The 57,671-nt window shown below is 63.0% G+C and carries 12 protein-coding genes and 1 pseudogene (1 of these 13 running past the window's edge); 4 read left to right on the top strand and 9 right to left on the bottom strand.

Annotation, left to right across the window (positions count from 1 at the left end):
- The 5 genes from ACZYSM_RS19485 to ACZYSM_RS19465 form a co-directional block, all read right to left on the bottom strand.
- Window positions 1–9,588: the start of a non-ribosomal peptide synthase/polyketide synthase gene (locus tag ACZYSM_RS19485; RefSeq protein ID WP_489073641.1), read on the bottom strand. 11,556 nt of this gene lie to the left of the window's left edge; the window shows 9,588 of its 21,144 coding nt (coding positions 1–9,588); its start codon is at window positions 9,586–9,588; its stop codon lies off the left edge, out of view.
- Between the two features lie 342 nt (window positions 9,589–9,930).
- Window positions 9,931–29,427, bottom strand: a complete 19,497-nt coding sequence (locus ACZYSM_RS19480) for an amino acid adenylation domain-containing protein (protein WP_489073639.1) — start codon at window positions 29,425–29,427, stop codon at window positions 9,931–9,933.
- Entirely contained in the window at window positions 29,424–39,266 is a 9,843-nt protein-coding gene (locus ACZYSM_RS19475; protein WP_489073637.1) for an amino acid adenylation domain-containing protein, read from the bottom strand. The genes ACZYSM_RS19480 and ACZYSM_RS19475 overlap by 4 nt, the downstream gene beginning before the upstream one ends.
- Window positions 39,263–48,922, bottom strand: coding sequence for a non-ribosomal peptide synthetase (locus ACZYSM_RS19470; protein WP_489073635.1), 9,660 nt, complete (start codon window positions 48,920–48,922; stop codon window positions 39,263–39,265). Before ACZYSM_RS19470 ends, ACZYSM_RS19475 begins: the two co-directional genes overlap by 4 nt.
- Before the next feature lie 470 nt (window positions 48,923–49,392).
- Window positions 49,393–51,090, bottom strand: coding sequence for a cyclic peptide export ABC transporter (locus tag ACZYSM_RS19465; protein WP_489073633.1), 1,698 nt, complete (start codon window positions 51,088–51,090; stop codon window positions 49,393–49,395).
- A 320-nt stretch (window positions 51,091–51,410) separates the two neighbouring features.
- Between ACZYSM_RS19465 and ACZYSM_RS19460 the strand changes: the two genes are divergently transcribed.
- The 3 genes from ACZYSM_RS19460 to ACZYSM_RS19450 are packed head-to-tail and all read left to right on the top strand — an operon-like array spanning window position 51,411 to window position 53,959.
- Complete coding sequence (locus tag ACZYSM_RS19460; RefSeq protein WP_489073631.1) at window positions 51,411–52,223, top strand: helix-turn-helix domain-containing protein; 813 nt, start codon at window positions 51,411–51,413, stop codon at window positions 52,221–52,223.
- 54 nt (window positions 52,224–52,277) lie between these two features.
- A complete protein-coding gene (gene adeC / locus ACZYSM_RS19455) occupies window positions 52,278–53,717 on the top strand; it encodes an AdeC/AdeK/OprM family multidrug efflux complex outer membrane factor (protein WP_489073629.1) in 1,440 nt (479 codons plus the stop codon).
- Window positions 53,714–53,959 (top strand): hypothetical protein, encoded by a 246-nt coding sequence (locus tag ACZYSM_RS19450; RefSeq protein ID WP_489073626.1) that lies wholly within the window; start codon window positions 53,714–53,716, stop codon window positions 53,957–53,959. The genes adeC and ACZYSM_RS19450 overlap by 4 nt, the downstream gene beginning before the upstream one ends.
- 204 nt (window positions 53,960–54,163) lie before the next feature.
- Here the strand turns inward: ACZYSM_RS19450 and ACZYSM_RS19445 are convergent, their stop codons facing one another.
- Both ACZYSM_RS19445 and ACZYSM_RS19440 read right to left on the bottom strand, forming a co-directional pair.
- Window positions 54,164–54,412 carry a hypothetical protein gene (locus tag ACZYSM_RS19445; RefSeq protein ID WP_489073624.1) on the bottom strand — a complete coding sequence of 83 codons (249 nt, stop codon included), beginning with the start codon at window positions 54,410–54,412 and terminating at the stop codon, window positions 54,164–54,166.
- Window positions 54,413–54,557: 145 nt separating this feature from the next.
- The gene (locus ACZYSM_RS19440; protein WP_489073665.1) at window positions 54,558–54,890 is read right to left on the bottom strand and encodes a SidA/IucD/PvdA family monooxygenase; all 333 of its coding nucleotides are present in this window, start codon (window positions 54,888–54,890) and stop codon (window positions 54,558–54,560) included.
- A 381-nt stretch (window positions 54,891–55,271) separates the two neighbouring features.
- Between ACZYSM_RS19440 and ACZYSM_RS19435 the strand changes: the two genes are divergently transcribed.
- Window positions 55,272–56,318 carry an AraC family transcriptional regulator gene (locus tag ACZYSM_RS19435; protein WP_489073622.1) on the top strand — a complete coding sequence of 349 codons (1,047 nt, stop codon included), beginning with the start codon at window positions 55,272–55,274 and terminating at the stop codon, window positions 56,316–56,318.
- 9 nt (window positions 56,319–56,327) lie between these two features.
- Here the strand turns inward: ACZYSM_RS19435 and ACZYSM_RS19430 are convergent, their stop codons facing one another.
- Window positions 56,328–57,269: an SDR family NAD(P)-dependent oxidoreductase gene (locus tag ACZYSM_RS19430; RefSeq protein WP_489073663.1), complete on the bottom strand. Its 942-nt coding sequence runs from the start codon at window positions 57,267–57,269 to the stop codon at window positions 56,328–56,330.
- A gap of 272 nt (window positions 57,270–57,541) precedes the next feature.
- Window positions 57,542–57,671, bottom strand: a pseudogene (locus ACZYSM_RS19425) (IS630 family transposase); the annotation flags it as partial.

Genomic DNA, 57,671 nt, shown 5'->3' with positions numbered 1-57,671 from the left:
GTCCAGCTTGCCATTGGCGGTCAGCGGCAGGCTGTCCAGGCGCACATACACCGTTGGCACCATGTACTCCGGCAACTGTGCCTGCAACGCACTGCGCAGGGCTTGACGGTCGACCGGCTGGTGTTCGGTGAAGTACGCCACCAGGCGCCCTTCACGCGCCAGCACCACGGTTTCGCTGACGTCCGGGTACTCGCTCAAGCGACTTTCGATTTCGCCGAGCTCGATGCGCACGCCACGGATTTTCACCTGGTCGTCGTTACGGCCCAGGTAGTCCAGGGTGCCCTCCTCCAGCCAGCGTGCCAGGTCGCCGGTACGATACAGGCGCGCCAACGGGTCCTGGCTGAACGGGTCACGCAGGAAACGTTCGGCGCTCAGTTCCGGGCGGTTGAGGTAACCGCGCGCCACACCGGCACCACCGACGTACAGCTCACCGACCACGCCTTTGGGCACGGGCTTGAGGTGCTCGTCGAGCAGGTAGACCTGGGTGTTGGCGATGGGTTTGCCGATGTGCAGGTGTTGGCCGGGGTTGATCAGGCCGGAAGTGGCAACCACCGTAGCCTCGGTCGGACCATAGTTGTTGACCACCTGGAAACGCTGCGGCGTGCTGAACTGGCGCAGGCGGTCGCCGCCGATCAGCAAGGTTTTAAGGGTCGGGTGTTGCATGTGCTGGCTGAACGCGTATTCCGCCACTGGAGTCGGCAGGAAGCTCACGTCAAGCGGCTGTGCCAGCCACCAATGCAACAGCGCATCGATGTCTTCGCTGCCCTCCTTGGCCGGCGGCAGGTGCAGGGTCGCCCCCACGCAAAGGGCTGGCCAGACTTCCCAGGCCATGGCGTCAAAGCCAAACCCGGCGACGCTGGAGGTTTGGCTACCGGCGTGCAGGTTGAAGGCCAGGCAATGCCAATGCACCAGGTTTTCCAGGGTACGGTGTTCGACCATGACCCCTTTGGGCAAGCCGGTGGAGCCGGAGGTGTAGATCACATAGGCCAGGTTCGCTGAAGTCAGGCCCTGCACGTTCGGGTCAAGTGTCGGACGGCGATGCCATTGATCACTGTCCAGCTCGATCACCGGCAATAGCGTGTCGCTGAGCAATGAGCGGGTACTCGATTGCGCCAGCACCAGCACCGGCGCGCAGTCTTGCAACAGGTAGGCGATGCGTTCCTGCGGGTGGGCCGGGTCGATGGGCACGTACGCCGCGCCGGCCTTGAGGATCGCCACCAGGCCGACCAGGGTTTCAAGGCTGCGCCGCGCGCAAATGGCCACGCGGTCATCCGGGCGCACCCCCTCTTCGAGCAGGCGGTGGGCCAACTGATTGGCGCACTGGTTGAGCTGGCGATACGTGATGTGCTGGTCGCCCTGGCACACCGCCGTGGCATCCGGTTGCCGCTCGACCTGTGCCTCGAACAGCCGGTGGATGGTCTGCGCCTCGGGGTAGTGCACGGCGGTGGCGTTGACATCAACCAACACCGCATCACGCTCGGCGGCCGACAGCACCGACAATTGACTCAAGGCCAGCTGTGGCGTGTCTTCCAATGCGTTGACCAAGTGCGCCAGGGCTGTCTGCATAAAGCCGCAAACCCGTTGCGCACCGATTTTTTCCAGCGCCTGGGCATTGAGTTGGAAGCCCGCGCCAAAATCATCGATGTTCAACACCAGCGGGTAGTTGGTGCGCTCTTCCATGCTCAGGGCCTGGATGCCATCCCAGGCGGCGATGTCCGCACTTGTAGCCTCGACCGGCGCACTGTGCCGATAGTTGAGCAAGGTATTGAACAGCGCTTGCGCCGCCGGCAGGCCGCTGCACTGCTGAGCCAGGGACAAAGACGCGTGTTCATGGGCAAGCAATTGTGACAGGCGTTCGTGGGTGACACGCACCGCCTCGCGGGCACCGTGCTCACCGATACTGACCCGCAGGGGCAAGGTGTTGATGAACAACCCCAAGGCACGGCCGGCGCCTTCACCGCCTTGCAGGCGGCCGAGCAACACCGTGCCGAACACCACTTCGTCACGCCCGGCAACCTGCGCCAACACCTGACCCCAGGCCAGGTGCATCAGGCTCGCGGCGCTGACCCCGAGCAGACGCGCTTGCTCACGCAGGCGCGCGCTCAATTGACTGTCGAGCATCAGGTGGGCTTCTTCGACACCGCTGCCATCGCCCTGCACATCGCGCAGGCCGAAGGCCAAGGTCGGTTCGTCAATGTCACCGAGCAGGTCGGTGAAGAAGCGTTCATGGGCCTGTCGATCAGCACCGAGGCGCGACTGTGCCACATGGTTACGATACGGAATCGACGGCGCCAAGTGTTCGGTATGGCCCTTGAGGCTGGCCTGGACTTCCTCGATCAGCACCTCAAGGGCAGTGTGGTCGAGCATCATGTGATGGAACAACAGGATGCCCACCCAGCGCTGGTTGGCGCTGTCCTGGGTATAGGCCAGGTGCATCAGCGGCGCACGCTGCATATCCAGGCGGTAATGGCGCGGGTCGAACTGACTGTGCAATTGCGCCAGTACGTCACCGTCGGCCGCGTCGATCACCACTTCTTCCAGGCCCAGGGTTGCCTGGCGCCAAACCACCTGCACCGGCTCTTCGAGCCCGTCCCAGACAATACTGCTGCGCAAGATGTCGTGGCGGTCGATGACGCTCTGCAGTGCCTTGGCGAACTGGTTCACCGGCTCCGGTCCGGTGAAGGCAAACAACATATGCAGCAAGTAGGCATCGCCTTGCGGCGCAGCCAAGTGATGGTAGAGCATGCCGTCCTGCAACGGCGCCAGCGCGTAGATGTCCTGCACGTTGCGCGTACCGCCCGGCACACTGGCGACGATGCGGTCGATGGCCGCCTGGTCCAAGTCGACCAGCGGCAGCAAGTCCGGCGTGATACGGGAGCAGTCCCGGCCGATCAGGTTGGCCGGTACCACCAGCTCTTGATGACCACCGACGGCCGCTGCCAAAGCCGCCAGGGTCGGTTGGCCGAACAACACGCGCACGTCGGCGCTCAAGTCGATCTGACGCATGCGCTCGATCAATTTGACCGCCAGCAGCGAATGACCGCCCAGCTCAAAGAAGTTGTCATGGCGACCCACGCGAGCCACGTCAAGCAACTCTTGCCACAGCGCCGCGAGGGTCTGCTCGACATCGCCTTCAGGGCGCTCGTATTCGCGCCGGGCCAGGGCGTCGCCGTCGGGTGCCGGCAGGGCCTTGCGATCAAGCTTGCCGTTGGTGGTCAGTGGCAAGCGCGCCAGCATGACGAACGCGCTGGGCACCATATAGTCGGCCAGCGACACCAACAATTCAGTGCGCAACGCCGTGGTCGACGGCTCGGCGCCCTCGGCCGCGATGACATAAGCCACCAGGCGCTTGTTGCCGGACGCGTCTTCGCGGGCAATCACTACGGCTTCACGCACGCCTTCACAGGCGGCCAGGCGCGCTTCGATCTCACCCAACTCAATGCGGAAACCACGGATCTTCACCTGGTCGTCATTGCGCCCCAGGTAGTCAATGCTGCCGTCTGCCAGCCAACGCCCCAAGTCCCCGGTCTTGTACAGGCGGGCATCAGCACGGCCGCTGAACGGGTCGGCGATAAATCGTTCGGCGTTCAATTCAGGTCGGTTCAGGTAGCCACGGGCAACCCCCGCGCCACCGACATACAGTTCACCGACGACACCCACCGGCACGAGTTCGCGCTGGTCGTCAAGGACATACAACTGCAAGTCCGGAATGCGCCCGCCGATGGGGCTAACGCCCACCAACTGGGCGTCCGCCGCTTCAAGGGCACGATAGGTCACGTGCACGGTGGTTTCGGTGATGCCGTACATGTTCACCAGTTGCGTGCCGGCGTTGGTCGTGCGCGCATACCAGGGCTTGAGAATCCCCGGTTCCAGGGCTTCGCCACCGAAGATCACCTGCCGCAGGGAGTGCTTCAAGGCACTCTGGCCCTGGGCGGCAATCAACGAACGAAAGGCACTCGGCGTCTGGTTGAGGATGGTGACGCCGGCGCTGCACAGAAGCGCATAACATTCGTCCGGCGAACGGCTGGTGAGCTGCGGCACCACCAGCAACTGGCCGCCATGGATCAGCGCACCCCAGATTTCCCACACGGAGAAGTCGAAGGCAAACGAGTGGAACAGCGCCCACACGTCCTGCTTGTTGAAGTTGAACCAGCCTTCGGTGGCGCTGAACAAGCGCGCTACGTTGCGGTGTTCGATCATTACGCCTTTGGGTAGCCCAGTAGAGCCGGAGGTGTAGATCACATAGGCCAGGTTCGCCGAGGTGAGGTCGGGCACGTGTGGGTTCAGCGCTGACTCGACTTGCAAGCCCGCCGAATCCAGGTCGATCACCGGCACCGACAACTCGGCCACCAAGGCGTAAGTCGCCTGCTGCACCAGCACCGCCACCGGTGCGCTGTCTTGCAGGGTGTAGCTGATGCGCTCCTGCGGATAGGCCGGGTCAATCGGTACATAGCCGGCCCCGGCCTTGAGGATGCCCAACAGGCCGACGATCATCTCCAGCCCACGTTCGACGCAGATCGCTACGCGGTCATCCACGCGCACACCCAGGCTCAACAGGCGATGCGCAACCTGGTTGGCGCGGCGGTTCAGTTCGCCGTAGCTCAAGCGCTCATCGTCAAACAGCACGGCGGTCGCGTCAGGGCGTTCAGCGGCATTCTGCTCAACCTGGTGGTGGATCAAGGCCGCGTCGGCAAACAGGCTGTCGGTGGCGTTCCAGTGCTGCAACAGGTGCTCGCGCTCAAGCGCCGGCAGCATCCCCAGGCCTCGCAACGAGGCCTGCGGGGTCTGCTCCAAGGCTTGCACGAGGTTGTCGAGGACGCACTGCATGTAACCGCAGACCCGGGCGGCGCCAATCGCCGCATCGGCCATCACCGACAGGCTGAATGCCTCGCCCATGTCGTTGACCGACAGGGTCAGCGGGTAGTTGGTGCGCTCCTTGCTGTCGAGCACCGCAATGCCTTCCCATGCCGCTACCGCTTCTGCCGAGACGTCTGCACCGCCGAGCTGGCGATAGTTGAGCAGCGAACTGAACAGGGGTGTGGATGCCGCGATTTTGCTGCAGCGCTGCGCCAGCACCAGCGAGGCATGCTCATGGCCGAGCAAACCGGTCAAGCGTGTGTGGGTGCTCTTGACCATGGCGCGCACACCGGCCTCACCCAGGCTGACCCGCAACGGCAAGGTATTGATAAACATGCCGAGGGCACGGTCGGAACCTTCACCGCCCTGCAAACGTCCCAGCAATACGGTGCCGAACACCACATCGTTGCGCCCCGAAAGGCCACCCAGCACCCGGGCCCATGCCAAGTGATACAGGCTGGCCGGCGTCACACCCAGTTGGCGTGACTGCGCGCGCAAACGCTGGCTGAGGCGATCATCCAGCTCCAGGACCACCTCCTCGACGCCATGACCGTCGCCCTGCACGTCTTGCAGGCCAAACGGCAAGGTGGGCTCGTCAATGTCCCCCAACATCTCGGTGAAGAACGCTTCGTGCTCCTCGCGGCTCACGCCCTGGCGTGCCTGCGCCACATAATTACGGTACGGCACGGACGGGGCCAGCAACGCTTCTTCGCCACGGGTGTGGGCTTCGATCTCCGACGTCAGCATCCGCAGCGAGGTGGCGTCATCCACCAGATGATGCAGAAGCAACACCGCGACCCAGCGTTGGTTCGGCGCATCTTCGCTGTAACCGATGCGCATCATCGGCGCCTGGCGAATATCCAGGCGGTGATGACGCGGGTTGAGGCATTCGGTCAATTGCGTGGCGATATCGCCGCCGGCCGGGTCCAGGTGAATCTCGTCGACGCCCAGCTCAGCTTCGCGCCAGACCACTTGCACCGGCTCATCAAGACGCTCCCACACCACCGCGGTGCGCAGGATGTCATGCCGGGAAATCGCGCCTTGCAGCGCAGCGGCAAACCGTTGCAGGCGCTCGCGGCTGTCAAAGCTGAAGGTCACGTATTGCAGGTAGGGATCGCCTTGGGCAGCGGCAAGATGGTGATACAAGATCCCTTCTTGCAGCGGCGCCAGGCTGTAGATTTCCTGGACGTTGGCCGCACCGCCCGGCACCGTCGCAACAATGCGGTCGATGGCGGTCTGGTCTAACTCAGCCAGGGGCAGCATGTCCGGGGTGATGTGTTCGCAACCCTCGGGCACCCGACGGGCGGGCACCACCACATCCTTGTTCGCACCGGCCACGGCGGCCGCGAGTGCGGCCAGGGTCGGTTGGCCAAACAATACGCGCACATCGGCGCCCAGGCCGACCTGACGCATGCGCTCGATCAGCTTGACGGCCAACAGTGAGTGACCGCCCAGTTCGAAAAAGTGATCCTCACGGCCCACGCGCTCCACCCCGAGCAGGTCTTGCCAGATCGCGGCAATAGTGGCTTCTACCTCACCTTCGGGGGCCGCGTATTGCCGGCGCGCCAACGCGTCGGCATCCGGCGCCGGCAGGGCTTTGCGGTCGAGCTTGCCGTTGGTGGTCAACGGGAACTGCGCCACCCGCACAAAGGCGGCAGGTACCATGTACTCAGCCAGGGACAGCAGCAACTGCTGGCGTAACTCGGCGGCCGAAGGTTCGACGCCGTCGCGGGCGATGACGTAGGCCACCAGGCGTTTGTCGCCGGGCTCATCTTCACGGGCAATCACCACGGCCTCGCGCACGCCGTCACAGGCAGCCAGGCGCGCTTCGATCTCACCCAGCTCAATGCGGAAACCACGGATTTTAACCTGATCGTCATTGCGCCCCAGGTAGTCGATGCTGCCATCGGCCAGGCGACGCCCGAGGTCACCGCTGCGATACAAGCGCGCCGCGGCGCGGGTGCTGAAAGGGTCGGCAATAAACCGTTCGGCATTCAGTTCCGGCCGGTTCAGATAGCCACGGGCAACCCCGGCGCCGCCGACATACAACTCGCCCACCACGCCGACCGGTACCGGCTCACGCTGCTCGTCCAGTACATACAGCTGCAGGTCGGGAATGCGCCCGCCGATGGGGCTAACGCCCACCAACTGTGCATCCGCCGCAGCAAGCGCGCGATAGGTCACGTGCACCGTGGTTTCGGTGATGCCGTACATGTTCACCAGTTGCGTGCCGACGTTGCTGCTGCGCGCATACCACGGTTTGAGAATCCCCGGTTCCAGGGCTTCGCCGCCGAAGATCACCTGGCGCAGGGCGTGCTTGAGTTCGCTCTGGCCCTGAGCCGCGATCAACGAACGGAAAGCACTCGGCGTCTGGTTGAGGACGGTGACGCCCGCGCTGCACAGCAGCGCATAACAGGCGTCTGGCGAGCGACTGGTGAGCTGCGGCACTATCAGCAACTGCCCGCCGTGCATCAGCGCACCCCAGATTTCCCATACGGAGAAGTCAAAGGCAAACGAATGGAACAAGGCCCACACGTCCTGATCATTGAAGTTGAACCAAGCCTCAGTGGCGCTGAACAATCGCGCCACATTGCGGTGTTCGATCATCACGCCTTTGGGTAGCCCAGTAGAGCCGGAGGTGTAGATCACATAGGCCAGGTTCGCTGCGGTCAGGCCCGGCACGTCAGGGTTATCGGTCGATTCAGCGCGGCAATCGCCAGCGTCCAGGTCGATCACCGGCACCGACAACTCGGCCACCAAGGCGTAAGTCGCCTGCTGCACCAGCACCGCCACCGGTGCGCTGTCTTGCAGGGTGTAGCTGATGCGCTCCTGCGGATAGGCCGGGTCAATCGGTACATAGCCGGCCCCGGCCTTGAGGATGCCCAACAGGCCGACGATCATCTCCAGCCCACGTTCGACGCAGATCGCTACGCGGTCATCCACGCGCACACCCAGGCTCAACAGGCGATGCGCAACCTGGTTGGCGCGGCGGTTCAGTTCGCCGTAGCTCAAGTGCCGGCCTTCATAGACCAGCGCACAGGCATCGGGGTGTGCCGCCGCCTGCGCTTGGAATTGGCCATGAATCAACGCACTGTCGGCAAACACTTTGTCGCTGCTGTTCCAGTGTTGCAGCAGGTGTTGGCGTTCGGTCGCCGGCAGGATACCCAGGCTTTGCAGGGGCGCCTCTGGCGCGTGTTCCAGGGCAGCTACCTGACTTTCCAGTGCCGCATGCAGGTAATGGGCGACGCGCGACGCACCGATTTCGGCGTCGGCGAGTACGGTGATGTGAAAGTCTTCACCCAGGTCGTCGAGGTTGACGGTCAGCGGGTAGTTGGTGCGCTCTTCAGCGCCCAGGGCTTGCATGCCGGCCCAGGCCGCCTGGGCCTCGGCACTGCTGCCTGAAGCACTGTGGCGGTAGTTGAGCATGGCGCTGAACAGCGGCGTGGGCGGCGCAACGGCACTGCAACGCTGGGCCAGGGCCAACGAGGCGTGTTCATGCTGGAGCAAGGCGGTGAGACGCTGATGGGTCAGCTTCAGGCCGCTGCGTACGCTTTGCTCACCCACGCTCACGCGCAGCGGCAACGTGTTGATGAACATCCCCAGGGCGCGATCCGATCCTTCGCCCGCGTGCATGCGGCCCAACAGCACAGTGCCGAACACCACCTCTTGGCGCCCGGAAACTTTGCCCAGCACTTGGGCCAGTGCCAGGTGCATGACGCTGGCCGCGCTGACGCCCAATTGCCGCGCCTGCACGCGCAGACGCTTGCTCAAGCCGTTGTCGAGCATCAGGTGGCTTTCTTCAATGCCGTGGCCATCACCCTGCACATCCTGCAAACCGAACGGCAGCGTCGGCTCATCAATGTCGCCAAGCATCTCGCGAAAGAATGTTTCGTGTTGTTGCTCACTGACCCCCAAGAGCGCCTGGGCCACATAGTTGCGGTACGGCACCGGCTCACCCAGGTGCTCGGTCTGCCCGAGCAGGAAGGCTTGCATCTCGTGCTGCACCACTTCCATCGCGGTATGGTCCAGGGCCATATGGTGAAACAGCAGCACCGCCACCCAGCGCTGGTTCGGCGAATCCAGGGCAAACGCCACGCGCATCATCGGCGCCTCGCGGATGTCCAGGCGATAGTGGCGGGCATCGAAGCGGCCGCGCAACTGGCCCAGCACATCGCCGTCGCGCGGATCCAGGTGCAGTTCTTCATGGTTCAACGTGGCCTTGCGCAGCACTACCTGCACCGGTTCATCCAGGCTTTCCCAGACCACGGTGGTCCGCAGGATGTCATGACGCTTGATCACGTATTGCAGCGCCTGAATGAAGTGCTCCAGGCGCGCGCGGCTGTCGAAGGCGTACTGCGACTGCAGCAAATAGGGGTCGCCCTGCTCAGCGCTCAAGTGGTGGTACAGCATGCCTTCCTGCAACGGCGCCAGCGGGTAGATGTCCTTCACATTGGCCAGCCCGCCCGGCACGGCGTCGACGATCTGGTCGATGGTCGCCTGGTCCAGCGTGGTCAACGGCAGCATCTGCGGGGTAATGCGGTAAGCCGGGCTCAACCAGTCACCCCCGTTGCGGGTTATCAACTCAAGCAATTGCGCCTTGTGTGTGCGCACGTTGTCGATCAACCCATCATCAAGCGCCTCATCGTCGCCGAGGATGATCAAATCATCCTCCTCACGTTGCAGATGGATCGCGTGGGTCGAAAGAACTGCCATCAATTCGCTGAAGTGCATGTTGTGACCTGCTTAAGATTCGAAAACAGTGACGAGAAAGTCCGGTTTCAATTGCAACCTGTGCATCGTGCATCGTGCATTGAGCAGCAGCGCCAAGCCCGTCGTGGGCAGGACACCGTTATCGTCAGGTTTAAAAAAGAGATGGATCGAATACGTGCCCCAGGGCTTTCCACAGGGCTGGAAAACTAAAACATCCACGGGGAGGTGTATGTCATGGGAAGCCGGGACAATGCGGGGGTGACATGCCGATAACCCATGGAGGGAGTCGGGACTGAGTCACCGCGAGGCCAAAGTGGGAGCGCGCAAGCCCGCTCCCACTTGGACCTCAGATCAGACGCTGACTCAAATGCGCCGCTTGCGCTCAAGCGTCGGCACGCTTGATTGCGGCACCACCACGTGCTCCACCCGCCCCACCGCCGCGGCCATTGCAGCCAGCGTCGGTTGTGCGAGCAGCACGCGCAGATCGGCGTCCATGCCTTGCTTGCGCATCTGCTCAACCAGGCTGACCGCCAGCAGTGAATGCCCACCCAGTTCGAAGAAATGGTCATGCCGCCCCACTTTCTCAACCTTGAGCACGTTCTCCCACAGCAGCGCCAGGGCGACCTCCACCGCCCCCTCCGGGGCCTCGTAGACACGGCTGAGCAAGGCGTCCTGGTCCGGCGCCGGCAGGGCCTTGCGGTCAACCTTGCCGTTGCTGGTCAGCGGCAGGCTGTCCAGGCGCACATAGGCGCTCGGCACCATATACTCCGGCAGTTGCCCTTGCAGGCGCGTGCGCAGTACCTCGATGTCCAACGCTTGACGCTCAGTGAAGTAGGCCACCAGACGCTTGTGCCCCGGCTCGTCCTCACGGGCCAGCACAACTGCGTCCCTGACCCCGGGGCAGCTGGCCAAGCGGGTTTCGATCTCGCCCAGCTCGATACGGAAACCACGGATTTTCACCTGCTGGTCGTTACGCCCCAGGTACTGCAAGGTGCCGTCGGCACGCCAGGCCACCAGGTCGCCGGTGCGGTACATCAGGCCGGCGTCGCTGAACGGGTCGGCGAGGAATTTCTCCGCCGTCAGGTCCGCACGGTTCAGGTAGCCGAGGGCAACGCCCTGACCGCCGATGTAGAGTTCACCGATCACGCCGACCGGCACCGGTTGCTGATGGGCATCCAGCACGTAGGCACGACTGTTGCCGACCGGGCGGCCAATCGGAATGCTGCCCTCCTCGGCCGAGGTGATTTCAAAGGTAGTCGAGAAGGTGGTGGCTTCGGTCGGGCCGTAGCCATTGAGCAGGTGCTGCGGTGCGCCGTCCTTGAGCACCCGGGCGATGACACTCGGGTCGAGCACATCGCCGCCGACGATCAGGTAGCGTAACTGCTTGAACACCGGCAGCAGCCCTTCGGCGTATTGGTGGAACAGGCCAGCGGTCATCCACAACACGCTGACCGCTTGCTGCTGCAACAGCGCGGCGAAATCAGCCTGGGACAACAGCGTGTCCTGGTCGACCACCACCACCGCGCCGCCATTGAGCAAGGGCGCCCAAACGTCGAGGGTACTGGCATCGAACGCCGGGTTGGAAGCAAACGCCACACGATCCTGCTGATTGAAATCGGCGTAACCGTTGTTGATCACCAACCGCGTGATTGCTCGGTGCGGCACCAATACGCCTTTTGGCGTGCCGGTAGAGCCGGAGGTGTACATGATGTACGCCGCCGTCTCGGCCGATTGCTCCAGTGCCGGGTTGTGCGCGGACTGGTCGCCAAGCTTCAGCAGGTCCAGGTCGATGCGCGGCACATCGAACACCCTCGCCTGCCCTGTGTTGCTCAACAGCCATGTGGCGTGGCTGTCCTCCAGCATGAACGCCTGGCGTTCGACGGGCGCATTAACGTCCAGTGGCACATACACCGCCGCGCACTTGCTGATGGCCAGTTGGCTCACCAGCAGGTCGATCGAGCGCTCCAGCAGCACCGCCACGCTGTCGCCCGCTTGCAGACCCAGGCTGATCAGATAATGAGCCAGGCGGTTGGCACGTGTGTTCAACTCGGCATAGCTGACCTGCTGTTGGCCATGCACCGCCGCAACGGCTTGCGGTTGTGCCTGTGCCCAGGCTTCGAACACTTGATGGACCGGTTGCTGATGCGGGTAGTCCCGCGGGGTGCCATTGAAGGTCTGCAGCAGCAGCCGGCGTTCATCCTCGGCCAGCAACGACGTGCGATTGGCGGGCGCATGCGGTGCGTGTTCCAACGTATCGACCAACCCGACCAACGCCGTGCACACATAGCCCAGCACCCGTTGCGCGCCCACCGAACGTGGGGCCAAGGCACTGATGCGGAAGTCCTCGCCCACATCGTCCACCGAGAGGATCAGCGGATAGCTGTTGACCCCTTCGTTGGCGAGCATCTGGATACCTTCCCAGGCCACACGACTGGCTTCGCTGACCGTGCTCGACGCATGACGGTAGTTGAGCAAGGCACTGAACAATGGCGCCGGTGCCGCTACGCCGCTGCAGCGTTGGGCCAACGTCAGCGAAGCATGCTCATGGGCCACCAACTGGCTCAAGGCGACATGGGTATGCTTGACCGCCGCACTCAGGCTGTCATCGCTCAGGCGCACGCGCAGCGGCAAGGTGTTGATGAACATCCCCATGGAGCGGTCAGCACCGTCACCGGCCTGCAAGCGGCCGAGCAGAACCGTGCCGAACACCACATCATCGCGGGCCGACACCGCACCGATGACCCGGGCCCAGACCCAGTGATACAGCGCAGCGGCACTGACCCCCAGGTGCCGCGCTTGCCGACGCAGGCGCTGGCTAAGCACCGCGCCCAGCCAATGATCAACCTCTTCGGTGGCATCGCGCTCGCTGTCGATACGTTGCACACCAAACGGCAAGGTCGGTTCATCGACATCACCGAGCATAGTGCGGAAGAACGCCTCGTGAGCCGCCTGGTCATTGCCCTGGCGGGCCTGGGCCACATAGTTGCGGTACGGCACCGAGGCCCCCAGTTGCTGCGCACGCCCGCTCATGTGTGCTTCGATTTCTCCCACCAGCACGCCCATGGACGTTGCGTCGTTGATCATGTGGTGGAAGGACAGCATGCCGATCCAGCGCTGGTGCTGCGGGTCATGGGCGAACCCCAGGTGCATCATCGGCGCTTGGCGGATGTCCATGCGGTGTTGACCGAGGCTGAAGTGTTCACGCAACTGCGCCAGCACATCACCGGCCCGCGGGATCAGTTCGTCGAGCCCCAACGGGGCCTCGCGCCAGACCACTTGCACCGGTGCCTCAAGCTGCTCCCAAAACAGCCCGGTACGCAGGATGTCATGGCGGCCGATCACGTGTTGCAAGGCTTGGACGAATCCGTCCAGACGCTGGCGACTGTCAAACGCGAACAGTGCATGTTGCTGGTACGGGTCGCCCTGCTCAGCGCTGATATGGTGATACAACAGACCTTCCTGCAATGGCGCCAGGGCATAGATATCCTGCACGTTGGCAACGCCACCGGGGACATGGGCGACGATGCGGTCGATGCTGGCCTGATCCAGCGTGGCCAGCGGCAGCAGGTCCGGGGTGATGTGCGTACAGCCCGCGTCAATACGGTTGACGGGCACCGCCACTTCGTTACCGGCCCCCACTGCCGCAGCGAGTGCCGCCAGGGTGGGTTGGCTGAACAGCACACGTACATCCGCCTGCAAACCTGCCTGGCGCATCCGCTCAACCAGGCCCACAGCCAGCAAGGAATGGCCGCCCAACTCGAAGAAGTTATCGTGGCGGCCTACCTGTTCCAGCTTCAACACATCGGCCCAGATCTGCGCGAGTGTGGTTTCCACCTCGCCCTCGGGGGCTTCATAGCCACGGCTGATCAGCGCTTCCAGCCCCGGCTCGGGCAATGCCTTGCGGTCGAGCTTGCCGTTGGCGGTCAGCGGCAGAAGGTCCAGGCGTACATAAGCGGCCGGCACCATGTACTCCGGCAGGCACGCTTGCAGGCCGTTGCGCAAAGTCTCGACATCCAGTGGCTGCGTCTCAGTGAAGTAGGCCACCAGGCGCCCTTCACGGGCCAGTACCACGGCTTCACGCACGTGGGGTTGTTCAGCAAGGCGGGTTTCGATTTCGCACAATTCGATGCGTACACCGCGGACTTTCACCTGGTCATCGTTACGCCCCAAGTAATCGAGGGTGCCGTCTTCCAGCCAGCGCGCAAGGTCGCCAGTGCGGTACATGCGGGCCTGCGGGTCGCGGCTGAACGGGTCTTTGAGGAAGCGTTCGGCGCTCATCTGCGGGCGGTTCAGGTAACCCCGTGCCACACCGGCACCGGCTACATACAGCTCACCCGCAACCCCCAGGGGCACCGGCTGCTGACGCTCATCCAACAGGTAGACCTGGGTATTGGCCACCGGCTTGCCGATATGCAGCACCTGGCCGGCTTCGATACGCCCGGAGGTCGCCACCACGGTGGCTTCGGTCGGGCCATAGTTGTTGACCAGATGGAACCGCTGCGGCGTATTGAACTGACGCAGACGGTCGCCGCCGATCAGCAGGGTCTTGAGGGTCGGATGTTGCAGCGCTTGGCTGAAGGCGTACTCGGCCACCGGCGTCGGCAGGAAGCTGACATCCAGCGGCTGGGCCAGCCACCATCGCAGCAGCGCGTCGATGTCTTCACTGCCGTCATGGGCGGGCGGCAGATGCAGGGTCGCACCGACGCAGAGCGCCGGCCAGACTTCCCAGGCCATGGCATCGAAGCCAAAACCGGCGACGCTCGACGTATGGCTGCCGTGCCCCAGTTCAAACGCATCACAATGCCAGCTCACCAGGTTTTCCAGGGTGCGATGTTCGACCATTACGCCCTTGGGCAAGCCGGTGGAGCCGGAGGTGTAGATCACGTACGCCAGGTGCGCCGGGGTCAACCCGGCGATGTGTGGGTTGCCTTTGGACGGACCTTGCCACAGGCGCCGGTCCAGTTCCATCACTGGCACGGTCAAGGTCGGCAAGCGTTGCGCCAGCGCGGGCTGGATCAGCACGGCCACTGGTGCGCTGTCGTCGAGCAGGTAACGCAGGCGCTCGGCCGGGTGCGCCGCATCGATAGGCACATAGCACGCGCCCGCCTTGAGAATCGCCACCAACCCCACCAGCATTTCTAGGCTGCGCTGGGCGCAGATCGCCACGCGATCGTCGGGTTGCACGCCGAGTTCGATCAACTGGTGCGCCAGTTGGTTGGCTTGGCGGTTCAGCTCGCTGTAGGTCAGGCTCTGCCCCTGATACACAGCGGCCAGCGTATGCGGGTACAGCTCGACCTGGAGTTCGAAACGCTGGTGAATGGTCTGGCCGTTGGCGTAGTCGACACGCGTATCGTTGAATCCGCCGAGCACCTGTTGACGGGCCTCGGCCGGCAAGATCGACAGGCTATTGAGTGCGGTCTGCGGCGCCTGTTCCAGGGCCTCGACCAGTTGCTCGACGACGCGGTTCACGTAGGCACAGATGCGTTGCGCGCCCATGGACGCCAGTGCCAGCGCGCTGAGGCTGAAGGCCTCGCCCAAATCGTTTACGCTCAAGGTCAGCGGGTAGTTGGAGCGCTCCCGTGCCTGTAACAGCTCCATGCCTTGCCAGGCACGCAGCGACGCCTCGCTGACTTCAGCGGCGTTGGCCGGGGTGTGGCGGTAGTTGAACAATGCACTGAACAACGGCAACGATTGCGGCACGCCGCTGCAACGTTGCACCTGGGCCAGAGAAGCCAACTCATGGGCGAGCAGGCCAGACAGGCGTGCATGGGTGGCCTTGACCGCCTCCTGCACGCCCTGATGGGTGATATCGACCCGCAGCGGCAAGGTATTGATAAACATGCCCAGGGCCCGGTCGGCACCCTCCCCGCCTTGAAGGCGGCCCATCATCACGGTGCCGAACACCACGCGTTCGGTACTGGAAACCACTCCCAGCACCCGCGCCCAAGCCAAATGGAACAGGCTGGCGGGGCTGACCCCGTTTTTGCGCGTCACGCTGCGCAAACGCCGGCTCAGGCCCGCATCCAGGGTCAGGTCGACCTCATCGATGTCGTAGCCGTCGTCACGCACGTCCTGCTGGGCGAACGGCAGGGTCGGCTCGTCGACATCACCGAGCATGTCACGAAAGAACGTCTCGTGTTCCTGCTCGCGGCTGGCCAGGCGCGTCTGTACCACGTAGTTGCGGTAAGGCACCGAGGCGACCAACTCATCCCCTTTGCCGAGCAGGAACGCCTCCATTTCGCGCCACACCACGTCCATGGCCATGTGGTCCATGATGGTGTGGTGGAACAGCAGAGTAGCGACGATGCGCTGGCCAGCCTCATCATCGGCGTACACCAGTTGCATCAGCGGCGCCTGGGTCACATTCAAGCGATGCCGGCGCGGGTCAACGTGCGCGGCCAGTTGCGCGGCGATGTCGCCGCCGCGCGGATCGAACTGCACCGCCCGGGTGATCATCTGCGCCTGGCGCCAGACCACTTGCACCGGCTGCTCCAGACCCTCCCAGACAAAGCTGGTGCGCAGCACATCGTGGCGGTCGATGACCTGTTGCAAGGCCTGGGCAAATTGCTGCAGACGTGCCAGGTTGGCAAACGCGAACTGGCCCTGTTGCACATACAGGTCGCCCTGTTCGGCGCTGATGTGATGGTAAAGGATGCCTTCCTGCAGCGGTGCCAACGGGTAGATATCCTGCACGTTGGCGGCACCGCCAGCGACGGTGGCGACAATGCGATCGACGCTGGCCTGATCAAGTGTCACCAGCGGCAACAGCTGCGGCGTAATGTGTGTGCAACCGTCCGGGATTGCGTTGGCCGGCACCTGGATCTCACGCCCGCTGCCCACGGCAGCGGCCAGCGCCGCCAGGGTTGGCTGGTTGAACAACACACGCACGTCGGCGTTCAGGCCGGCCTGGCGCATGCGGCCAATCAGGCCGACGGCCAGCAGCGAATGCCCGCCCAGTTCGAAGAAGTGATCATGACGACCCACCTTCTCGACCTTGAGCACATCGGCCCAGATCTGCGCCAGCAGGGTTTCGACCGCACCTACCGGTGCTTCATAACCCCGTGCGATCACCGACTCCATGCCCGGTTCCGGCAGGGCTTTGCGGTCAAGCTTGCCATTGGGGCTCAACGGCAAGGTCTCCAGCACCACGTACGCCTGCGGCACCATGTACGCCGGTAAATACTGCTGCACCTGCTCGCGCAAGGCTTCGATATCCAGGGCAGACGCCGCCTCATGCAGCGTGAGATACGCCACCAGGCGCTCGTCACGCACCAATACCACGGCTTCGCGCACGTCGGTGTGCGCCAACAGGCACGCTTCGATTTCCCCCAGTTCGATGCGCAAGCCGCGCAGCTTGACTTGATCGTCATTGCGCCCCAGGTATTGGAGGCTGCCGTCGGACAGGTAACGCACCAGGTCACCGGTTTTGTACAAGCGTCCAGTGCCGGTGAACGGGTCTGCCAGGAAGCGCTCGGCCGTCAGGTCATCGCGCCCCAGGTAGCCGCGGGCGACACCGGCGCCGCCGATATACAACTCGCCCGCGACCCCCAACGCCACCGGTTTCAGCCGTGCATCGAGCACATAGGCCCGCACGTTGGCGATCGGTTTGCCAATCGGCACCGATTCGACCGGCAGGTGGCCGTCGCAGGTCCACGAGGTACTGTCGATGGTGGCCTCGGTCGGCCCATACAGGTTGACGATACCGTGAGTGGTCAGTGCCCGAGCTTGCATCGCCAGCTGGGGCTCCAGTGCTTCGCCGCCGCTGAACAGGTAGCGACATTGCACGCCGCTGGCCGGCAGTTGCACCAGCAGACGCAGCAGGCTCGGCACGAACTGGGCGACGCTGACCTGTTGTTCCACCATGGTCTGCGCCATCCGCTCAACGTCCCGCGAGGCGTGTGCCGGCAACAGCACCAGGCGCGCACCGATGGCCAGTGGCGTCCAGATTTCCCAGACCGAAGCGTCGAAAGCCACCGAGGTGCGTTGCAGGATCCGTTCATTGGCATCGAAGCCAAAGGTGCGGGTCTGCCAGGTGATGTGGTTGACCAGGGAACCATGCTCGACCATCACGCCTTTGGGGCGCCCGGTAGAGCCCGAGGTGAAGATCACGTACGCCAGGTGATTGGGCCCAGCCACGGTGGCCGGGTTGTGCAGCGGTTGCGCACGTAACAGCGCGTCGTCCAAGTCCAGCAGCGCGATACCGCTGTCACCCAGTACCCCGCGGGTCTGAGCCTGCACTAGCACGGCCAGCGGCTGGCTGTCTTGGAGGGTCAGTGCCAGGCGTTGCGACGGATATTGCGGGTCAAGTGGCACATAGGCGGCGCCCGACTTGAGAATGCCCAGCAGCCCGACAATCATCGCTGGGCTGCGCTCTATGCAGATCGCCACCCGTGCATCGGCCTGCGCGCCGAGGCTGCGCAGGTGATGCGCCACCTGGTTGGCCTGTTCGTTGATTTGGCGGTAGCTCAGCGTCTGGTCACCCAGCACCACCGCCACGGCGTGCGGCGTGTGCAAGGCGTGTGCCTCGATCATCTGCACCACGGTCAAGTCCCGTGGGTACTCGGCGTCAGTGGCGTTGAAGTCCACGATCAACTGGCGAGTTTGCTTCGGCAAGAGCATCGACAGATGCTCGAGCGCCATCTGTGGCGTCTGCTCCAAGGCCTCGACCAGCTGCTCGAGCAGGGTCGCGAGGTAACCGCAGATCAGTTGCGGGTCCACCGACGCGACCGTCAACGCATCCAGGCTAAAGTCTTCACCCAGGTCATTGACGCTCAGGCTGACCGGGTAGTTGGTACGTTCTTCGGACGCCAGGAAGCGCATCCCGCGCCAGGCCTGCTCCATCTCGGCCGTCAGCGTGGTGTGCGCCGCCGGCGTGTGACGGTAGTTGAGCAATGCACTGAACAGCGGTGTCGATTGCGCCACCCCGCTGCAACGTTGCACCAGGGCCAGCGACGCATGTTCATGCCCAAGCAGCCCGGTCAAGCGCGCATGGGTCGCCTTGACCGCAGCCTGCACGCCCATGCCCGTGATATCGACCCGCAGCGGCAAGGTATTGATAAACATGCCCAGCGCACGGTCGGCGCCGTCGCCACCTTGCATACGGCCCATCAATACGGTACCAAACACCACGTGGCGGGCGTCGGACACATTGCCCAACACCTTGGCCCACGCCAGATGAAACACGCTGGCGGCGCTGATACCCAGTAGCCGTGCCCGTGTGCGCAGGCGCCGGCTCAACGCGGCGTCCAGGGTCAACGAGGCTTCACGGATGGCGTGCCCCTCGCCCTTTACATCCTGCAAACCGAACGGCAACGTCGGCTCGTCGATATCACCGAGCATGTCGCGGAAGAACGTCTCGTGTTCTTGTTCACTGAGACCCAGGCGCGCCTGGGCCACATAGTTGCGGTACGGAATCGCAGGCGCCAGGGGCTCGGCCTGCCCCAGCAGGCTAGCCTGCATTTCCTGGCTGACCACCTCCAGGGCGGTATGGTCCAGGGCCAGGTGATGGAACAACAGGATGGCTACCACGCGTTGATTGGCGCGGTCCTCGGCATACACCAGGCGAATCAGCGGAGCCTGGCTGACCTCGAGGCGGTAATGCCGGGCGTCAAAGCGCCCATGCAGTTGAGCCAGAATGTCACCGTCGGCTGGGTCCAGGTCAATCGCTTGCACTCGCAACTCGGCATTGCGCCACACCACTTGCGCCGGGCTGGCCATGTCCTCCCACACGACGGCCGTACGCAGGATGTCATGACGGTCGACCACCTGCTGCAGCGCCTGGGCAAATGCCTGCAGACGCTCGACGTCGTCGAACTCCAATTGCGATTGCAGCAGGTACGGGTCGCCCTGCTCTGCCGTGATGTGGTGATAGAGAATACCTTCCTGCAACGGCGCCAGGGCGTAAATGTCCTGCACATTGCTCACGCCGCCCGGCACGCTGGCAACGATGCGATCGATCGCCGCTTGGTCCAGTTGGGCCAGGGGCAGCAGGTCCGGGGTGATATGCGTGCACTCGGGGGTAATCAGGTTGGCCGGCACGGCCACCTCGCGGCCTGAGCCGACGGCGGCGGCCAGTGCCGCCAAGGTCGGTTGGCTGAACAGTACGCGCACGTCGGCACTGAGGTCGGCGCGGCGCATGCGTTCAATCAGGTTCACGGCCAGCAGCGAATGACCGCCCAGTTCGAAGAAGTTGTCATGACGCCCTACTTGCTCAACCTTGAGCACATCGGCCCAGATCTGCGCGAGCACGTTCTCCACGTCGCCTTGCGGCGCTTCGTAGCCACGGCTGAGCAACGCGTCCTGGTCGGGTGCAGGCAAGGCTTTGCGGTCGACCTTGCCGTTGTTGGTCAGCGGCAACTGATCCAGGCGCACGTAGGCGGCAGGCACCATGTAGTCCGGCAATTGCGCCTGCAGATGGTCACGCAGCGCCTGGAGGTCGACACTGTCGCGCTCGGTGAAATAGGCCACCAGACGTTTGAGCCCTGGCTCGTCTTCAAGGGCCAGCACCACCACGTCCTTGACCTGTGGGTGCTCGCTCAGGCGTGCCTCGATCTCGCCCAGCTCGATGCGGAAACCACGGATTTTCACCTGTTGGTCGTTACGGCCCTGGTACTGCAAGGTACCGTCCGCGCGCCAGGCCACCAGGTCGCCGGTACGGTACATCAAGCCCGTGTCGCTGAACGGGTCGGCGAGGAATGTTTGCGCCGTCAGGTCGGCACGGTTCAGGTAGCCGAGGGCAACGCCCTGACCACCGATATACAGCTCGCCGGTCACGCCAACCGGTACCGGCAGCTGATGGGCATCCAGCACGTAGGTACGACTGTTGCCGACTGGCCGGCCAATCGGAATGCTGCCCTCCTCGGCCGAGGTGATTTCAAAGGTGGTCGAGAAGGTAGTCGCTTCGGTCGGGCCATAGCCATTGAGCAGGTGCTGCGGTGCGCCGTCCTTGAGCACCCGGGCGATGACACTCGGGTCGAGCACATCGCCGCCGACGATCAGGTAACGCAGTTGCGTGAACACCGGCAGCAGCCCTTCGGCGTATTGGTGGAACAGGCCGGCGGTCATCCACAACACGCTGATCGCTTGCTGCTGCAACAGCGCGGCGAAATCAGCCTGGGACAACAGCGTGTCCTGGTCGACCACCACCACCGCGCCGCCATTGAGCAAGGGAGCCCAAACGTCGAGGGTACTGGCATCGAACGCCGGGTTGGAGGCAAAGGCCACGCGGTCGCGTTGGTTGAAATCGGCATAGCCGTTGTTGATCACCAACCGCGTAATTGCCCGGTGCGGTACCAATACGCCCTTCGGCGTGCCGGTGGAGCCGGAGGTGTACATGATGTACGCCGCCGTTTCGGCCGATTGCTCCAGTGCCGGGTTGCAATCGGGGGTGTCAGTGAAATCGAGGCGGTCCAGGTCCAGACGACGGGCGCCATCGGGCACCTCGATCGACGCCAACGTGAGCAGCCACTGTGTACCACTGTCCGCAACCATGAAGCCTTGACGGTCCAGCGGCGCGTTGATGTCCAGCGGCACATACACCGCCGCGCACTTGCTGATCGCCAACTGGCTCACCAGCAGGTCCAGCGAGCGCTCCAGCAGGATCGCCACGCGCTCGCCCGGTGCCACGCCAAGGCCGAGCAAATGGTGGGCCAGGCGGTTGGCACGCCGGTTCAGTTGCGTGTAGCTCAAAGTTCGCGTGCCATGCACCGCTGCCACGGCCTCGGGGGCCGCCGCCGTACGCGCCTCGAACAGCGCATGAAGCGTCTGGGTATACGGGTAGTCACGCCTGGTTGCGTTGAACTCGACCAGCACTTGGCGAACTTCGGCCGCCGGCACCACCGGCAATTGCTCGAACGGTGTGTGGGGCTCCTGTTCCAACGCTTGCACCAGGTGCTCCACGGCGTTGAGCAGGTAATCACAGATGCGCTGCGCCTCCAGGGGCGAGACCACCAGTGCACTGAGATTGAATTGCTCGCCCAGGTCATCGACGCTGAGGGTGATCGGGTAGTTGGTGCGTTCTTCGGCATGCAAGAAGTACATGCCGTGCCACGCGTCGTCGAGTGTGGCGGCGGCGTCGACCACACCACTGTGACGGTAATTGAGCAAGGCGCTGAACAACGGCGTACTCGCCGGCACCCCGCTGCAACGTTGGGCCAGGGCCAGGGACGCATGCTCATGACCGAGCAGTGCGGTCAGGCGCGCATGGGTGGACTTGACGGCAGAGCGCACGCCGGCAGCGTCAACATCGACTCGTAGCGGCAAGGTGTTGATAAACATGCCCAACGCGCGGTCCGCGCCTTCACCGCCTTGCATACGGCCGAGCAGCACGGTGCCGAACACCACCTGTTGGCGGCCCGACAAGGTGCCGAGCACGCGCGCCCAAGCCAAGTGAAACAGGCTGGCGGCACTCACGCCGCTCTGGCGTGCCTGTTCACGCAAACGCAGGCTCAAGTCGATATCGAGCAGGCGCGTGGCTTCGCCCACCCCATGCCCATCGCCTTGCACGTCCTGCAGGCCGAACGGCAAGGTCGGCTCATCGATTGCGCCGAGCATGTCGCGGAAGAACCGTTCGTGCTCCACATCGGCACTGCCCAGGCGAGCCTGCGCCACATAGTTGCGGTACGGCACGGCGTGGCCCAGTTGCTCCGTTTGCCCCAGCAGGAGCATGCGCATTTCCTGTTGCACCACGTCGAGCGCGGTGTGGTCCATCACCAGGTGATGAAACATCAGCAAGGCGACCACACGCTGGTTGGCCTCGTCATGGGCATAGACGATGCGCATCAACGGCGCCTGGGTCAGGTCCAGACGATAGTGACGGGCGTCGAAACGTTCACGCAGTTGGCTCACGACGTCAGCGCCCTGCGCTTGCACATGCATCTGCTCGACACCCAGTACGGCTTTGCGCCAGACCACTTGCACCGGGTTTTCCAAACCTTGCCAGACCAGACTGGTACGCAGGATGTCATGGCGATCGATCACCGCCTGCAACACCTCGGCGAACACCTGGAAACGCTCCAGGTTGTCAAAGCCGTAGCTGGATTGCAGCAGGTAGGGATCACCGGTTTCGGCGCGGATATGATGGTAAAGCACGCCTTCCTGCAACGGTGCCAGCGGGTAGATATCCTGCACATTCGCCGTGCCACCCGGGATTTGCGCGACGATATGCTCGATGCTCGCCTGATCCAGTGTGACCAGCGGCAACAGTTCGGGGGTAATGCGCGCGCACTCGGGGCTGATCAGGTTGGCCGGCACGGCGACTTCACGGCCACTGCCCACCGCGGCGGCCAGCGCCGCCAGGGTCGGCTGGCGGAACAGCACACGCACGTCGGCGCTCAGGTCGGCCTGGCGCATGCGCTCGATCAGGTTGACGGCCAGCAGCGAATGCCCACCCAGTTCGAAGAAATTGTCGTGCCGCCCGACCTGCTCGACCTTGAGCACATCGGCCCAGATCTGCGCGAGCACGTTCTCCACGTCGCCTTGCGGCGCTTCGTAGCCACGGCTGAGCAACGCGTCCTGATCGGGTGCGGGCAAGGCTTTGCGGTCGACCTTGCCGTTGTTGGTCAGCGGCAAGCTGTCCAGGCGCACATAGGCGCTCGGCACCATATACTCCGGCAACTGCACTTGAAGGTGCTCATGCAGCGCCTGGAGGTCGACCGCGTCACGCTCAGTGAAATACGCCACCAGGCGCTTGTGCCCTGGTTCGTCCTCACGGGCGAGTACCACGGCGTCCTTGACCTGTGGGTGCTCGCTCAGGCGTGTCTCGATCTCGCCCAATTCAATGCGGAAACCACGGATTTTCACCTGCTGGTCGTTACGCCCCAGGTACTGCAAGGTGCCGTCCGCGCGCCAGGCCACCAGGTCGCCGGTGCGGTACATCAGGCCAGCGTCGCTGAACGGGTCGGCGAGGAATTTCTCCGCCGTCAGGTCCGCACGGTTGAGATAGCCCAGGGCGACACCCTGACCACCGATATACAGCTCGCCGGTCACGCCAACCGGTACCGGCAGCTGATGGGCATCCAGCACGTAGGTACGACTGTTGCCGACTGGCCGGCCAATCGGAATGCTGCCCTCCTCGGCCGAGGTGATTTCAAAGGTGGTCGAGAAGGTAGTCGCTTCGGTCGGGCCATATCCATTGAGCAGGTGCTGCGGTGCGCCGTCCTTGAGCACCCGGGCGATGACACGCGGGTCGAGCACATCGCCGCCGACGATCAGGTAACGCAGTTGCGTGAACACCGGCAGCAGCCCTTCGGCGTATTGGTGGAACAGGCCGGCAGTCATCCAAAGCACATTCACCGCTTCAGCGCTGAGCAACTGGGCAAACAGCTGGCGGGACAGCAGCACGTCGTGATCCACCACCACGACCGCGCCGCCGTTGAGCAAGGGCGCCCACACGTCGAGGGTACTGGCATCAAACGCCGGGTTTGAGGCAAACGCCACACGGTCGTGCTGATTGAAATCGGCATAGCCGTTGTTGATCACCAAGCGCGTAATTGCCCGGTGCGGTACCAATACGCCCTTCGGCGTGCCGGTGGAGCCGGAGGTGTACATGATGTACGCAGCCGTCTCGGCCGATTGCTCCAGTGCCAGGTTGCAGTCGGGACCAGCGCTCAGGTCCAGGCGGTCGAGGTCCAGGCGACGCGCGCCCGGCGGCGTAGCGATCGAGGCCACGCTGAGCAACAGTTGCGCCCCGCTGTCCACGACCATGAAGCCTTGACGGTCCAGCGGCGCATTAACGTCCAGCGGCACATACACGGCCGCGCATTTGCTGATCGCCAACTGGCTCACCAGCAGGTCCACGGAACGTTCGAGCAGGATCGCGACGCGCTCGCCCGGCGCCACGCCCAGGCCGATCAAGTAATGGGCCAAGCGGTTGGCCCGTGCATTCAATTCGGCATAGGTCACCCGTTGTGCCGCGTGCACGGCGGCCAGTGCCGTCGGCTGCTTGGTCGCGAGCGCTTCGAAAATTGCGTGGACGGTCTGGGTCTGCGGGTAGTCGCGCGCCGTGGCGTTGAATGCCGTCACCACCTGCTCACGCTCATCAGCCGGCAGGATTGCCAGCGTGTGCAGCGCGGTCGTGGACGATTGCTCCAGTGCCTGCACCAGGTGCTCCAATGCCTGATGCACAAACGCGCACAGGCGTTGCGCCCCGACTTCTGGCAAGGTCAACACTGTCAGGCTGAAACCGTCACCCCATTCATCGACGTTCAAGGTCAGTGGGTAGTTGGTGCGTTCTTCGCCGCCAAGCCCTTCCATGCCCTGCCAGGCTTGCTGGGTCTGTGCCGACCCATCGCCCGCACTGCTATGGCGATAGTTGAGCAGTGCACTGAACAACGGCAGCGTTGCCAGCACCTGGCTGCAGCGTTGCGCCAGGGCCAACGAGGCATGCTCATGGCCCAGCAGCGCGCTCAAGCGCGAATGCGCCTGGCGTACGCCGGCGCGAGCATCGCGACTGTCCACATCAATGCGCAACGGCAAGGTATTGATGAACATCCCCAACGCCCGTTCGGCGCCTTCGCCGCCGAGCATGCGGCCCATCAATACCGTGCCGAAAACCACGTGTTGCTGGCCGGTGACACCGGCCAGCACCTGGGCCCAAGCCAAGTGGAACAGGCTGGCGGCACTGACGCCAAGGTGGCGCAACTGGCTGCGCAAGCGCCGGTTCAATTCGGGATCGACGCCCAGGCGGGCCTCTTCGATCGTCTGGGCATCGCCCTGCACATCCTGCAGGCCGAACGGCAACGTCGGTTCGTCGATATCACCCAACAACTCGCGGAAGAACGCTTCGTGCTCTTGCTCGCTGACACCCAGGCGCGCCTGGGCCACATAATTGCGATACGGCACCGGCACCGGCAGTTCAGCGCTCGGGTCCAGCAGGTAGGCCTGCATTTCCTGGCTCACCACGTCCAGCGCGGTATGGTCCAGGGCAATGTGGTGGAACAACAGGATCGCGGCCACACGCTGGTTGGCCGGGTCCTCGGCATGCACCAGTTGCATCATTGGCGCACGGGCCAGGTCCAGGCGATGCTGGCGGGCGCCAAAACGCTGCTCCAGTTGGGCAAGCACAGCGCCTTTCGCGACATCCACCACCACATGCCGCACGTCCAGTTCAGCCTTGCGCCACACCACTTGTACCGGCGCCGACAGGCCCTCCAGTACCATTGCGGTGCGCAAGATGTCATGCCGGTCAATCACGGCCTGCAACGCCTGTACAAACGCCTGCAAGCGTTGGCTGTCGGCAAAGCTGAAGCGCGCCTGAAGCAAATACGGATCGCCATGCTCAGCACTGAGGTGGTGGTACAGAATGCCTTCCTGCAGCGGTGCCAGCGGGTAGATATCCTGCACATTGGCGACTCCGCCGGGCACGCTGGCGACGATACGGTCGATGCTGGCCTGGTCCAGGCTGATCAGGGGCAACAGGTCCGGGGTAATGCGTTGGCAATCGGCCTGGATGCGGTTGGGCGCAACCGTCACTTCACGGCCGTGGCCGACAGCCGCCGCCAACGCCGCCAGCGTCGGCTGGCTGAACAGCACGCGCACATCGGCGTTCAAGCCGGCCTGGCGCATGCGGCTTACCAGGCTGACCGCCAGCAACGAATGCCCGCCCAATTCGAAGAAATGGTCATGGCGCCCGACGCGCTCGACCTTGAGCACGTCTGCCCAAATCTGCGCCAGGGTGGCTTCCACTTCGCCCAGCGGCGCGACATAGCTGCGGCTGAGCATGGCCTCGTGGTCCGGCTCCGGCAGGGCCTTGCGGTCCAGCTTGCCGTTGGCGGTCAGCGGCAGGTTGTCCAGGCGTACATAGGCGGACGGCACCATGTACTCCGGCAGTTGCGCCTGCATAAAACCGCGCAGGGTTTCAATGTCCAGCGCCTCGCGCTCGGTGAAATAGGCGATGAGGCGTCCGTCCAGGGCCAATACCACGGCTTCACGGACCTGCGGATGCGCGCCCAGGCAGCTGTCGAGTTCACCCAGTTCGATACGCACGCCGCGGATCTTCACTTGGTCATCGTTACGCCCCAGGTATTCAAGGTTGCCGTCAGGCAGCCAGCGCGCCAGGTCGCCGGTGCGGTACATGCGCGCCTGCGGCGCGGCACTGAACGGATCATTCACAAAACGTTCGGCGGTCATTTGCGCACGGTTCAAGTAACCGCGCGCCACCCCACCGCCTCCGACATACAGCTCACCGGTCGCGCCCAGCGGCACCGGCTTGAGCTGTGCATCCAGCACGTAGACCTGGGCGTTGGCCACCGGTTTGCCGATGTGCAGGGTCTTGCCGGCTTCGATCAGCCCAGAGGTCGCGACCACCGTCGCTTCGGTCGGACCGTAGTTGTTGATCAGCTTGAAGCGCCGTGGCGTATTGAACTGGCGCAGACGATCGCCGCCGATCAGCAGGGTCTTGAGGGTCGGGTGTTCCAGTGACTGGCTGAAGGCGTACTCGGCCACCGGGGTGGGCAAGAAGCTGACGTCCAGCGGCTGCGCCCGCCACCAGGCCAGCAGCGCGTCAATGTCTTCATTGCCGTGGGCCGCCGGCGGTAGATGCAGGGTCGCTCCCGCGCACAAGGCCGGCCAGACTTCCCAGGCCATCGCGTCGAAACCAAACCCGGCGACACTGGAGGTGTGGCTGCCCGCGTGCAGGTCGAACGCCTGGCAGTGCCAGTTCACCAGGTTCTCCAGGGTCTGGTGTTCGACCATCACGCCTTTGGGCAGGCCGGTGGACCCGGAGGTGTAAATCACATACGCCAGGTGCGCCGGGGTCAGGCCGGCGATGTGTGGATTGTCTTGCGCAGGCCCTTGCAGCAGGCGACTGTCGAGTTTCAGCACCGGTACTTGCAGGGCCGGCAAACGCTCAGCCAGGCCCGGCTGTACCAGCACGGCCACCGGGGCACTGTCTTCGAGCAGGTAGCCGATGCGGTCCAGCGGGTGCGCCGGGTCAATCGGCACATACGCCGCGCCGGCCTTGAGGATCGCCAGCAGACCCACCAGGGTTTCCAGACTTCGGCGCGCGCAGATCGCCACGCGATCGTCCGGCCGCACACCCAGTTCAAGCAGTTGCAAGGCCAGGTGGTTGGCCTGCTGGTTCAGTTCACCATAGGACAGCGCCTGCCCGTCGTACAGCACCGCGACCGCCTGCGGGTCGCGCAGCACCTGTTGTTCGATACGCTGATGGATGGTCAGCCCGCGTGGGTAGTCGACCTGGGTCTGGTTGAAGCCTTCGAGCAGTTGCGCACGCTCGGCGCTTGGCAGCACCGGCAGTTGGTTGACCGCTATCGATGAGCTTTGCTCCAGCGCCTGCACCAGATGTTCCAGTGCGGTCAGCATGTATTCGCAAAAACGTTGCGCGCCCAGTACCGGCAACGCCTGGACGGTGACGGCAAAACCGTCGCTCAGTTCATCGACACTGAGGGTCAGCGGGTAGTTGGTGCGCTCTTCGGTATGGAAAAATTCGATACCGCGCCAGGCCGTCTGGGCCTGCTCGGACCCCAGGTCATGGGCACTGTGGCGATAATTGAGCAAGGCGCTGAACAAGGGTTGCGGCGAGGCCACGCCGCTGCAACGTTGCGCCAGCACCAATGGTGCATGCTCATGGCCGAGCAACGCGGTGAGCCGCGCATGGGTTGCCTTGAGTGCGGCGGCCGGGCTGTGACCGCCCACGTCGACGCGCAGTGGCAAGGTGTTGATCAGCATGCCCAGCGCATGCTCGGCGCCTTCGCCACTCTCCATACGCCCGAGGAATACTGTGCCGAAGACCACCCGTTCATTGCCGGTGATGGCCGCCAGCACCTGGCCCCACGCCAGATGACACAAGCTGGCCGTACTGACCCCTTGCTGCCGGGCCTGGGTGCGCAGGCGCTGGCCCAACGCCGCCGGAACCGCCTGCACGGCCTCTTGCAGCACCTGGCCGTCCCCTTGCACATCCGCCAGGCCAAAGGGCAGCGTCGGTGCGTCCACGTCGCCAAGCATCTCGCGAAAAAACGCTTCGTGCTGCTGCTCACTGACACCCAGGCGTGCCTGGGCCACGTAATTGCGGTACGGCACCGGCTTGCCCAGTTGCGCGGCCTGGCCCAGCAGGTATTGCTGGATTTCATGCTGCACCACCGCCAACGCGGCGTGGTCGGAGACGATGTGATGCAACATCAGCAAGGCCAGCCAGCGATCATTGACCGGGTCGTGCGCGCAGGCGATGCGGATCAGCGGCGCCTGGCTGATGTCCATGCGGAAATGCTGGTTGTCGAAGCGCTGTTCCAATTGCTGGCGAATGTCGCCGACGGTTGGGTCCAGCGCGACTTCTTCCACCTGCAGGCGCGCCTGGCGCAGTACCACTTGCTGGGGTTCTTCCAGGCCGTCCCAGAGCACGGCGGTGCGGAAGCTGTCGTGCCGGTCGATCACGTGTTGCAGGGCCTGATTGAAGTCATCCAGGCATTGACGGTTGTCCATGCCGATCATGCATTGCAGCACGTAGGGGTCGCCCTGTTGCGCAGACAGGTGATGGAACAGGATGCCCGATTGCAGCGGCGCCAGCGGGTAGATGTCCTGGATGTTGGCTGCGCCGCCGGGAATACACGCGACGATGCGCTCGATGCTGGCCTGATCCAGTGTCGTCAGCGCCAGCATGTCCGGGGTGATGTGCGTGCAATCGGCGGGGATGCGGTTGGCCGGCACCGTGACCTGTCCGGCGCGCTCGGCGCGGTACTCGCCAGCGTTGATCAAGGCGATCAACGCGGCTTTGTGCTCACGCAGCGACGCCAATACGCTGGGCTCCTTCAACGCTTGCTTGTTGCCCTGCACCACGAGTTGGTCACCCTTGACGGCAAGCTGAACGTCTTTTTCTTTTAATGTCGCCAACAGTTCGAGAACACTCACAGGACCATCTCCATTCTTTCTGTAATTTCGGCGTATTCCCAGAGCGTGGGTTGCTTGAACAGCGCCTTGACGTTTGCATCGATGCCTTCCTGGCGTAACCGCCCGATCAGGCTGACGGCGAGTAATGAATGGCCGCCCAGTTCAAAGAAATGGTCATGTCGACCGACCTGGTCGACCTCCAGCAATTCAGCCCAGAGCCGGGCCAGTGCGATTTCGGTGTCGGTCAACGGCGCCTCATACTCACGCGTACGTAACGCCCCGAGGTCGGGTGCCGGCAGGGCTTTGCGGTCGAGCTTGCCGTTGGGGCTCAGCGGCAGCGCCTCAAGGTGCACGAACAATTGCGGCACCATGTAGTCCGGCAATAGCGCCAACAGGTGCGTGCGCAAGGCTTCAGCCTCGGCCGGCACGCCGGTGTAATAGGCCACCAGGCGCTTGTCGCCCGGCACGTCCTCGCGGGCCAGCACCGCGGCTTCCTGGATCTGCGGGTATTCGCCCAAGCGTGCCTGGATTTCCCCCAGTTCTATGCGCAGGCCACGAATCTTGACCTGGTCATCGTTACGGCCCAGGTACTCGATATTGCCGTCGACCAGGAAGCGTCCGACATCACCGGTGCGGTACATGCGCCCGGCGTTGAAGGGGTTGTCAACGAAGCGTTCGGCCGTCAGTTCCGGGCGATTCAGGTAGCCACGGGCAACCTGCACGCCACCGATAAACAGTTCGCCACTGACCCCCAGTGGCGCCGGCTGCAAGTGTTCATCCAGCACATAGAGGTAGGTATTGGCGATCGGCTTGCCGATCGGCGTGTTGTCCGGGGTGGTCGGCCCGGCGCAGTCCCAGGCGGTAACGTCCACCGCCGCTTCGGTCGGCCCATAGAGGTTGAACAAGGCGCTGGTCGGCAGTTGCTGCTTGAAGCGGCGCACCACACTGCCCGGCAGTGCCTCGCCGCTGCACATCACGCGTACCAGCCCGGCCGCCTGGCTGAGATCACCATGGGCGAGGAATACCTCGAGCATCGACGGCACAAAGTGCAGCGTGGTGATACGTTCGGCCTGGATGATCTCGCACAGGTACGCGGGGTCCTTGTGCCCGTCAGGACGGGCCATGACCAGGCGCGCCCCGGTAAACAGCGGCCAGAAGAACTCCCACACCGACACATCGAAGCTGAACGGGGTTTTCTGCAGCACCGTGTCGCTGGCGTCGAGGCCGTAGGCTTCCTGCATCCACAGCAGGCGGTTGACCACCGCGCTGTGTTCGTTGATGACGCCCTTGGGCTTGCCGGTGGAGCCGGAGGTGTAGATCACGTAGGCCTGGTGTTGTGGGGTCAACCCGGCAATCAACGGGTTGCTCGCCGGCTGCTGTTGCCAGGTGAGGCGCTCCAAGTCGACGACCGGCACGTCGAGGTGACCCAGCAAGGCACGGGTGGCGCGTTGGACCAGCACCACGGCCGGCGCGCTGTCTTCAAGCATGTAGGCCAGGCGTTCCAGCGGATAAGCAGGGTCCAGCGGCACATAACCGCCGCCGGCCTTGAGAATTGCCAGCAAGCCAACCACCATTCCCAGGCTGCGTTCAGCGCAGATCGCCACCCGCGAATCGGGCACCACACCGAGCTCGCGCAGATGATGAGCCAAGCGGTTGGCGCGCTCGTTCAGCTCGCGATAACTCAGGTGCCGGGCGTCCGCCAATACTGCGACGGCGTCCGGCGTGCGCGCCACTTGGGCTTCGAACAGCCCATGCAGGGTTTGTTGCAGCGGGTAGTCGCGGGCCGTGTCGTTGAAGGCCACCAGCACGGTTTCACGCTCCTCGGCCGGTAGCACCGAGAGTTGCTGCAAGGCGCTGTGCGGCGCGGTCTCCAGCGCCTGCACCAAGTTATGCAAAGCCGTCTGCACATAGTCCACCACGCGCTGGGCATCCACCGCGATGGCCTGTACGTTCAAGCGGAAGCTGTCACCTTGGTCATCCACGTTCAGTGCCAGCGGGTAGTTGGTGCGTTCCTCGCTGGCCAGGGTTTCGATGCCCACCCAGGCGTCACGGGTCTGATGCATCACGCCATCGCTGGCGCTGTGCCGATAGTTGAGCATCGCGCTGAACAACGGCGCCGGCGCGGCCACGCCACTGCAGCGCTGGGCCAGGGATAACGAGGCATGCTCGTGGCCCAGCAGCGCCGACAGGCGTGCGTGGGTGGCGCGCACGCCGGTCCGTGCGCTGTGCTGGCCGAGGTCGACGCGCAGCGGCAAGGTGTTGATGAACATCCCCAGCGCGCGATCAGCCCCTTCGCCGCCCTGCAGGCGCCCGACCAGGACCGTGCCGAACACCACGTCCTGCCTGCCCGAGACTGCGCCCAGCACCTGGGCATAGGCCAAGTGGAACAGGCTGGCAACGCTGACCCCAAGGGCGCGCGCCGCTGTGCGCAGACGCCGGCTGACGTCCACCGGTAAGGTCTGGGTAACTTCAGCCACCGTGTTGCCGTCGCTCTGCACGTCCTTGAGGCCGAACGGCAGCGTCGGCTCGTCTATGTCGCCGAGCATCTCGCTGAAAAAGCGTTCATGCTCCTGCTCAACCCCACCCAGGCGCGTCTGGGCTACGTAGTTGCGGTAAGGCACCGGCGCCGGGAGTGGCTCGGTGGCGCCCAACAGGCTGGCGGCCATCTCCCAGCTGACCACCTCCAGTGCGGTGTGGTCCAGGACCATGTGGTGGAACAACAGCACCGCCACGGTGCGGTCATTGCGCTCGTCGCGGGCATAGGCCAGGCGCATCAAGGGTGCCTGGCTGACGTCAAGGCGGTAGTGCCGAGCGTCAAACCGCGCATGCAATTGGGTCAGGATATCGCCGTCGGCCGGGTCGAGAGTCAGCTCCTGCACCGGTAGCTCGGCTTTGCGCCACACTACCTGTGCCGGGGTGCTCAAGCCCTCCCAGACCATCCCGGTACGCAGGATGTCGTGGCGCTCGATCACGGCTTGCAGGGCGTGGGCAAAACGCTGCAAACGCTCGAGGCTGTCGAAGGCCATTTGCGACTGCAGCAGGTAGGGGTCGCCCTGCTCGGCCGTGATGTGGTGATAGAGAATGCCTTCCTGTAACGGCGCCAGGGCATAGAGATCCTGCACATTGGCCACGCCGCCCGGAACCTGGGCGACGATATGCTCGATGCTCGCCTGGTCCAGGCTGATCAGGGGCAACAGGTCTGGCGTGATGCGCTCACACGCGGCGGTGATCAGGTTGGCCGGCACGGCCACTTCACGCCCACTGCCCACCGCGGCGGCCAGCGCCGTCAGGGTCGGCTGGCTGAACAGTACACGCACATCGGCGCCGAGGCCGGCCTGGCGCATGCGTTCAATCAGGCTCACGGACAGCAGCGAGTGGCCGCCCAGTTCAAAGAAGTTATCGTAACGGCCAACCTGTTCGACCTTGAGCAGGTCCGCCCAGATCCGTGCCAGCACGTTTTCCACTTCCCCCTGGGGGGCTTCGTAGCCGCGGCTGAGCAAGGCGTCCTGGTCCGGCGCCGGCAGGGCCTTGCGGTCAACCTTGCCGTTGCTGGTCAGCGGCAGGCTGTCCAGGCGCACATAGGCGCTCGGCACCATGTAGTCCGGCAACTGCGCCAACAGGTCGTCGCGCAGGGTCACGATGTCCACGCTGTCACGCTCAGTGAAATACGCCACCAGGCGCTTGTGCCCTGGTTCGTCCTCACGGGCCAGCACAACTGCGTCCCTGACCCCGTGGCAGCTGGCCAGGCGTGTCTCGATCTCGCCCAATTCAATGCGGAAACCACGGATTTTCACCTGCTGGTCGTTACGCCCCAGGTACTGCAAGGTGCCGTCGGCACGCCAGGCCACCAGGTCGCCGGTGCGGTACATCAGGCCAGCGTCGCTGAACGGGTCGGCGAGGAATTTCTCCGCCGTCAGGTCCGCACGGTTGAGATAGCCCAGGGCGACACCCTGACCACCGATATACAGCTCGCCGGTCACGCCAACCGGTACCGGCAGCTGATGGGCATCCAGCACGTAGGTACGACTGTTGCCGACTGGCCGGCCAATCGGAATGCTGCCCTCCTCGGCCGAGGTGATTTCAAAGGTGGTCGAGAAGGTAGTCGCTTCGGTCGGGCCATAGCCATTGAGCAGGTGCTGCGGTGCGCCGTCCTTGAGCACCCGGGCGATGACACTCGGGTCGAGCACATCGCCGCCGACGATCAGGTAACGCAGTTGCGTGAACACCGGCAGCAGCCCTTCGGCGTATTGGTGGAACAGGCCGGCGGTCATCCACAACACGCTGATCGCTTGCTGCTGCAACAGCGCGGCGAAATCAGCCTGGGACAACAGCGTGTCCTGGTCGACCACCACCACCGCGCCGCCATTGAGCAAGGGCGCCCAAACGTCGAGGGTACTGGCATCGAACGCCGGGTTGGAGGCAAAGGCCACGCGGTCGCGTTGGTTGAAATCGGCATAGCCGTTGTTGATCACCAACCGCGTAATTGCCCGGTGCGGTACCAATACGCCCTTCGGCGTGCCGGTGGAGCCGGAGGTGTACATGATGTACGCCGCCATCTCGGCCGATTGCTCCAGCGCCGGGTTGCAATCGGGGGTGTCAGTGAAATCGAGGCGGTCCAGGTCCAGACGACGGGCGCCATCGGGCACCTCGATCGACGCCAACGTGAGCAGCCACTGTGTACCACTGTCCGCAACCATGAAGCCTTGACGGTCCAGCGGCGCGTTGATGTCCAGCGGCACATACACCGCCGCGCACTTGCTGATCGCCAACTGGCTCACCAGCAGGTCCAGCGAGCGCTCCAGCAGGATCGCTACGCGCTCGCCCGGTGCCACGCCAAGGCCGAGCAAATGGTGGGCCAATTGGTTGGCACGCCGGTTCAACTGCGCATAGTTCAACGACTGCTCGCCCTGCACCGCTGCCAGTGCCAGCGGCTGCGCAGCAACATGCTCTTCGAACCGCGCATGCAGGGTCTGCGCGCGCGGGTAGTCCCTGGCAGTGGCATTGAACTCCTGTAGCACTTGCTCACGCTCGGCCCCAGGCAGCATCGAAATGCCGTTCAGTGGCGCGAACGGCGAGTGTTCCAGGGCGTCGACCAAGCGCTCGATGACCGTATTGAAGTAAGCACAGATTTTATCTGCACCGATCTGTGCCACCGCCAATGCACTCAGGCTGAACTGCTCGCCCAGGTCATTGACGCTGACACTCAACGGGTAATTGGTGCGCTCATGCACGTCAATCACCTCAATGCCGCGCCAAGCACGCTGGTATTCAGCCAGCGCGGCCGCCGATGGCTCGGCGCTGTGCCGGTAGTTGAGCAAGGCACTGAATAACGGCGTGGAGTGCGCGACACTGCTGCAGCGCTGAGCCAGGGCCAACGAGGCATGCTCGTGGCCAAGCAAGCCACTGAGGCTGGCGTGGGTGGCCTTGACCGCCGCTTGCACCGCTTGCGCGTCAATATCGACGCGCAACGGCAGCGTGTTGATAAACATGCCCAGTGCCCGGTCGGCGCCGTCACCGCCTTGCAGGCGGCCCATCATCACCGTACCGAACACCACGCGGTCGTTCTGCGCGACCACGCTCAATACCCGCGCCCAGGCCAGGTGGAACACGCTGGCCGGGCTGACGCCCAGTTGCCGCGCGCGCGTGCGCAAGCGCCGACTCACAGTCGCGTCGAGGGTCAGGCTGGCTTCGTCAATGCCCTCCCCGTCCCCCTCGACGGTCTGCAGACCAAACGGCAGGGTCGGCTCGTCGATGTCCGCCAACATCGCGCGAAAAAACGCCTCGTGTTCCTGCTCGCTGACCCCCAGGCGCGCCTGGGCCACGTAGTTGCGATACGGCACCGCCGCTCCCAGGCGGTCGGCGTGCCCGAGCAGATAGGCTTGCATCTCATGCTGCACCACCTCCACGGCGGTGTGATCAAGCACCAGGTGGTGGAACAGAAAGAACGCGACGACCTTTGCGTTCGCCGAGTCGTCGGCGTAGACCACGCGCATCAGCGGCGCCTGGTTCAAATCGAGGCGGGTATAACGGCTCTGCACATCCGCGCGCAGCTGCTCGACAACCGGCACGTCGCCAAGGGTTGGCTTGAACGCTTCAACCGCCAGCTGTGCGTGACGCAACACCACCTGCATCGGCTGCTCGAGGCCCTCCCAAAGTACGGCCGTACGCAGGATGTCATGGCGCTCGATGACCTGTTGCAATGCTTGGCAAAACGCCTGCAAGCGCGCGAGGTCATCGAAGACGAATAGCGATTTGAGCAGGTAGGGATCACGGTGCGCAGCCGACAAGTGCAGGTAGAGAATGCCTTCCTGCAAGGGTGCCAGGGGGTAGATGTCTTGCACGTTGGCCACGCCACCGGGCACGGCGGCAACGATCAAGTCGATGTTGGCCTGGCTGAGCTGCGCCAGCGGCAACAGGTCCGGGGTGATGTGGCGCAGGCCCGGTACCAGCAGGTTGGCCGGCACCTGCACTTCGTGGCCACTGCCCACTGCCGCCGCGAGCGCTGCCAGGGTGGGTTGGCTGAACAGCACGCGTACGTCGGCATTGAGGCCGGCCTGGCGCATGCGTTCCACCAGGTTGACGGCCAACAGCGAGTGCCCGCCCAGCTCAAAGAAATGGTCATGGCGCCCTACTTGCTCGACCTTGAGCACATCCGCCCAAATCTGCGCGAGGGTGGTCTCCACCTCACCCTCAGGTGCGGCATAACCCCGATTGAGCATCGACTCCAGACCCGGATCCGGCAGGGCCTTGCGGTCGAGCTTGCCGTTAGCGGTCAGCGGCAGGCTGTCCAGGCGCACATAAGCGCTCGGCACCATGTACTCCGGCAACTGTGCCTGCAACGCGCTGCGCAGGGTTTCGATGTCCACGGGTGATGGTGGAGTGGCGTATTCAGTGAAATACGCCACCAGCCGACCGTCGCGCGCCAATACTACCGCTTCGCGGATCTGGGCCTGCTCACCCAGTCGGCTTTCGATTTCACCCAGTTCAATGCGCACACCGCGGATTTTCACCTGGTCGTCATTACGCCCCAGGTACTCCAGGGTGCCGTCCTCGCACCAGCGTACCAGGTCGCCGGTGCGGTACATGCGCGCCTGCGGGTCGCGGCTGAACGGGTCCTTGAGGAAGCGTTCGGCAGTCATTTGCACGCGATTCAGGTACCCGCGTGCCACCCCGGCACCGGCCACATACAGCTCACCGGCCACCCCTTGGGGCAGCAGTTGCTGGTGCGCATCCAGCACGTAGACCTGGGCGTTGGCCACCGGTTTGCCGATGTGCAGGGTCTTGCCGGCTTCGATCAGCCCAGAGGTCGCGACCACCGTCGCTTCGGTCGGACCGTAGTTGTTGATCAGTTTGAAGCGCCGTGGCGTATTGAACTGGCGCAGACGATCGCCGCCGATCAGCAGGGTCTTGAGGGTCGGGTGTTCCAGTGACTGGCTGAAAGCGTACTCGGCCACCGGGGTCGGCAAGAAGCTGACGTCCAGCGGCTGGTCCAGCCACCATTGCAGCAGCGCATCAAGGTCTTCCTGGGCGTGATGTGCAGGAGGCAGGTGCAAGGTCGCGCCGGCGCACAAGGCCGGCCACACCTCCCAGGCCATCGCGTCAAAACCGAAGCCGGCGACGCTGGAGGTATGGCTGCCGGCGTGCAGGTCAAACGCATCGCAATGCCAGTTCACCAGGTTTTCCAGGGTCTGGTGTTCGACCATCACGCCTTTGGGTTGGCCGGTGGAGCCGGAGGTGTAGATCACGTACGCCAGGTGCGCCGGGGTCAGGCCTGGCACCTGGGGGTTGTCGGCGCAGGAGGCAGGCCAGGCCGAGGCGTCAAGGTCGATGATCGGTACCGAAAGCCCGGCGACGCACGCAGCGGTGGCCGACTGCACCAGCACCGCCACGGGGGCGCTGTCCTGCAACAGGTAGGCAATACGTTCCAATGGGTGTGCCGGGTCCACTGGCACATAGGCGGCGCCAGCCTTGAGGATCGCCACCAACCCCACCAGGGTGTCGACGCTGCGTCGAGCACAGATGGCGACGCGGTCGTCAGGGCCGACACCTAGGTTGATCAAGTAATGGGCCAGTTGGTTGGCCCGCTCGTTAAGGTGCTGGTAGCTCAGTCGCTGCTCGCCCTGGCACACGGCCAACGCCTGGGGCAGCGCCAGCGCGCGGGCCTCGATCAAGGCGTGAATGGTCTGGCCGCGCGGGTAATTCCTGGCGCTGCGATTGAAACACGTCACCTGGCGGGCACGCTCATCGTCGGGCACGATCGGCAACGCCTGCATGGATGTGGCATGGCCCTGTTCCAAGGCGTCAACCAGCGTGTGCAACGCGGTGAGCAAATAGCCGAGGATGCGCGGTAACGGCATGCTGGCCACACCTTGCAGAGTCAGGTTGAAGTCTTCACCGACGTCATCCACCGACAGCACCAGGGGATAGTTGCTGCGCCCCTCGCCGCCGAGCAACTCGATACCGTCCCATTGCGCCACGTTCGTCGTCGGCGCCAGGCTCTGGCGATAGTTGATCAAGGCGCTGAACAACGGTGTGGGCGCGGCCACGCGGCTGCAGCGCTGGGCCAGCGCCAACGGTGCGTGCTCGTGCCCAAGCAGGCGCGTCAAGCGCGCATGGGCGGCCTTGGTCGCGGCCTGTACGTCCAGCGCCCCGACATCCAGCCGCAGCGGCAAGGTATTGATAAACAGACCAAGCCCGCGCTCACTGCCTTCACTGCCGCCCATGCGCCCCATCAGCACGGTGCCGAACACCACGTCGTCGCGCCCGCTGATCCGCCCCAGCACCTGTGCCCAGGCCAAATGATGCAGGCTGGCGACGCTGACCACCTGTTGCCGGGCCTGGGCCCGCAGGCGTCGGCTCAAGTCCGCGTCCAACACGTGAGCCAGCTCGTGCACGTGCGCATCGCCCTGGACATCCTGATGGCCGAACGGCAGGGTCGGTTCATCCAGGTCGCCGAGCATGTCGCGAAAGAACCCTTCGTGCTCTTGCACCGTCGTGCCCAGGCGTGCCTGGGCCACATAGTTGCGGTACGGCACCGGCGCGCCAAGTTGCTCGGCACGGCCGTACAAACAAGCGTGGATCTCCTCGTACACCACTTGCATGGCCACGTGGTCAATGGCGATGTGATGGAACAGCAGCATCGCCACCCAGCGCTGGTTGGTCGGGTCTTCGCTGAAAACCACGCGCAGCAGCGGCGCCTGGCCCAAGTGCATGTGCATGGCGCGGGCGTCGAAGCGCTGGTACAACTGCTCGGTAATCGGCCCGTCGGCCGGGTCGAGAGCCACCTCGTCGCTCACCAGTTGCGCCTGGCGCCAGACCACTTGCACCGGCTCATCCAGGCCCTCCCAGACAATACTGGTGCGCAGGATGTCGTGACGATTGATCACCTGCTGCAAAGCCTGGGCAAACGCCTCCAGGCGTGGCCGCGTGGTGATCGCGAACTGTGAGCGCATCAGGTAAAGGTCACCTTGGCGCGCCGTCACGTGGTGGTAGAAGATCCCTTCCTGCAGTGCCGCCAGCGGGTAGATATCCTGCACATTCGCCACGCCGCCGGGGACTTGGGCGACGATATGGTCGATGCTCGCCTGGCTCAGGTTCACCAGGGGCAGCATCGCCGGGCGGATATGAGTGCAATCGATAGCAATGGCATTGGCCGGCACGTCGACCTGCCCGGCTCGCTGCGCCGAGTAGTCGCCGGCCTTGATCAAGGCGATCAGCGCAGCCTTGTGTTCACGCAGCGAAGCCAGCACGCCCGGCTCGCTCAAGGCCAGCTTGTTGCCCTGCAACACCAGCTGATCGCCTTTGACGGACAGCTGCACGTCCTTTTCTTTCAGTGTCGCCAACAGTTCGATAACACTCACAGGACCATCTCCATTCTTTCCGTAATTGCGGCGTATTCCCACAGCGTGGAGTGTTCGAACAGCGCCTTGGCGTTGGCTTCGATGCCTTCCTGGCGTAAGCGTCCGATCAGGCTGACCGCCAGCAATGAATGCCCGCCCAGTTCAAGGAAGTTGTCATGGCGACCGACGCGCTCGACGTTCAACAACTCCGTCCAGAGCCGGGCCAGGGTGGTTTCGATTTCGCCCTGGGGCGCTTCGTAGGCATGGGTGCGTAGCGCGCCCATGTCCGGCGCCGGCAGGGCCTTGCGGTCGAGCTTGCCGTTGGGGCTCAGCGGCAGCGCGTCGAGGTGCACGAACACCTGCGGCACCATGAACTCCGGCAATTGCTCCAATAAATGTGCACGCAGGGCCTCGGGGGCGGCCGGCACGCCGGTGTAATAGGCCACCAGGCGTTTGTCGCCCGGCACGTCCTCGCGGGCCAGCACCGTGGCCTCCTGGATGCCCGGGAATTGGCCCAGGCGTGCCTGGATTTCGCCCAGTTCGATGCGCACACCACGGATCTTCACTTGGTCATCATTGCGGCCCAGGTACTCAATGTTGCCGTCAGGCAAATAACGCGCAACGTCACCAGTGCGGTAGATCCGCCCGGCGCTGTGCGGGTCCTTGAGGAAACGTTCGGCGTTCAGCTCGGGGCGGTTCAAGTAGCCACGGGCGACCTGCACGCCGCCAATGAACAGTTCACCGCTGACCCCCAAGGGCACCGGCTGCAAGTGCGCGTCGAGCACGTACATGCGCACGTTGCCTATGGGCTTGCCGATCGGGGTGTTGTCCGGCGTGACGGCGCCGTTGCAATCCCAGGCCGTGACTTCCACTGCGGCTTCGGTCGGGCCGTAATGATTGAACAACGCACTGCCCGGCAATTGCGCCTTGAAGCGCCGCACCAGGTGGCCCGGCAAAGCTTCGCCGCTGCACATGACCCGCACCAACCTGGCCGCCTGGCTGACATCGCCATGGGCCAGGAATACATCGAGCATCGACGGCACGAAGTGCACCGTGGTGATCTGTTCGGCCTCGATCACCTCGCACAGATACGCCGGGTCCTTGTGCCCGCCCGGGCGGGCCATCACCAGGCGCGCCCCGGTGAACAGCGGCCAGAAGAACTCCCACACCGACACGTCAAAGCTGAATGGGGTTTTCTGCAGCAGGGCATCCGAGCTGTCCAGGCGATAGGTGTCCTGCATGCACAGCAAGCGGTTGACCACCGGGCTGTGCTCGTTGATGACGCCCTTGGGCTTGCCGGTGGAGCCCGAGGTGTAGATCACGTAGGCCTGGTGTTGCGGGGTCAATTCGGCAATCAGCGGGTTATTCGCCGACTGGTGTTGCCAGATGACGTGTTCCAGGTCAATCACCGGCACGTCGATGTAACCCAGCAAGGCGCGGGTGGCGCCTTGGACCAGAACCACGGCCGGCGCGCTGTCTTCAAGCATGTAGGCCAGGCGATCCAACGGGTAAGCGGGGTCGAGCGGTACGTAACCGCCACCGGCCTTGAGGATCGCCAGCAACCCGATGACCATCTCGGCGCTGCGTTCGACGCAGATGCCCACACGCGACTCCAGCACCACACCCTGCTCGCGCAGATGATGGGCCAGGCGATTGGCGCGCTCGTTCAGCTCGCGGTAGGTCAGGCGCTGGGCATCCGCCAGCAACGCAACGGCGTCCGGTGTGCGTTGTACCTGGGCTTCGAACAGGCCGTGAATTGTCTGCTGCAGCGGGTGATTCTTGACGGTGTCGTTGAAGTGCTCCAGCAGGGTTTCACGCTCGGCCGCCGGTAGCACCGAGAGTTGCTCAACGGCGGTGTGCGGCGCGATCTCCAGCGCATCCACCAAGTGTTGCAAGGCGGTCTGCATATAGGCCGCCACACGCTGGGCATCCACGCCGGAGGTCTGCACGCTGAGCAGAAAGCCTTCGCCTTGGTCGTCCACCGACAGCATGCACGGATAGTTGGTGCGCTCGCGCACCTCCAGCACTTGGGCACCCGACCAATACTGCGGCCCTTCACTGTCCTGCAACGGGCTGTGACGGTAGTTGAGGATTGAACTGAACAACGGCGACGACGCCGGCACGGCGCTGCACCGCTGGGCGACCACCAGCGGTGCATGCTCGTGGCCCAGCAGCGCGGAGAGCCGGGCATGCACGGCGCGTACCCCGGCCCGCACGCCTTGTTCACCCACGCTGACTCGCAGCGGCAAGGTATTGATGAACATGCCCAGGGCGCGGTCGGCACCATCGCCACTTTGCATGCGGCCGAGCAACACCGTGCCGAACACCACCTCATCACGCCCACTGACGCTGGCCAGCACCCGTGCCCAGGCCAGGTGGTGCAGGCTCGCGGCACTGACGCCCAGATGGCGCGCCTGCGCCCGCAGGCGCCGACACAGCGGCGCATCCAGTTGGAGCTTGGCCTCCTCGGCCGACAGCCCATCGCCCTGCACTTCCTGCAAGCCAAACGGCAGGGTCGGCTCATCGATGTCACTGAGCATCTCGCGGAAGAACTGTTCGTGGTCAGCCTGGCTGACGCCCAACAACGCCTGCGCCACGTAATTGCGGTACGGCATCGCCGCGTCCAATTGCGCGAAGCCACCGCTGCGGTAGGCGAGCACTTCTTCGCTGATCACATCCAGTGCGGTGTGGTCCATGGCGATGTGGTGGAACAGCAACATCGCCAGCCAGCGCTGGTTGGCTTCATCGTGCACATACGCCAGGTGCAGCAGCGGCGCCTTGCTCAACACCAGGCGCACCTGGCGTGGATCGAAGCGTGCGTGCAACTGCTCCAGCATACTGCCCTCGGCGGGGTCGAACTGCAGGGCTTCGCGGGGCAGTTCGGCGCGGCGCAGCACGACCTGCACCGGCTGTTCGAGGTCGTCCCAGAGGATCGCCGTGCGGGTGATGTCATGGCGATCAATCACTGCTTGCAGGGCCTGGGCGAAGCTGTCGAGTTGCGCGCGGTTTTCCAGACTGAATGTGGCCTGCAACAAGTAAGGGTCACCCTGCTCGCTGGTGATGTGGTGATACAGAATGCCCTGCTGCAACGGCGCCAGCGGGTAGATGTCCTGCACATTGCGCGCGCCGCCCGGCACCCGCGCGACGATGCGGTCGAGAGTCTCCTGGCTGAGGTCGATCAGGCTGAGCATGTCGGCACGAATGTGTGCGCAGTCAGCCGGGATACGGTTGGCCGGCACCTGGACTTCACTGCCACCGCCCACGGCTGCGGCCAGGGCCGCCAGAGTCGGCTGGCCGAACAGCACGCGTACATCGGCGCTCAGGCCCAATTGACGCATACGCTCGATCAGCTTGACCGCCAGCAGCGAGTGACCGCCCATTTCGAAGAAGTTGTCCTGGCGCCCTACCCTGGCCACGCCCAACACCTGGCTCCACAACTCGGCCAGGGTGGTTTCGATGGCATTGTGCGGCGCTTCGTATTCACGGCTAGCAAAGGCCTCGACATCCGGCACCGGCAATGCGCGCCGCTCGAGTTTGCCGTTGGGCGACAGCGGCAGCGCGTCCAGTTGCACATAGGCCGCCGGGATCATGTAGTCGGGCAGCAGCGCTTGCAAATGCGCGCGCAGTTCGTCGACACCGCTGGGCACCGCCTCGGCGTGAGCGGTGAAATAGGCCACCAGGCGCTTGTCGCCAGGGCTGTCTTCGCGCACCAGCACCGCCGCATCGCTTATGCCCGGGTGCTGAGCCAGGCGCGCTTCGATTTCGCCCAGCTCCACGCGAAAGCCGCGGATCTTGATCTGGCCATCGTTGCGGCCCAGGTAATCGATCTCGCCGTTGCGTTGGTAGCGGCCCAGGTCACCGGTTTTATACAGGCGGCCCTGAGGCACGAACGGATCCGCCAGGAAGCGCTCGGCGGTCAGGTCATCGCGATGCAAATAGCCACGGGCCACGCAGGCGCCGCCAATGTAGATCTCACCGGCGACACCCAACGGCACCGGCTGCAGGCATTCGTCGAGCAGGTAGATACGCGTGTTGGCCACAGGCACGCCAATCGATGGCAACACCGGCCAGGACGCCGCATCACCGTCCAGGGTCAAGGCGGTGGTGACGTGGGATTCGGTCGGCCCATAGTGGTTGTGCAGGCGGCAGTCAGGCAGGCGTTGGAACAGCTCACGCATCGGTTCGCTGATACGCAGTTGCTCACCCGCGGTGATCACATCGCTCAGCGCGCAGGGCAAACGCCAGAGCTCAGGCGTCTGGGCCACGGCTTCGGCCAAGGCTTGCAGGGCGATACACGGCAGGAACAGACGCTGCACGCCGCGCTCGCAGATATGCCGGAACAGTTCGCGGAAATTGAGCCGCAGGTCGCCCGGAATCAGCGACAGTTCACCGCCGGCGCACAGGGTGCTGAAGATTTCCTGGAAGGCCACGTCAAAGCCCAGTGCGGCGAACTGCAAGGTTCGTTGGGCCGGGCGGCCATCGGCCAGGGTTTGCGCAATCTGCCAGTGCATCAGGTTAACCAGCGGCCCATGGGGCATGGCGACGCCCTTGGGCTGGCCGGTGGAACCGGAGGTGTAGATCACGTAGGCCAGGGCTTCGGCGCCAAGATCACTCACTTGCGGGTTGTGTGCAGGGTAACCGTCGCCAACGTTGGCGGCATCGAGCAGCAAGATCGACACGGCGGACAGGCTGAAGCGCTGCACCAGGCGCTGCTGGGTCAGCAGGGCCTTGGGCGCGCTGTCTTGCAGCATGTACGCCAGGCGCTCATCCGGATAGGCCGGATCCAAGGGCACGTAGCCAGCGCCAGCCTTAAGTATCCCCAGCAGGCCGGCGACCATTTCCACGCTGCGTTCGGCGCAGATCGCCACACGGTCATTGGCACCAATGCCATCGGCGATCAGGCGGCGGGCAATCCGGTTGGCGAGGGTGTTCAACTCGCCATAGCTCAGGGATTGGCCTTCATAGGTGACGGCTACCGCGTCAGGCTGGCGCTGCGCCTGCGCTTCGAAGAGCGCGTGCACCGTCGCGGTGGCCGGGTAGTCGACTGCGAAGGCGTTGAAGTGGGCGAGCACTTCCTGGCGCTCGGCATCCGGCAGGATCGAGAGGTGCTGCAGGGTCTGTTCCGGCTGGTGCTCCAAGGCCTCGGCAATGGCTTCCAGCACACGGTGCATGTAGCCGCAGACGCGCTGCGGATCGACACCGGCCACGGCCTGCACGCTCAGGCCAAACGCGTCACCGAGGTCGTCCACCGACAACATCAGCGGGAAGTTGGTGCGCTCTTCGCCACCGGTCATTTCCACCCCGGCCCAGGTCAGCGCCTTGCCGGCATCCTGCGCCGATTGTGCACCGACCGCGGCATGGCGGTAGTTGAGCAATGCGCTGAACAACGGTGTGGGCGCTGCCACACCGCTGCAACGTTGGGCCAAAGACAGCGGCGCATGTTCATGGCCGAGCAAGGCGGCCAATCGTGCATGGGTGGTCTTCAATGCGTTTTCGACGCCTTGATCGCCCGCTTCAACCCGCAGCGGCAAGGTATTGATGAACATGCCGAAGGCACGGTCAGCGTCCTCGCCACTGCTCAGGCGGCCCATCAGCACGGTGCCGAACACCACGTCGCGACGCGCGGCCAGATGCCCGACCACCTGGCCCCACGCCAAGTGATGCAGGCTGGCATTGCTCACCCCCAGGCGTCGGGCCTGGGCACGCAGGCGCTGACCGAGCAGTGGCGCCACGGGCAGGCTGGCTTGAGTGACACCCAGGCCATCACCCTGCACATCCTGCAGGCCAAACGGCAAACTCGGCTCGTCAACATCGCCGAGCATCTCGCGGAAGAACGCCTCGTGAGCGGCCTGACTGATGCCCAAGCGGGTCTGTGCCACGTAGTTGCGGTACGGCACCGATGGCGCCAGCTGATCACCACGACCTTGCGCTAGCGCCTCGATTTCCTGGCCCAACAGCGCCAGTGAGGTGGCGTCATCGATCAGGTGATGGAACTGCAGCACTGCCACCCAGCCTGCGCCCGGCTGGTCTTCGGCAAAATGCAGGGCCAGCAGCGGTGCGCGTGTCAGGTCCATGCGCGTGTGACGCGGGTCGAAGCGTGTGGAGAGTTGCGCGGCAACATCACCCAGTGCCGGGTCGAACTGCACGTGCTGCACCGGTAGCCTTGCTTCGCGCCAGACCACTTGCACAGGTTCGTCCAGGCCCTGCCAAGCCATTGAGGTGCGCAAGATATCGTGGCGGTCGATGACCTGCTGCAGGGCGTCGGCAAAGCCCTGCACTTGCTCGCGACTGTGCATGCGCAACACCACCTGTAGCAGGTAGGGATCGCCTTCGGTGCTGGTCTGGTGATGGAACAGGATGCCTTCCTGCAACGGCACCAGCGCGTAGATGTCCTGTACGTTGGCGACACCGCCGGGGATGCCGGCGACGACGCGGTCGATCTGTTCCTGTGGCAATTGCGCCAGGGGCAGCATGGCTGGGGTAATCCGCGTGCAACCGGCCGGGATCGCATTGGCAGGCACGTGCACCTGGTGTCGGCTGCCGGCGGCGGCGGCCAACGCGACCAGGGTTGGCTGACCGAATAGTACGCCCACATCCGCGTTCAGGCCGACCTGGCGCATGCGCTCGATCAGCTTGACCGCCAACAGCGAATGACCGCCCAGTTCGAAGAACTGGTCGTGGCGCCCTACCCGCTCGACACCCAGCAGTTCGCTCCAGAGGCGTGCCAGGATGGTTTCCAGCTCACCCTGCGGCGCTGCGTACTCGCGCCGCGCATAGGCCTCGGTATCGGGCGCCGGCAAAGCCTTGCGATCAAGCTTGCCGTTGGTGGTCAGCGGCAAGCGCTCCAGCACGACGAACGCGCTGGGCACCATGTAGTCGGCCAGCGACGCCAACAACTGCGTGCGTAACTCGCCAGCCGAAGGTTCGGCACCCTCGCAGGCAATGAGGTAGGCCACCAGTCGCTTGTCACCGGGGGCGTCTTCGCGGGCAATCACCACGGCCTCGCGCACGCCGTCACAGGCAGCCAGACGCGCTTCGATCTCACCCAGTTCGATACGGAAACCACGGATCTTCACCTGGTCGTCATTGCGCCCCAGATAGTCGATGCTGCCGTCTGCCAGCCAGCGGCCAAGGTCACCGGTGCGGTACATGCGCGCGCCCGCAGTGCCATCGAACGGGTCGTTGAGGAAACGCTCGGCATTCAATTCAGGCCGGTTCAGGTAACCGCGAGCCACCCCTGCCCCACCCACATACAATTCACCTTCCACGCCATGCGGGACGGGCTGGCCCTGGGCATCGAGGATGTACACACGCAGGTCCGGGATCCGCCCGCCAATCAGGCTGGTGCCGACCCGGTAGGCGTCTGCAGCGGACAGCGCGCGATAGGTCACGTGCACGGTGGTTTCGGTGATGCCGTACATGTTCACCAGTTGCGTGCCGGCGTTGGCCATGCGCGCATACCAGGGCTTGAGAATCCCCGGTTCCAGGGCTTCGCCACCGAAGATCACCTGACGCAGGGAGTGCTTGAGCTCGCTCTGGCCCTGGGCCGCGATCAACGAGCGGAAGGCACTCGGTGTCTGGTTGAGGACGGTGACGCCGGCGCTACATAGCAGCGCATAGCATTCGTCCGGCGAACGGCTGGTGAGCTGCGGCACTATCAGCAACTGCCCGCCATAGATCAGCGCACCCCAGATTTCCCATACGGAGAAGTCGAAGGCAAACGAATGGAACAAGGCCCACACGTCCTGATCATTGAAATTGAACCAAGCCTCAGTGGCGCTGAACAAGCGCGCCACGTTGCGATGCTCAATCATCACGCCCTTGGGCTGGCCGGTGGAGCCAGAGGTGTAGATCACGTACGCCAGGCTCGCCGAGGTGAGGCCGGGCACATGTGGGTTCAGCGCTGACTCGACTTGCAAGCCCGCCGAATCCAGGTCGATCACCGGCACCGACAACTCAGCCACCAAGGCGTGAGTCGCCTGCTGCACCAGCACCGCCACCGGTGCGCTGTCTTGCAAGATGTAGCTGATGCGCTCATGCGGATAGGCCGGGTCAATCGGTACATAACCGGCACCCGCCTTGAGGATGCCCAGTAAACCAACGATCATCTCCAGGCCACGTTCGACGCAGATCGCCACGCGATCATCCGGGCGCACGCCCAGGCTCAACAGGCGATGCGCAACCTGGTTGGCGCGGCGGTTCAGGTCGCCGTAGCTCAGGCGCAGACCTTGGAACATGAGTGCCGTCGCATCGGGGCGCGAAGCCGCCTGGGCCTCAAACAGCGCATGAATCGTCTCATGGCTGGGGTAAGTGCCCACGCCCGCATTCCAGTGCTGCATCAGCGCGTGGTCAGTCTCGGTGATCAACGAGAACTCACTCACCGCACGCTCGGCGTTCTCCAGCGCTTGCTCCAGCACATAGGTAAAGCGCTCGGCCAGGGCCTCGATTTCATCGGCGTCGAAATACGCTTCGTTATAGACGTAGTGCGCCCATGCCTTGTCCTTGTGGTTGCTCGCCCGCAGGTGAAACGCCAGGGGCATCTGCTCGTGGTTGTTGGTGACTTTGACCGTGTGGCCACGCTGCCCAGCAAACTGGTAAAGATGATCGTCCTGTTCGTAGGACAACGTCAGGTCGAACAGTGAACCCGCTTCGGCGCGCAGGTTCATGCCGCTCAGCGGGAAACGCTGATGGCGGTAGTCCTGCTTGAGCGCATCGCGTACGGCACCGACCAGGGCGCTGAAGGTCAGCTCGCGACCGAGGCTGAAGCGCACGGCGCTGACCTGGGTGAACATGCCCAGGGTGGACTTGAACTTGGCCGAGCGGTTGAGCAACGGCAGACCCACCACCCACTCATCGCGCTGGGTCACGCGGGTGAAGTAGACATACATCGCCGCCAGCAGCACATGAAACGTCGAAGCTTGGCAGGCTTTCGCCAGTTCGCCCATGCGATCGTGCAACACCACCGGGAACGGCCGGATGTAATGCCGGCCAGGGGCCTTGCCGTTGGCGTGCTGGTCCTGGTGACGCGGGGCGAACAGGGGCTCGGGCAGCGTCTGGTACTTGTGCTGCCAGTATTCGCGGTCCTTTTCATAACGGGCCGACTCGCGGTAGCGCGCGTCGTCATGGATGAAGTCGACGTAGGAGCTGGTCTCCATTTCGGGCTGCCGATCTTCAGCCAGGTCGCTGTAGATGTCGCCCAGCGATTGCAGCATTTCACCGAAGGCCCAGCCGTCGAGAATCAGGTGATGGGCCTGGTTGGCGAAGTAGTAATGCGCCTCGCCCAGCTTGATCAGGAAAAAGCGGAACAGCGGCGCCTGGGTCAGGGAAAACGCCCGGCCCATGTGCTCCTCCATCAACGCCAAAGCAGCGCCGACAGGATCGGTCTGTTCAGACACATCAAACAGCGGCACCGCCATCGGCACGGTAGGCGCAATGCATTGCAGGGGTACGCCATCGGCATCGGTAGCGTCCAGCAGCGTGAGGCGCAAGGCATCATGCTTGGCCACCAGTACTTCGACAGCACGGTGCATCCGCTCCGGGCTGACCGGACCGTTAAGTTCCAGGTAGGTGCCGATGTTGTACAGCGGCGAATCACCCTGGCTGATCTGGTCCAGCCAGATCGCTTTCTGCGCGGCGGTCAGGGGGAATGTCTGCGGTGGCTGCAGGGACGAATTCATGCGGTCACCTGCGCGACAAAACCGATTACGGCAAGGTTGCATGAAGGGATTTTTTTCGCGACAAAGTCGCCCATGGCCACTGCAGAAAAACGTTTCATAAATGCCTTCTCAGAGTTTTGTCAGTGCCGCCCGGGTCACAGCGCAGCAGCGAGGGAAGTTGAGGCGAACAAGATCAAGAAGTGTGGAAAAGGTCAGACTTAAAATTGATTAAAGTCCCGCCACGACATTTTTATTCCGATAAAAACAGCCGCCCACCCGTCACCTGACGACCTTATTGGCAAATTTAAGCACTGGCACTTTTGACTGTATGTCACCTGAAACCCGGACAATCGGCGGACATTGAATTATTTTGCAATTAAAATTTTAACTATCTGTTTTATATGGTTTATTTAAAGATAAAAAAGCACGAAACCGACAGCCATAAAGGTTGCCGGCAGCATGCTTGGGCACAGGTTACAGCGATGTCAGGATCAGGCGCGACGGTCTTGGTCGACCAGGTTTACATCGGAGACAATATGGCCATCGACCAACTTCAAAACTCGATCAGCTAATTGGAAGTATTGATCATCATGAGTAATGATCAGCACGGTCTTACCACGACGTTTTAGTTCCGGCAGCAACTCCTCGTAGAAGAAGCGCTTGAACGGTGGGTCTTGATCCGCCGCCCATTCATCGAGGACATACACCGGGCGGTCTTCCATGTAGGCACACACCAGCGCCAGGCGTTTTTGTTGACCGTAGGACAGCTCTTTGGTGGTGGAATACCCCAGCCCCTCGATCTTGATTTTGTCGGCCAACCCCAAGGCGGCGAGGTACTTCTGAGCCAGTTCCGGATTAACCTCCTCGCCTTCCGGACCAATCAGCCGGTTGAACAAATGGAAGTCGCTGAACACGGCAGAAAACAGGTCGCGGTAATCACTGCGGGTCTCATCGTTGACGGCGACGCCATCGAGCAGGATCTGCCCGGCCTGGGGCACATATAGACCGCACAACGCTTTGACCAGGGTACTTTTTCCGCAACCGTTGCCACCGATGATGTAGATCAACTCACCGCTATTGATGGTCAGGTCGACTGGCCCCAGCGCAAAACCGCTCTCGGCATCCGCGCCGCGATAGTTCATCACTACGCCTTTGAGCGCGATCTGGTGCCAGTGCTTCTTGTGTTCCAGGCGCAGCACATTGGTGTTATCCGACTCGCCCTGTTCGGCATGGCGCTCGTTGATAAAGAAGCCAAACTCGGCGAGACGGTTGATCGCCACCCGACCTTGCGCCATGACCGGCATGGTGCTGATCAACAAGCCCAGCGGCCCGAGGATGTACATGACGGTCAAGACGCTGGCGGTCAGCACTTGGCTGCTGGTGACCATCAACAATGGCAAAACGAAAACCAGGCTGCCAATCAGCAATGACTGGGTGACCAGCCCCATGTTCTCGGCACCGAGGTACCACATGTGCTCGATAAAGTTGAAGCGCGCCACCCGCGTGGATGACTCCTTGATGGCGGAGCGTCCAAACCAGCGCCGGCGAATGCCGTTGAGTTTGAGTTCCTTGAGGCCGAACACCAGGCCGTGGGTGTGCTCGTTGAACGCGGTGAACTCATCACGCACGCGGCCGGTGAACTTGACACCGCCAAGGAACAGGAAGACGTACAGCATCGCGCCGACCGCCAGCAGTGCCAGGGTCAGGGCAAACACCGTCCATGACAGGTAAGCCAGGTAGGCCAGGCCGAACATGAACACTGTGGACTCCACCAGCATCACCGGCATCACCAGCAGCGTTGCATTGAGCTGCGGAATGTCGGTGGTCAACAGCGTCAGTACGTTGGGCGGGCCGCGCCGATCAACTTCTTCGAGGGGTGACGAGAGGATTTTCTGGCACAACGCAATGCGCAAGCGTGTCATCAATTTCATGTTGGCGTAGGCGGGAAACAAGGTCGCCCCGTTACGGAACGCCAGCGCCACCACACTCAAACCGACGAACCAATACACCAAGTGCACCCGCGACCCTTGCTCGTAGATCGCCAAGTTGATCACGTTGACCACCGCAATCGCCGCCACGCCGCTGATGATGCCAGTGACCAGTGAAAAGAAGGCCAGCCAGGGATGATTTTGCCAAAGCAGGCGCAAGACCGAGCCCGGCTTGGGCGGCTTCTCATGCTCTTTGTTCATGGATTAACTCCTCAAATACACTCAAGACCGGGCCTGGCCCGTCAGGAAAAACGCTGCATCCGGCCGGGGTGCCGGAGCCGCCAAGTGTACGGATTGCCCGCAAATCGGCTGTCCCAGAAAGCCTGTACAAAACACTGACCGAGGCAAATACGCGGTCGCCAAGCTGGCGCGGCCTGAATGTCCCCGCTTTCCATTACAGACCAGCACACAATGAATGGGCCTAATACGGACCCGAGCCAGGCCCTTCAGGAGTGAACGATGGCAGCGTTGATCGCTCACCCCCTACTTATAAAAACGTGGCTATAAAGGATGATTGCACTATGGATTTAAGCAGCATTCGAAATGCGGACAGCCCGCACTTCTACTTCATCCTCGGTGAGTTGATTTCCAGCACCGATCAGGATCACTTTGCACTCAACATGCTTAAGCTGATCGACAAGCTCGTGCCGGTCACGGCGTTGACGCTCAGCGAATGGACCTTTGATAAGTCAAATACTCACTTGGTCGATATCAAGGCCCTGGGCAGCGCCGGCGACCCTGCCGACATTCCCGCGCCCGACGCTTCCCGCCCCACCGCCAACGACTCGCTGCTCAAGGAGATGTTGGACATGGAAGGCTCGCTGCTGATCCGCCAGAAAACACGCACTAGAGGCGCGGCAAGCAAGGCCTCGCGGATTGCCACGCACCAGTGTGCGCTGGTGTCACGCGACGGCAACCGGCGCTGCGTGGTGAACCTGTATCGATCGCACACGCATAAAGACTATTCCCTGAGCCAATTGTCGCAACTCAAGAATCTCTCCGACGCCCTGCTGCCGCTGATTGAAAGCTATGCCCAGTTCAGTCGCCAGAGCACGCTGCGCAAAATGGGCAGTTGGATGGCGACCCCGATTGCCGATCAGGAACCGACGCACATTCAACGCGAGTTTCAAAAGCGCCTAACCCTCTGCGACATCACGTTGTCGACCCGCGAACAGGAAGTTTGCCTGGGCTTGCTCAACGGCGGAACGGTGCCGGAAATAGCGGAAAAACTGCACCTCAAAAACAGCTCTATCGAAACCTATCTCAAGCGTGCAACCGCAAAGCTTGGGGTTAGCGGCCGACACGGATTGACCAAATGGATGGTCGGCGCCTAGCACCACTCAAGAAACGGGTTGTAACCCGTGCTCCCTTTCAAATGAGGCTGGCCAATGAACAAGTTTGCTTTCTCCCTGGTGACGGTTGCAGTGACGTTGGGGGGATGCTCGCTCATCCCCGACTACCACCAGCCCGCGGCGCCAGTCGCGTCTCAGTACCCACAAGGCCCAGCCTATGCCGCAGGTGCAGGCGCGGTCGGTCAAGACGCTGCCCGCCAGGATTGGCGCACGTTGTTTCACGACCCGGCCTTGCAACAACTGATTCAGACTGCCCTGACCCAGAACCGCGACCTGCGTGTGGCGGCCCTGAACGTCGAGGCGTACCGCGCGCAATACCAGATCCAGCGTGCCGACCTGTTCCCGGCGTTTTCTGCGAATGGCAGCGGCAACCGCCAGCGGGTACCTGCGAGCATCACAAAGACAGGCAAGCCGGCGATAACCTCTACCTACTCGGCAACGCTGGGCATCAGTTCGTATGAATTGGATTTCTTCGGGCGCGTGCGCAGCCTCAGTGAACAGGCAATGCAGGAATACCTGGCCACTGAGCAAGCGCAGCGCAGTGCGCAACTGAGCGTGGTGGCCAGCGTCGCCAATGCCTACCTGACCTGGCGTGCCGACCAGGAGCTGCTGGAACTGACGCGCCAGACCCTGGCCTCCTACGAGGAAAGCCTGCGCCTGACCACGCGCAGCCTGGATGAGGGCGTGGCGTCCTCGCTGGACGCTGCGCAGGCGCAGACCAGCGTCGAGAGTGCCCGTGCCAACATGGCCCGCTATGAACGCCAAGTCGCGCAGGACCGCAACAGCTTGACGCTGCTGGTCGGCACCGCGTTGCCCGAGTCCCTGCCGGTCCGGCCGCTGGCCAGCGACCTGATCGCCCAAGTGCCTGCGGGCCTGCCGTCGGATCTACTGCAACGCCGACCCGATATCCTGCAAGCCGAATATCGGCTCAAAGCCGCCAACGCAAATATCGGCGCCGCCCGCGCGGCGTTTTTCCCCAGTGTCAGCCTGACCGCCAATGCCGGTGCGTCCAGCGCTCAACTGTCCAGCCTGTTCAAGGGCGGCTCGGGCAGTTGGACGTTCCAGCCGCAAATCAACCTGCCGATTTTCAACGCCGGCAGCCTGCGCGCGAGCCTCAACTACGCCAAGCTGCAAAGGGACATCGGCGTCGCCCAGTATGAAAAAGCCATCCAGACGGCGTTCCAGGAAGTGGCCGATGGCTTGGCGGCCCGCCAGACCTATAACAACCAACTGCGCGCGCAGCATGATTTGGTGCGGGCAAACCAGACATATTACGACCTTGCGCAACGCCGTTATCGTATCGGCGTGGACAGCAACTTGGTATTTCTCGATGCACAACGCTCGTTGTTCTCCTCGAAGCAGGCGCTGATCACTGACCGCTTGGCGCAGTTGTTGACGGACGTCAATCTGTACACCGCCCTGGGCGGCGCATGGGGAAACCCGACGCAGCTGGCCGTTGCCGAGACGCACCCGTGAGCACCTTCGAGCCTGGGCAATATGTGCGTCTGCGCTCGGGGGGCAAGAGAATGCTGGTCAAACCTGTACTGGACACCTCGCAATTGCCAAACACCGAGCTAGTGCTCTGCGAGTACGAAGAGAAAAAACGTATGATCCAGGGGTTCTATATTGCCGCAAACCTGACGCTGGTGAATGCCCCGCCGAACGCTCAAAATGCTGAACGCGAAGCGTCGCTGCGGAGCAAGATTGCGCGAGGGTGACCTTAAATTGAACTGGATTTAGACGCCTGTTGGCCGATGCGAAGATTTTGCCGCCTGCGATGTTTGCGTCTATTGGCGTTGAAATCACGAACAAAAGATGACGCGCGCCGCGTCGGTCTTTCTGGTGCGCTCCCAGCAGATGCTAATGACGACGGACGTGGAGGGAAGGTTTTAAAGCCTTGTTCAGCCCAGAACGTGCGACATTTAATCCTTGCTCAATTTGGGTATGGCCATACGGCTACCCAGTTCTTCCATTCGAAAAGCTGCGCAGCACATTCCGCCCTCCATTTGCCCCCCCGTGGCACAGAGGATCAAGTTGATTTTCTCCTTTGCGCCATCTTCAAAAATGACGAAGTCGCCCTCTAACCGGTCAATTTTTTTCCTCACCGCAATATTGCCGTGCTGAAGATGATGCAACAGTTGCGAGTTCACGATTGGGTTGGCTTCGAACAAACGATGATCAGGCTTCGGTAAGCCTCAGCCTGTCAGGTCTCCCACAAGCAACTTCAAAAGAAACTTGAAGACAGGCCTAGCCAACCACAATGGCAGGTGCGGACCATTTTCACCAAACACGTCGGCAGGTACACCAAACACATGTTTATGAATAGTAACCACGCCGCATGCTGATAAAGGCTTGTTGTGCATGAATGGCGGCTTCGCAGGTAGTGTACGCACCGGAATTACCCGCGCCCACCACTAACACGTTCTTATCGTGAAATTCCGAGCCGAATTGAAACCAATCGGAGTGGCGAACTTCCCCGTTAAACTTGCCACGGAACGATGGCAGGTTGGGCTTCCAGTTTGTCCTGGTGGCCAGCACGATCCAACGATAGCGCCGCGTAGAACCATCAGTGAGATTCACGGACCAGTGCCCGTCAGGATTCTTTTCAACCAGGGTCGCCGTTGTACTGAACTGAATAGATTCACGCAGCCCGAATGCCGCAGCGAAGCTCCTGAGATAGTGAGCTATTTGACGGTGGGACGGTTATTGGGGAGAGTCGCTAGACATTGGGAACCCTATGTAGACCTATAGATCCCTGGAGGAGATAAAGTGGGCCTAATCGTACGCTGCATCTTGTTCTAATTTCATAGCGCTTTCCTTGGATATTCAGTTCAGTGTTGAACCAAAATCTAAAGCGAAGCCGGTGCGTTCGATGAGCCTTTCGCGGCCATTTAGCGGACCATGGAGGACAGATAAGTTGCGCACTCAGGAAACCCGAACGTCATGCCCGCAATAGCAGAAAGGGAGGTGTTAGATTACCGGCTCAAAGCGATCGTCTACAGACTCATTCCGATGGAGAGCGTGTGACCTATGTTAGAGCCCGCAGCCACTGCCCAGCACTGGACGCAGCATCCCCAACAAGATGAAGCCGTGGTGGTTCCCAACGTCGCACGGGCCTTGTTCAGCCTGTTGATGGAAAGCGGGCTGTCGACGGAACGCATTTGCCGCGGGCTCGGCTTCGGCTATGCCGAGCTGCTTGATCTGGACATGCGCTTGTCTTATCGGCAGACCCGGATGCTGATTATTCGAACGCAGCGAGCGATCAACGACCCGGCGTTAGGACTCGCTACCGGCATGCGTCAGACGCCCGTGTCCTGGGGGCTGGCGGGCCCGGCCATGCTGACATGTAGAACCCTGGGCGAGGCTATTACCTATGGCCTTGAACATCAAGGTGATACCGGTGCGTTACTGGAGCACCGCGCCAGCGTTCACCCCAACGAGTTCATCATTGAGGTCAAACCCAAAGTGTTTGATCTTGAAATTGAACCCTTCTTGATCGAAGAAGCCTTTTCAAGTTCCGTATCCGTGGTGCGACGGCTTATCGGACCAGCCTTCAATCCCCTCAGGGTAGAGCTATCATATGCACGCCCGGATTATGCCCAGGCCTATCGGCGCGAATTTCGTTGCCCGGTAAAATTCATGGCCGGGAAAAATCGCTTGATCTGCGAAGCTAATTGGTTAAACGCATGCCTACCAGATTATGACGACATGGCGTGTGGACCATTGCGGGCAAAATTGGATCAGATGATGAACAGAGGCGGTTCACGAAATGATCTGATAGAAACCCTCTCCAGTCATATCCGCCTCAACCTCGACGATCCTGAAGCGCTGCAGACCTTTTCCAAGGAGCTCAACATGAGTGAGCGTACCTTGCGTCGCCGCCTGACGGACCTGGGCGTGACGTACAGTGGGTTGCTGGATCGAGTTAGGCACGAGCGTGCTTGCGACTTACTGCAAAACTCCAGTATGTCGATAGCCGACATTGCGCACACCATTGGTTTCAGCGATGCACGCGGCTTCAGGCGCGCCTTCAAGCGCTGGACGGGTGCGCTGCCGAGTACGCAGCGCATCGCCTGATGTCAGACTCTAAGCCGAGGTGTTCTTGAAAGCGATCACGGGTGAAGACGCGCCGCTGTCATTGGCCAACACCGGCAACTCTCGACGCAATACCCAGAGCGTGATCGGTTTGGGCAGAATTCTGGCCAAACGGATCAGCCACCTCATCGGCCAAGGAAACAAGTAGTCCCAGCGCTGGCTGCGCATCGCGTAGAGCATATGATTGACGGCGGCCGCTTCGGAAATTTCCAGCGGGGCTGGCATGCCATCGTTTGCGGTTTGCGCGGTGGCGACAAAACCTGGGTAAAGAGATAGAAAGCGAATACCTCGGTTACCAAACTCAATGCGACAGGCATCAATCAACAGGCGCAGCGCGCCCTTCGCGGCGCTGTATGGCCCCTGCAACGTCACACCCAGGAAACCCGCCAGGGAGTTGGTGTGCACTACAAAACCATGCCCCTGGCGACTCATCTGCTGCCGAGCGGGGAACAGATAATTGACCACTACATCGTAGTTCGAGCGCATATATGCAGTGACGTCAGCCGCATTCATCTCACGCATATCCAGCGCAGGGGCGCCGCCGGCATTGAGCACGACCACATCCAGACGACCATACAGCTCGACAATTTCATCCACGAGACCGGCCGCCGCATGCTCATCCAGGGCATCGACTGCCGAGACCAGGCATTTGCCGCCCTGAAGCGTGATTTCCAGTTGAAGATCATTCAGCAGCTCCTTGCGCCGGGCCGTGGCCACTACCCAGGCGCCTTCCTGCGCCAGACGCACCGCCAGCCCGCGCCCCATGCCGGAGGAAGCCCCCACCACCAGCACTACTTTACGCGCGAAGCTGACGCGCTTGCTCGCCGGGCACTGTCGGAGCAGGCCGACCAACGTCAATGCAATCGCCGAGAACGCGGCACTGACCAGCAACACGTACTCGGCGTTCTCCCCCACTACCCACTGCGACGACATCAAAGGGCCGAAGGCGCACCCCAGTAGTTGCATGCCTGGAACCAGCGCCGCTATCCGCCCCGAGCGATCAAGTTGCAACGCGATACGCACCTGGAAAGGCGTCAACATCAGCCAGATCAAGCCAAACGCGCCGCACAACACCAGAAATATCCTGACGCCCATATCGGCAGAAAAATACATCACCAACGCGATGCCGCCCAACAACAACGCGGCGACTGCCAGCAACGAGTAGTCCGAGACCCTACGCACTAGTGTGCTGTTTTCGAAATAACTTACCCCTCCATCTGCGTCTCCATCGCCTCGCGTGCTCGCCGTATCTTGCTCAAAATTTCCTCGCCCTTTGCGTTCCAAACGTACCGGGTCGGTCGTGCGTTCCGTAATGCTAGGAAGGCGGTAATCGAG

This window comes from Pseudomonas sp. F220, assembly GCF_057813935.1.
This window is presented reverse-complemented; position numbering and strand designations above follow the sequence as displayed.

Coding starts and splice junctions, on each gene's coding strand:
- ACZYSM_RS19435 (WP_489073622.1), top strand. CDS start 55,272: ATGTTAGAGCCCGCAGCCACTGCCCAGCACTGGACGCAGCATCCCCAA.
- ACZYSM_RS19470 (WP_489073635.1), bottom strand. CDS start 48,922: ATGAATTCGTCCCTGCAGCCACCGCAGACATTCCCCCTGACCGCCGCG.
- ACZYSM_RS19460 (WP_489073631.1), top strand. CDS start 51,411: ATGGATTTAAGCAGCATTCGAAATGCGGACAGCCCGCACTTCTACTTC.
- ACZYSM_RS19430 (WP_489073663.1), bottom strand. CDS start 57,269: ATGTCGTCGCAGTGGGTAGTGGGGGAGAACGCCGAGTACGTGTTGCTG.
- ACZYSM_RS19465 (WP_489073633.1), bottom strand. CDS start 51,090: ATGAACAAAGAGCATGAGAAGCCGCCCAAGCCGGGCTCGGTCTTGCGC.
- adeC (WP_489073629.1), top strand. CDS start 52,278: ATGAACAAGTTTGCTTTCTCCCTGGTGACGGTTGCAGTGACGTTGGGG.